The organism is Pedobacter miscanthi, assembly GCF_032678605.1.
In the GTDB taxonomy this organism is placed as follows: domain Bacteria; phylum Bacteroidota; class Bacteroidia; order Sphingobacteriales; family Sphingobacteriaceae; genus Pedobacter; species Pedobacter miscanthi_A.
Map to the genome: position 1 here is coordinate 1 of NZ_JAVTSU010000016.1, position 57,671 is coordinate 57,671.

A 57,671-nucleotide genomic window follows, 5' to 3' on the forward strand; every position below is an offset into this window, starting at 1 on the left:
TTTAGGTTATGAAAGTCCTGCTTATCCCTACAAGTCCTCACTCGTACCTCGCTCCGGGCTTTTCGTTCTATCAGGTTTATTTTATCTGGGCCTTTCTTTCTTAGGTTTAAAAATTAACGATCTAAACCTTATAGGTTTAAAAAACCTGCAAGGTCTTGGTAGATTGCTTCACACTATATATATTTAGGCAAAAAAGTTTACAATTTCTTAATTTTTGGTAATTTAAGTCGATTTTTAAATAATATTATGGGTATAGCGCAGCTCGAAGAACAAATTGAGGCAGGAAATTTACAATTGGTAAAACAAATTTTGGTAGAAAATCCAAAACTGGCTAATGTTGATACTTCACATCATATTTCGCCATTATTATTGGCCTGTTATTATAAAAAGCAGGAAATAGCCGATTTAATCGCAGAATTTGTTGATCATCTAACCCTTTTTGAAGCTTGTGCTGCAGGTAAATTTGATGCTGCTACCTTATTAATTTTTCAAAATCCCGAGCGCATTAACGAATTTTCTGAAGATGGTTTTACACCTCTTGGCCTGGCCTGCTATTTCGGTCACGAAGATTTAACCCGCTTTCTGATTTTAAAAGGTGCTGATGTTAACCTGGCCTCGAAAAATGGCTTTAACGTATTCCCGATCCACTCGGCTGTTGCCGCCAACAATTTTAATATTACAAAAAGCCTACTGGAGGCTGGAGCCTATCCTAATGTTTGCCAAAAAGCAGGATTGGCGCCACTACATACCGCAGCACAATTGGGAAATATAGAAATGATTATTTTACTTTTAGAACACGGTGCTGAAGTATCTTTACGTATGGAAGGTGGAAAATTACCAGCAGATTTAGCCGCAGAAAAAGGTTTTAACGAAATTGCCGAGATTTTAAGAGACGATGATTAGAGTTGAGTCTGAAGTCTTTAGTCCTGAGTCTAGATTTATCAACCCATTATCCATCAACCATTTTACCTATTCCCATATCCTCAACCGCATTCTTTTCATATAGGTTCTGATATCAAGCACTACTGCGGCCAAAAAATAGAATAAAATTGGGAAACCCACTGCTAAAAACGAGGAATAGATAAAAAACAGACGGACTTTTGCCGTACTCATGTTTAACTTGTTAGCTAAATAAGTGGAGACACCAAAACTCTGCTGCTCAAAATAAGTTATAATTCTCTGAAACATTTCAAGCTTATTTAAAAACCCTAATAACGATCATATTAGATCATTTATTGCTAACCGGTTTACGATTCTATTTTCAAACCCTAATTTAGTAAAATAATCGGTTAAATCAGCATTAATACATCCTGAACTTTTTATTTACTGGAGAATGAGTTTTTCAAAATCCTGTTTATCCTCATGTTTGATAAAAAGGATTTGTTGTTCTTCCAAACCGGAAAATTTATTAACCAGTTCGGCTTTAAATTTATGAATATCGGCTTCTTTCTTCAATATAACGGTTAAGGCATCTGCATTACCCCTAACTTCGATAATCTGATCAGGATAAAGTTCTTTTAGCTCGTGTGGAAATTCCATATTGGTTAAAACGGATTATAGGTTAGAAAGTTTGGCATTGAAAAAATTAATCTGATGATGCTTATTTTAGAATTTTAATTCCAATACCACAAGATAGGCATTTTTTCTCATCACAATACTGCTTTTTTAACTGTAAAATCCCCTGAGAGGCAAATGCATGTTCGATTTTAACTCCTGCGCCTGTAAACTTATCAATAATTGCATTTTGCTCTGCCGGCAAACTTTCCAATAACTTTATTGCCCTACTGGTATAAAATTGCGCAGCCGTATATTTCCCATAGGCAAATAAGAACAAAGCAACGGTATTTAACAACATATTATCTACAGAAGTTTTGCCGATCTGTATATTTACACTGGCTGTTTCTTTTTTAAAATGATAATGTGTTTTCCAATAATCGTTAACGGGCAGATCTTCGAACAAAGCCCGTAACCGGGGGATCTCTTTAATTTCCATTACCTTCGAAAAAAGATGATTGGCCTTTACAATTAATGCGGCAAACTGTGCCAAACGGATGGTTGGAAAATTCTGTGGCCGCATCCGCATAAATTTCCAAACCGAAAGTTCAACTGGCTTGATGTGATATTTCTTCTGGAGAAACTCGAATTCGGCTTTTAGCTTTTTAGGATATTCTTCTTCAAATTGACCATTTAAAAATCCTGCCGCACCAAAAACCAGTGCTTCAATTTGATGAGGATTATTTTTATGTTTCGAATAAATATGTTGAGGAACCGCCTTTGCCAGCAGTTCGAAAGGCAGTGCATTAATTTTAAAACCAAAATTACGGGACAGGAAACGGTAAAAAGTTTCATCCCAATTCCCGTTCAGTTCGTTTAAGGTTTCGGTAACAGCTTGTGTTTTCTGTTCGAAACGCTCAATTAAGGTTCTGGATAAAAAAGAATCTACAATTAGCTGATCAACGGTCCCTATCTGAGAAATGCATGGAAAATCAGTAAGGTTAAGAAAAAGCTTTTCGTATTTTTTGATCAGCTCTGCAGAAATGCGTTTTTTTAATTCCAATACCGGCAAAACCGTATTGTCCATCCTTTTAATTTCGACGTCGTGTTCGTAAACCACGTGCAAAATCACGTTTTCGTAAGCCGGATCTTTTTGATGGTTATGCTTTAACCAATCGGATGATTTAAGGTGGATTTCTACATTACCTGCCCAGGTGGTCTCACCTATTTCAATTTTGGAATGAAAAAAATCCGGTCCGGCGTTTTTATTGAGCAATCCCGGATTAATGATTTTCAAACTTTCTCCAGCAACAGTTTGCAGCCCGCTATAATCAAACGACCTGAACTGCCACACATAATGAAGAAAATCTTCCGGAAAATCCATTCCTGAAGATAACAAATATTCTTAATAATTGTAGTTTAAATCTTTCACTTCTGTAGCATAATTATTAAAAACATAGTTTATCAGATACTTATCGCCACTTTTTTCAAATACAAAATACCAGGTTGTATTCTGATTCATATTAAAATGAATGTAATATTTCCCAAATTTTAAAAGTGTATTTTGGCAAGGATAATGTTTTTTATTGTGGATCGTATTTTATACGTTGTAAATTACTTTTGACACCTAATTTAAGGCGCTTTCTTTATATGAAAATATCCCTGATAAAATAAATCATTAATAAGCTGATTAAAATACAGGAGAACAGAAGGATGAAAATTTACAACTACTTCCAAGGTAATTGGTGTATATTTTTATGAGCTAATTTCTCAAATTCTTTCGCTGAGATACTTTGTTCCCATTTTTCTTCGAATGAAATCTGATCACTTTTTTAAATAGGCTACTTCAGTTTCCTGAACAATAAATTGATTTTCTTCCTTTAAGATATTGATCAGGCGCTGTTTTTCTTCTGCCGTTAATCCCTTTACCAGCTCCGTTAACCTTTCAAACGTTATTTTAACGGCCGAATCATCCATAGCTTTAATCTTGATACCTAAAAATAATTATTTTTCATCACAATCTATTCAATAAACACCTATTCTTCGGGTCTTCGTGGTCAAAAACTAAATGAAGCTAAACCAACGCTGCATTAATCAGAATCTGCTCCATTTCTTGTTGCAGTTTCAACGCTTCTTCTCTGGCCTTTTCAGCAAAATCTTCTCCCTGACCGGCATAAATAATTCCTCTTGAAGAGTTGATTAATAACCCACATTGTGAGTTTAAACCATATTTACATACTTCATTCAAATCGCCCCCCTGTGCACCAACGCCGGGCACCAAAAGAAAATGATTTGGCGCTAATTTACGTACATCGCCAAAAGCTGATCCACGGGTTGCACCTACCACGTACATCATCTGCTCGTCGGTTGCCCACCCTTGTGATGTTTTAAGCACTTTTTCGAAAAGTTTATCCTCACCAATTTCCTGCAATTGAAAATCAGCATGTCCACTGTTAGAGGTTAAAGCCAGCAGAATAACCCATTTATCTTTAAAAGTCAGGAAAGGGGTTACCGAATCGCTTCCCATATAAGGTGCCACCGTAACCGAATCGAAACTCATTTCGGATGAGGCTGCATTAAAAAATGTTTCAGCATACATGGCAGAAGTATTGCCAATATCGCCACGTTTGGCATCGGCAATAGAAAAAACATCTTTCGGGATATACTTCCAGGTTTCGATCAAGGTTTCCCATCCTTTTTTACCGTAACACTCATAAAAAGCAGTGTTAGGTTTATAAGCTACACAAAGATCTTTAGTGGCATCAATAATCTGTTTGTTGAATTCCAAAATCGGATTTTCATATTTTAACAGGTGTTTTGGGATTTTATCTAACGAAGAATCCAATCCGACACATAAAAATGAACGTTTTTTTTGTATCTGCTCAAAAAGTTGTTGCTTTGTCATATATGGGCTTATTTGATGCAAATATGAAGATTTTTAAGCTTTTTGAGCGATAAAATAATCCCGAATGAAATTATTTTTATAAACATTTTAAACTTTTGCTTGCAGATTACGTTTCAAATACATACAATTGCAACATAATTTCTCAACCGTTTATCTGAATATCCCAGAAAAATTTATCAAGACTTGTTTTTTGTTATCCTTTTTTAAAAGCAAAATTTGCTTTTTATTCAGCTTGTAAACAATTATGAAACAATTTGAGCATTTTCCACAATGAACTCAATTAATGTTTTATAGCCTTAAGAACTTATACACAATGAAACTGCCGGGCTTATGCTAACACAAATATTTTTTTAGGCCTGTGTAGATTTATAACAGAAAACATCCGTTATAAACAAATGAAAAATTTCTTGAAACATATATATTTAGAATGTTTAGTAAAACAGAATTAAATGATAAGCTCACAACAGAATTACGTGAGCTAGCAAAAAGCTATGGCATTGAAGGTGCCGACTCTCTAAGAAAAATCGACCTTGTTGAAGTACTTTTACACCAACAGGAAATTATAAATGCTGCTAAGGCCGGTGCAGATCCTTATAGCGAAGCAGAACCTATTGCAGCTGCTCCTGCCCCAAAAACAAAAGCGGCCAAAATAACAAAAGTTGCTGCAGCAGCGGCCGCCGCTGCTTCTACTGTGGTTGCCGATAAGCCAGTTGCAGTTGAAAAGGCTGTTACTACTGAAAAACCGGTTAAAAAAAGAGCCAGGTTAAGTAAAGATGAACCGGCTGCCCCTATTGAAAGAAGGAGAGATTCGGTAACTTTATTTGACGAGCCTCAGCATCATCAACAACCAGAAAGACAGCCAGACAGAATTGTTGAAACTGAAGAAAGCGTAAAACCGATTTCAGCTTTGATTGAAGAAAGTGCAGAAGTGCTTCCGGTAGCTCCGAAACAAAAACAAGAGCCAAAAGAAAAACAGGAAAAACCACAACGTGACGAAAACCGCCAGCAGAAACAACCAGGCGGTGGTAACCACCACAAAAACGAAAACAGTTATTCTAACTTAGATTTCGATAACGTAATTACAAACGAGGGTGTTTTAGAAATTATGCCTGATGGTTACGGTTTCTTGCGCTCTGCAGATTACAACTACTTAACTTCTCCTGATGATATTTATGTATCTCAGTCTCAGATAAAACTTTTTGGTTTAAAAACCGGTGATACGGTTAAAGGCAGTATCCGCCCACCAAAAGAAGGTGAAAAATATTTCCCATTGGTTCGTGTAGAAACCATTAACGGCAGAATTCCTGCTGAGGTTCGCGACCGTGTTCCATTTGATTATTTAACACCACTTTTCCCTACCGAAAAATTAAATTTATTTACGGATAACAGTAACTACTCTACCCGTATTATGGATTTATTTACACCAATTGGTAAAGGACAGCGTGGTTTAATTGTAGCGCAACCAAAAACGGGTAAAACCAATTTATTGAAAGAGGTTGCCAACGCCATTGCCAAAAACCATCCAGAAGTTTATTTAATCATCTTGTTGATTGATGAACGCCCGGAAGAGGTTACCGATATGGCACGTAGTGTAAGGGCCGAGGTAATTGCCTCTACTTTTGATGAGCCAGCAGAGCGTCACGTAAAAATTGCCAATATTGTTTTAGAAAAAGCAAAACGTTTGGTAGAAAGCGGACACGATGTGGTAATTCTATTGGATTCGATTACGCGTTTAGCAAGGGCATACAATACAACAGCTCCGGCATCGGGTAAAATATTATCGGGTGGTGTTGATGCAAATGCATTACACAAACCAAAACGTTTCTTTGGTGCTGCACGTAACATTGAAAATGGTGGTTCATTAACCATTTTAGCTACGGCATTAACCGATACAGGTTCTAAAATGGACGAAGTAATTTTCGAAGAATTTAAAGGAACGGGTAACATGGAACTTCAATTAGATCGTAAACTATCTAACAAACGTATTTTCCCAGCTATCGATATTACTGCTTCAAGTACCCGTAGAGATGATTTATTGCTTGATAGGGATATTTTGCAACGTGTATGGATTTTACGTAACCACCTTGCTGATATGAACAGTCAGGAAGCGATGGAATTTGTTCAATCACAAATAAAAGGAACAAAAAGTAACGAAGAGTTCTTAATTTCGATGAACAGCTAGAAAAAGGTAAAATGTAAGATGGTAAATGGATGAGGTATGTATTCCATTTACCATTTCACATCTTCCATCTTACATGATATGAAAAGGCATCTCCCTAATGCGATTACCTGTGCAAACCTTTTTTCTGGTTGTATCGGAATCGTTTTTGCATTTAAAGGCAACTTAGAAACCGCAGCTTATTTTGTTATTTTCTCCGGAATTTTTGATTTTTTTGATGGGATGGTTGCCCGTTTATTAAATGTTAAATCGGCCATAGGGAAAGACCTTGATTCTCTGGCTGATATGGTGAGTTTTGGATTACTGCCTGGGGTAATCATGTTTCACCTTTTAAAAGCAAGCGATTATTCATCAGAATACCTACCCTATTTAGGTTTTATCATCACTATTTTTTCTGCACTTAGATTGGCTAAATTTAATAATGACGAAAGGCAAACGGAAGATTTTATCGGTTTAAATACGCCAATGAATACCCTGTTTATCTGTTCATTGCCTTTTATTGCAGCCGATTATCCTGAGGTAATTGGTTCCAGTATTTTATTAATCGCAATAACGGCCATTACCAGTTTTTTGCTGGTGAGCGAAATAAAAATATTCTCTTTAAAATTCAGTGATTTAAGCTGGGCAAAAAATAAAATCAAATTTATTTTCCTCATTTTATCGGCCATTTTAATTGCCTTTTTGAAATTTGCCGCTATCCCTTTTGTTCTGGTGTTATATATTGCGTTGTCGATATTACATTTTAGGGGGGCAACGGCCAGCAAACATATTTAACTTTCAGTTCGTGAGGATACAAACCGATGAAATAGAATCATCTAAACCTGTGTTCTTTTTCTGCGAAATCTGCGGCATACAAAAAAATATAACAAACCTTCCTAAAGCTGAGAAATAAGTTTTATTTTCTCCACTTCAAGCTGCTGAAAAATGTCAGCGCACAATAATTTTAGCTTTTCCACATCTGATTTTATTTTTTCTCCTGCAGTTTGGTCCCTGGCATTATCTTCAATGGCGCGAACAAGTTCTTTTACATCATTCCGGCCAATGTAACTAAAGGTAGGTTTAATTTTATGTGCACAATTGGCCACTTCATTCCAATTCTGATTAGCCAAAGCGTTTTCCATCTCTGCCAAATAAATCGGGGCGTGTTCTGTAAACGTTTCAAAAAATTCTATTAAAAACGCAGGATCATCGCCTACCATTTCGATCAGATAGGAAAAATCAATTGCTTTACCCTTGTTATTTATCATGCCATCAAATTTTAACCAATTTTTTTAACCTCAAGCCGGTCTTCCATATTTCTGCTGATGCTTAACATCGTTTCCCCCAATACCGGATGCATCACATTTGGAGCAATTTCAGCCAAAGGTTCCATCACAAATTTTCGATTTTGCATGTGCGGATGGGGTATTTGAAGCTTATTGGGAATATTGATGACCTCCTCGTTAAAAAGGATAAGATCGATGTCGATCAACCGTTCTCCCCATTTATCTTTTCGTATCCTGCCCAGTTCGTGTTCAATATCCAGTGCCCGATTTAAAACTTCCAATGCGCTTAACTGCGTTTGCAAAACCACCGCCTGGTTTAAAAAAGCAGGCTGGTCGGTTTTACCCCAGGCAGCCGTTTCGTACAATGATGAAACCAATGTTACCTTGCCGATTTTTTCGTTCAACAGTTCGATGGCCTTCTTTAAATTTCCTTCTCTATCACCTAAATTTCCACCCAGTAACAAATAAGCCGTGCCGTAATCTAAAGCTTTATTAAGCATCATGTATTTTTATATCTTTACAGCACAAAATTAAAACATTTAAATGAGAGAATTCTTTAAGTATTTATTTGCCTCCATGTTGGGCTTTTTCTTATCGATGGTAATTATATTTATCATCTGCTTCGTAATTGTTGTAGGTGCTATATCATCTATTGATAGCGATAAAACAGTTGTGGTATCTAACAATTCGGTACTTTTTTTAAATTTAGACCAGGCCATTACTGAGCGTACCCCAAAAAACCCTTTCGGAAACCTGCCAATTGTTGGTGGTGAAGAAAAAGATGGCATCGGTTTAAACGATTTTATTAAAGCGGTACAAAAGGCCAAAACTGATGATAACATCAAGTGTATCTATTTAAATGTAAGCAGTCCGAATGCGGGTTTTGCTACCCTGCGTGAGGTTAGAAATGCTTTAATCGATTTTAAAAAATCGCATAAAAAAATTATCGCTTATAGCGAAGTTTACACCCAGGGTGCATATTATTTAGCTTCGGTAGCTGATAAAGTATATTTAAATCCAGAAGGTGCCTTAGAATTTAAAGGTTTCAGTTCCGAATTAACCTTCTTTAAAGGAACTTTAGAAAAAGTTGGTGTAGAAATGCAGGTCATTCGGGTTGGAAACTACAAAAGCGCCGTTGAGCCATTTATTTTAGATAAAATGAGCGATTATAACCGCAAACAGGTTACTGCATACGTTGGCGGCCTTTATAGCACATTTTTAAGCGATATTGCCTTAAGCAGAAATATCCAGAAAGATAGTCTCAACAACATTGCTGATAATTACAGTGTGCAACAACCACAGGATGCCTTAAATTTTAAAATGATTGATGCCCTGAAATATAAAGATCAGATTTTAGAAGAATTAAAAGGGTTATCAGGCAGAACCAGGGGCGAAAATATCCGTTCGGTTAGCATTAATGATTATGCCAAAAATAATACTGATACCGGCGAAGGAAAAGATAAAGTAGCAATTATTTATGCCAATGGCGAAATTAGTGGTGGTGAAGGCTCTGATAATCAGATTGGTTCTGAACGTATTTCAAGAGCAATCAGAAAAGCCCGTTTAGACGACGATATTAAAGCAGTTGTTTTACGTGTAAACTCACCAGGTGGCAGTGCTTTGGCTTCGGATGTGATCTGGAGGGAAATTGTATTAACTAAAAAAGAAAAACCAGTTATTGCATCCTTTGGTGATGTAGCTGCATCAGGCGGTTACTACATTGGCTGTGCTGCTGATAGTATTTTTGTTCAACCCAATACCATTACAGGTTCTATTGGTGTATTTGGCATTATCCCTAACTTTCAAAATTTAATGACCAACAAACTGGGTATTACATTTGATGGCGTTAAAACGGGTAAATATGCCGATATTATGGCTACCAACCGCCCAATGACATCAGGTGAGAGATTTATCATTCAGAACGAATTAAACAGAATCTACAGTGGTTTTGTAAGTAGAGTTGCTGATGGCAGAAAGAAAAGTAAGGCATATATCGACAGTATTGGAGGGGGCCACGTGTGGATCGGTACAGATGCGGTTCAGATTGGTTTAGCCGACAGGATCGGAAGTTTTAACGATGCCATTAAAGCAGCCGCTAAAAAAGCAAAACTAAAGAAATATAAAGTGGTAGAATACCCGGATGTAATTGATCCATGGAAATCGTTAATGGATGAAGGTACAGACAAAATTAAAACCTATTATACTAAACAGGAACTTGGCGACAATTACATGCTTTACCAGCAAATGAAAAAGGTAATTGCGAGTTCTGGTATCCAAGCAAGAATGCCGTTTGAAGCAGTGATTAAATAATGTAAGATGGAAAATGGGTGATGGAAAATGGAAATATCAACATCCATTTTCCATCTTACCTCTTCCATCATTCAATTAACTTCCACTCCGGATGCAGCGTCAAATAAGTGGCATTAACCGGAATATTTACCTGATGAACGGTTAAGGAAATACTTTTCCCTTTTAAAAATTCGAAGCCAATTCCATCTTTTTTGGCATCGTAAACGGTAACAGTATCTTTATTTTCATTTAAATAAGCCGAAAGTTTTTCGATCTCAGGAAATTTCAGTCTGGTAGCTTCCAATGTATTTCCTGTAGCCAAACCATCCTTTGTTTTAAACTTATTCGAAGTAACCCTGATTTGTTTTACATCTTTAATCCGCATACTGGTATCGCGATAAGAAGAATAAACCGCAATTTCGTTACGGTGTTTAGCAGTTGAATCGTTGCTGTACCAAATTCCCCAGGCTTTACCCATTGCAGCATCACCGGCATCTGCCTTGCCTAATTTTTTGCCTACCTGTTCCATATCTTCTCCAAGTGAAATTTCGCCAACGGAATGACCTGCAACAACCAAAAACCGTTCATCTGCAACCTGTGCAGGGGTAGATACCTGGGTAACTGAATCAGTTGTATGCTCATCAGTTTTATTGGAAGATTGACAGGCCGCCAAACTTATGCCTAATCCTAAAAGGACAAATTTTGTAGATTTCATGAGTGTAAAACAACATTTTAATAAAATTGTGTTTATAAATTGATCAGCGCCCTGAAGATTTGAGGCTTTATTTCCTAATTTTACCCCTTATGGAAAATAAGACCATCGCCCGCACTTTACGCCTTTTATCGCAGCTTATGGAGCTGCATGAAGAAAATCCTTTTAAAATAAAATCCGTTGCAAACGCCTATTTTAAAGTAGATAAATTGCCTTTTGCATTAAAAGATAAACCTTTAGATGAGTTAGATAAAATCGAAGGCATTGGTAAAGGTCTGGCTTCCAAAATTGTAGAACTCCTGCAAACAGGAGAATTAAAAGAACTTAACGAAATTCTGGAGAGAACACCCGAAGGTGTGGTAGAAATGCTGGCCATAAAAGGCATCGGACCGAAAAAGATTTTTATCATCTGGCGGAGCCTCGGAATAGAAAGCATTGGTGAATTGTATTATGCCTGTAACGAAAACCGCTTAATCGAGGCAAAAGGTTTTGGTTTAAAAACGCAGGAAGAAATTAAAAATGCCATCGAATTTAAGCTGGCCGCAAATGGCAGGTTTTTATATGCACAAATAGAAGGTTTTGCCAAAACCTTGTTTACGCAACTTTCGGCATGGACGGCAAATTTTGATGGCAATGCAATTTTAGGTTTCGCTGGTCAATACCGCCGTGCATGTGAGATTATCGATGAATTGGAAATTGTGATTGGCACCGAAAATATTGATGCGCTTAAACAAAATTTACCAACTTTCGAACAACTTTCGCTCATCGGGGCTGAAAATTTTTTCATCTGTACTACGGAAGCAGGTTTCAGAATAAAAATCCATGCCATTGAAAAAGCTGATTTTCACTTACAGTGGTTTAAACTCACCGGAAATACCGAACATGTAGAAAAAGTGCTGATATTAGCTGGCGAAGGCGTTTTCACCAGTGAGGAAGATATTTACAACAAGGCAGGATTGGCTTTTATCGCACCTGAACTTCGTGAGGATTTCGATGAAATTGAATTGGCAAAAGCCAACAAACTGCCAACCTTAATCCAATATGAAGATTTAAAAGGCAGTTTGCACAACCACTCTACCTGGAGCGATGGGGTGCATACTTTAGAGCAGATGGCCGTTTATTGTAAAGAAAACCTAAACCTTCAGTACTTAGGGATATGCGACCACTCTAAAACCGCTGTTTATGCAAAAGGATTAAATGAGCAGCGTGTCTTCGGTCAACACCAGGAAATTGATGAACTGAATAAAAAACTGGCTCCTTTTAAAATCTTTAAAGGTATTGAAAGTGATATTTTAAGCGATGGCTCATTGGATTATTCGGATGATATCTTAAAAACATTTGATTTTGTGGTGGCTTCTGTACACAGCAATTTACGCATGGACGAAGTCAAAGCCACCGCACGTTTATTAAAAGCGATCGAAAACCCGTATACAACCATATTGGGACATCCTACAGGTCGTTTATTGTTAAGCAGGGCCGGATATCCGATAGATTATAAAAAAATCATCGATGCCTGTGCGGCAAACAAAGTCGTAATCGAAATTAATGCCAACCCTTTACGTTTGGATTTGGATTGGCGCTGGCACCGTTACGCTTTAGAAAAAGGCGTATTGCTTTCTGTAAATCCTGATGCACACAGAACAGAAGGTTTCCATGATATGCATTACGGCATTTTAGTGGCCCGCAAAGGTGGTTTAAGTGCCGATAAATGTTTAAATGCTTTCTCTTTGGAAGAGATTACGGAATATTTTGAAAGTAAGAGGGCAATAGGTTAATTACTAATCTAAAAATAACAGCATGCAGCAGTTTGGCGTAATCAATAACAGAAGAATTCTTTATACAAACGTAAGAAGAGATTCTGAGTGGTTTAAAAAATTGCCTATAGGTAATTGGGTTGCTTTTACTATTTCGGATGATGAAGACATAGACTTTGTAGAATTAGTTATTGAAAAATCTCTTGAAAATCAAGTAGCTTATATTTGTAGTACGGGCCAACTTTCGGATACTGTTGAATTATCATTTGATCTAAAAATAGTAGAAAACGCTATTGAACAAGAAAACATAACCCAGATACCATTCGACTATGACCAAGCTCCGATTACAGCGGCGAATAAAAATTTCAGTGAGGAGTTTTGGTTCGCTGCATTTGCTGCACAAAATGAGGAAAATGATATAAACACAGTTATTTGTATAGATTTCACCAAAAAAGGAGTAAAAAACAACATTCAAAGTTTAATCGAAAAAATTAACAATGATTGGCTGCCTTCTGAAGAGGAAATAGAGCCTCCATACTATGACGAATAATCAATGGAAAAATTTAAACTAATTTAATCCGTGTAATCCACTAATCTGTGTAATCATCCTATAAGAAATCTTTTAATATCTTTGCCCCATGATAAGTGAAATTGCCAACCGCATATTTAATCAGGTTATTACAGACTACCATGAGTTTGATGATATTGACCATCCGGTTGAAAACCCATATGATGCTGAAAGTTTAGAGCATCTTTTTTATGTTAAAAACTGGATTGATACTGCTCAATGGCACATGGAGGATGTAGTGCGTAACCCACAGATTGATCCTGTTGAAGGTTTGAGCTGGAAAAGACGCATTGATGCACAAAACCAGGTACGTACCGATATGGTAGAGTTTATTGATGGTCATTTCTTAAACCTTTATTTGGGAATTTCGCCTCTGCCGGATGCAAAAGTCAATACCGAAAGTCCGGCATGGGCTATCGACAGGCTTTCTATCCTTGCATTAAAAATTTACCACATGCAGGAAGAAGCTGAACGCGAAAGTGCATCAGCTGAGCACCGCGCACAATGCCAGACGAAATTAAATGTACTTTTATCACAGCGTAATGATTTATCAACCAGTATTGATGAATTATTGGCAGATATTGAGGCGGGCAAAAAATACATGAAGGTGTACAAACAAATGAAAATGTACAACGACCCGAGTTTAAACCCCGTATTGTATAATAAAGCATAACAGTTCAAATCGTCATTATAAGGCACGCAGCAATCCTACTACTTTCGCTATTTACACCTATAGCTTTAAGATTGCTTCGTGCCTCGCAATGACGAACTACTTGAAAATTCATGTCATCAACCCAAAAAATCATCGTTTTACGCTTTTCGGCCATGGGCGATGTAGCCATGGTAGCATCCGTTTTACGTGAGTTTTCTGATCAAAATCCATTAACAGAACTGATTATGGTGAGCCGGCCAGCCTTCAAACCATTTTTCGATCATATCCCCAATCTCATCTTCCACCCTATCCAGCCTAAAAGTACCCACAAAGGGATAGATGGACTATATAAACTTTATCAGGAACTCCGCAGTTACAAACCAGATGTGATAGCCGATTTACATGATAATCTGAGAAGCAGGGCTATTTCTACCTTCTTTCGGTTAGCAGGTATAAAAATCAAGAGGATTGATAAAGGCAGGGCAGAGAAAAAAGCTTTAACACGCACCAACAATAAAGTTTTCAAACCGATTAGAAAAACCGTTGAACGTTATGCGGATGTTTTCCGTAATTTAGGTTTTGAGCTTAAACTCAGTCATAAAATAAATAAATCGCCTCAGGCTATCCCCGGGCAGGCACAAAATTTATTTATCAATAAAACCACAAAAAAGATAGGTATCTCCCCTTTTGCACAACATGTTTACAAAGTGTATTCCTTAGAAAAAATGGAAGAAGTAATTGCCTCACTAAGTAATTTAGGCTACGAAATTTTCATCTTTGGAGGTGGTAAAACCGAACAAACGATTGCTGAGCAATGGGGTAAAAAATATGTAAACACCCAAAATTTAATCGGTAATTTTAACCTGACGGAAGAGTTAGCCATCATCTCCAACCTCGATTTAATGTTGAGTATGGATTCTTCAGGCATGCACATGGCTTCTTTGATGGGAATCCCCGTTGTTTCAGTATGGGGCCCAACACATCCATATGCCGGCTTTTTAGGTTACGGGCAACTGGAAAGCGATTGCATACAGATTGACCATCCTTCGAGACCAAATTCTATTTACGGAAACAAACCCTGCCTTTGTGGTGTTGAAAGTTGTATAGACTTAATTAAACCTGAAACAATTGTAAATAAAATTAAAGGGAAACTACATGGCTAAACAATTACTTTTAATCCGTCACGGGAAATCAGATTGGGGAAATTTAGATTTAAAAGATTTCGACCGCCCGCTAAACAAACGCGGAAAGGAAAATGCACCGGAAATGGCTGAAAGACTCATTAACCGTGGCTTTAAAATTGATCAGATCGTAAGTAGCCCTGCAAAAAGGGCAAAATCTACCGCAAAATATTTTGCCGAAGCTTACAATATCGGTCAGATTCGGTTTGAAGAATCAATTTATGAAGCCAATACCTCTACTTTACTTAAAGTTGTTAATGGTTTAAATGATTCGGCCGATAAAGTGGTAATGTTTGGCCACAACCCCGGTTTTACCGATTTTGCGAACGAATTATGCGATGCTGGCATTTACAATATCCCAACAGCAGGCATGGTGTTAATTTCCTTCCCTTTTGATTCGTGGCAAATGGTAAGCAAAGGCACCGGCGAACTGGTCTTTTTTGATTATCCGAAGAATAGTGACGAGATTTAACTAAAGTTGGCCACGGATGCACAGGTTAACACGGAAACTGGCACTGGAAAGGTTTCCCCGATAAGCACAAACTGCTGTTAAATAAACCCGATGGGACGAATGCCGATGCTTTACCGATAAATCGGCGCTAACCAGCTTCGGCAGAAGGTACAGCGGGACTAGAAAATCCAGGAACTACTGACAAACATTTCCAAAAAACAGTACTCATTTCACCTTTAACATAAAAAACCGCTAATCAAATATTTTTACTAACTTTGAATATATAAAAACGAAAATCTGGCAATAGACATTTCGGTGAATTCATAACCTAAACTCCTCTGGTTATTTCATAATTCGTATCGCCAGATAATTTTTTCCATTAATTTATCTGAACATGAATTTTGATTATAATACTACGCGTAGCCATTTAATTTTATCTGAATATGGCCGTAACGTACAAAACATGGTGAAGTATATCTGCGAATTACCAACCATAGAAGAACGTAATAAATATGCCCAGGCGGTAATCGACCTGATGGGATTTTTGCAACCACATTTGCGTGATGTTGCCGATTTTAAGCATAAGCTTTGGGATCACCTGCACATTATCTCGGGTTACCAGATCGATGTGGATAGTCCATATCCTAAGCCTTTAATTGAGAATGCTTATATCAAACCTGAGCCGCTGGCCTACCCTCAACAACGCATTACCTATAAACATTATGGTAAAACTGTTGAGAACCTGATTGAAAAGGCCATGCGTGAAGAAGACACTGAAATTAAAAAAGCAATGGTGCAAAGCATTGCAAATTTCATGAAAATGGCCTATGTAACCTGGAATAAGGATAATGTGAGTGACGATACCATTATTAAGGATTTAAAATACCTTTCTGGCGGATTATTATCGCTTGATGAAGGTGTTAACCTGGCAAAGGTTGAATTCAGGGCTCCAAATCCGCGGCAAAACAATAATAACAATAACAACCGCGGCAGAAGCAATAACAATAACAACAACGGTAAAAACCGTCAGAATAATAATAACAACAACAATCGCAGGCCAAACAACAACAATAAACCTAAATATTAAAGGTTAAGGGTAAAAGGCATAAGGTGGGAGGTTAAAACACCGTTATCCAGGCTAATGCTTGATACCCGATACTAAATTAAAAAATATATGAACGCATTTGAAATAACAGGCGGAATTAAATTAAAAGGCGAGATTACCCCACAAGGTGCCAAAAATGAGGCTTTACAGATTTTATCAGCAGTATTGCTTACCAAAGAAAAAGTAACCATCAGCAATATCCCCGATATTAAAGATGTAAACAAACTAATCGAATTATTGAGCGATTTAGGGGTTACTGTTGAGCGCATCAACAAAGACACTTATACCTTCGAAGCCAAAAATATCGATTTAAACTTTTTCGAGTCTGATACTTTTAAAGCTAAAGGTGGCGGCTTACGTGGTTCGATTATGATTGTTGGTCCATTGTTGGCACGTTTTGGTAAAGCAGCAATTCCTAAACCGGGAGGTGATAAAATCGGCCGCAGAAGATTGGATACTCACTTTATCGGCTTCGAGAAATTAGGTGCAAAATTTGTTTATGACAGCAAAAAAGCTTTCTTTAATGTAGATGCAACCAATTTACAAGGCGCTTACATTTTGTTAGATGAAGCTTCGGTAACGGGAACAGCAAACATTGTAATGGCAGCTGTTTTGGCTAAAGGTACCACCACCATTTATAACGCAGCCTGCGAACCATATTTACAACAGCTTTGTAAAATGCTTAACCGTATGGGTGCAAAAATATCGGGCATTGGTTCTAATTTATTAACCATCGAAGGCGTTAGCGTTTTAGGCGGAACCGAGCACAGAATGTTGCCGGATATGATTGAAATTGGTTCTTTCATTGGTATGGCTGCAATGACGGAATCTGAAATTACCATCAAAAATGTTTGTTATGATGAGCTTGGTGTAATTCCGGAAGTTTTCAGAAAACTTGGAATTAAACTAGAGCGCCGTGGTGATGACATTTACGTTCCATCACAAAAACACTATGAAATTGATACTTTTATTGATGGATCAATTTTAACCATTGCCGATTCTCCATGGCCAGGTTTTACCCCTGATTTATTGAGTATCGTACTGGTTGTGGCTACACAAGCGAAAGGAAACGTTTTAATTCACCAAAAAATGTTCGAAAGCCGCTTATTTTTCGTGGATAAATTAATTGATATGGGTGCTCAGATTATCCTTTGCGATCCGCACCGTGCAACGGTTAATGGAATTGATAAAAAATATAAATTACGTGGCATCAGCATGACTTCTCCTGATATCCGCGCTGGAGTTTCATTATTAATCGCCGCATTATCTGCAGAAGGTAAATCGACCATTTACAACATCGAACAGATTGAGCGCGGCTACCAGGACATTGATACCCGTTTACGTGCATTAGGTGCGCAGATTAAGCGTGTAAATGCCGATGCACCGAGCCATTAAGCTTAAAGCAGAAAGACTAAGGCTTAAATCTAAATAGCATATAGCAAAAATGCCCAGGTAAAATTTTACTTGGGCATTTTTTATGATTTTTCGTCATCTCGACTGAAGCGCGGCGAAATGGAGAGATCTTTAAACCATATTTAGTGAATAGATTTCTCGGCTACGCTCGAAATGACGATCAATCTACTCCATCTCACATTTTACATCATTCTACCCCGATATCGCATTAATAATATCGTATTGCGTAATAATTTCAATCTTGCCGGTTTCATCTTCAACTAATACTGCTGAGTTTTCTTTATTGATCAATGATGAAATTTTATCAATTGATGTGTTTAAATCAACAAATGGGAAAGTAGCTGTCATAATTTCTGAAATTGGCGCAGATTTTAGTCCCGGATTTTCCAATAATGCACTTAAAATATCACTTTCCGCAATTTTACCAACAATCATACCTTGTTGTGTAACCGGAATTTGAGAAATATTCATCGATTTAATGGTATTTATCGCCTCAAGCACTGATTTTTCGGCATCCAAAGTTACAATCTCTGTGTTTTCTTTTTTAGCAAGAATAGATTTAGCTGTTAATTTTTCATCCTGCAAAAACCCACGTTCACGTAACCAATCTTCGTTATACATTTTGCCCATGTAACGGCTACCATGATCATGGAAAATTACCACTACTACATCTTCTGGCTTTAATTTATCCTTTAACTGAATTAAGCCCCCTAATGCAGCACCAGCTGAATTACCTACAAAAATACCTTCTTTGCGGGCAATATCACGCGTCATTAAAGCAGCATCTTTGTCTGTAACCTTTTCGAATAGATCAATTACATCAAAATTTACGTTTGCAGGAAGAAAATCTTCCCCTATACCTTCGGTGATATATGGATAAATTTCATCCTTATCGAATATGCCTGTTTCCTTATATTTTTTAAAAACAGATCCATACGTATCAATTCCCCAAACCTTAATGTTCGGATTTTTTTCTTTTAAGTATTTTCCAGTTCCAGAAATGGTTCCACCTGTACCCACGCCAACCACTAAATGTGTAATTTTACCTTCAGTCTGCTCCCAAATTTCCGGACCAGTTTGCTCGTAATGTGCCTGCGAATTGGCTAAATTATCGTATTGGTTAGGCTTCCATGAATTCGGCACTTCACGCTCTAAACGCGATGAAACTGAATAATAAGAACGTGGATCTTCAGGCTCAACATTTGTAGGACAAACAATTACTTCAGCACCAAATGCACGCAGGGCATCAACTTTTTCTTTTGATTGTTTATCAGTAGTGGTGAAAATACATTTATAGCCTTTAATTATGGCGGCCATAGCCAGTCCCATGCCTGTATTTCCTGAGGTTCCTTCAATAATTGTTCCTCCTGGTTTTAACTTACCGCTTTTCTCGGCATCTTCGATCATTTTAACCGCCATACGGTCTTTAATCGAGTTACCTGGATTAGTAGTCTCTATTTTCGCCAGGATTGTTCCCGGAACACCTTTTGTAATCGTATTCAATTTTACCAAAGGCGTATTGCCAATCGTTTCTAAAATATTATTGTACCACATCCTGCAAAATTAAGCAAAGGCATTAAGTATTTTATAAACTATATTTTATTTGAAACAAAATTTCGAAAATTAAAATTTAATAGAATTTAATTGCATAATCTATAATTATGATGGGCATTATAGATTGATTATTGGGCGAAATGCAATTTCGGATAATGGGTTCGCCATTGCAAGTTTTAATCTAATAATGTAAACATCAATGCGAATGTCGTATCGGTATGGATTATTTTTTTCCTACTGCACATCCTTGCCTCGGCTACCGATGGAAAATCGGTACAGGTCCGCCGCTGCCGATTGGCCTTTCTTTTTGCTGTCAAAAAGACAGCAGAGCTAGCTTCAACACAATTAAAAAAACAGGAACAAGTGAAAAAACAAAAAACACCGGTTGAAAATTTATTAGGCCGGACTTAAGTAGAACGTGGGTACAGCGCTTTGGCCTAGCTAAGCGTAAACTCATGGATAAAATAAGTACCCGTTATTATATAGTTACCAAAAAATATCAATAACAATGTAATAAAATCTAATATTTAGCTCAATTATACCAACTTATAAATCTTACCCGGCAAGGAAACAATGATTGCCTGCATTTCTAATGTGAGGATTACAATAGATAGTTTACTCTGCTGGATATTTAACTGAATGCAAAGCTCATCGATAGAAAGCTGGCCATTTTGTAAAGCTTCTACCACTTTTTCTTCGTTAGGCGTAAGACTTAAGCGTAAAGTAGTTTGAGATGCTTTTTTCTTTTCCTGTACTTCATCATCCCATCCTAAATAATAAATCAGATCGTGTGCATTGTTGATTAGCCCTGCCCGATTGGTTTTGATCAGAAAATTACAGCCTTCCGAAAAAACATCATTTGTTCTGCCGGGAAAAGCATACACATCTTTATTATAAGAATTGGCAATTTCGGCGGTGATTAACGCGCCACCTTTTATTGAAGCTTCTACCACAATAGTGGCGTCGGCAATGCCTGCAATAATCCTATTTCTTTGTGGAAAATTTTGTCTGTCGGGGTTTGTGAGGATTGGAAATTCAGTAAGTAAAGCTCCATTTAATACCATGTTTTGAGCGGTGGTTTTATGGATTTTTGGATACAAACGATCTAATCCATGCCCAAGTACCCCTACAGTAGAAATATTGTTGGCTAAACATTCTTTATGGGCAGTTACATCGATCCCATAAGCAAGGCCACTCACCACAAGCACATCATAAGGGGCTAAAATTTCGCATAATTCTTTACAGAGATTTTTCCCGTAGGCAGTTGCATTTCTTGTACCCACAATGCTAATGATGCGCTTATGGTTTAAATCTGCTGTTCCTTTTGCATAGAGTAAAATTGGTGCATCGAAACAGTTTTTTAAACGTTTGGGGTATTTTTCATCCGAAAAAAACAATACCTCGATTCCGTGTTTTTCCACAAAATCCAATTCTTGTTGCGCCCTTGTTAAGGCATTAGTAGCCCGTATAGCCTCAATTGTTTTCTCGCCAATGCCCGGAATTTGCAGAAGTTGTTTTTTTGATGCCGAAAATATATTTTCGGCATTTCCACAATAAGCAAGCAGGTTTTTGGCTGTTATGGGGCCAATAGATTTAATAAAGGTTAAGGCAATTTTGTGCAGCGTGCTCATGTTTTGTAAGGTTAAATAAATGCGGGATGATTTATTTCCTTAAAGCAAGCTTAAAAATCAATATCAATTAAACTTTTCAGTGGAATATGAATGTTATTTTTAAGTTGTATGTATTTTTCAGTAACAGACCAAACGGTGGTATCAACCCGTTTGGGGCCAATGGTGGTATTAAATGTAATAACAGCTTTCGATTTAAATTCGTTCCCAAGCCGCTGTGCTTCATCAAGCTTTGTTTTTAATTCAATGGTATGGTCTTCTTTTGCATTAATGATGTTTAAATAACTAATGTGTTCCTTTTCTATAATTTCTATTGGCATGGTGTCTCTTTAACGATTAATGTTAAACAAGCTTATCAATTTTTTATAAAAAATGCAACTCTTATTTATTCATTTATTGTAAATTAATACATTAAAAAAGGCCGGTTTCGAACTACAAAACTGGCCTTTTATGTATTAATACCTGTAACTACTTAAATTTCAGCTTTCGTGTTTCAACCATTCCTTTAAATTCATGATCCATTTTAGCAGAAACATCATCAAATTGGTTTTTCGATAAAGGTGAGGTACTGCTAATTGTATTGTTTTTAATTAAAGAAGTGAAATTACCATTAGCAGTATAATATAAAGCTTCAGCCAGCATTTTTTCCGCAGGGTCGCCAAAATCTCTGGTTACATCATCGGCCACATCTTTATCAACGGTCATACCATCAAAATACCCTCCTTGGTTTAACTGGTTTCTGGTTTCAAACTGGGGAATATATAAATCGCTTTTATCAATACGGATAGAGAAAAACCCAACCGGTTTTCCATAAGTTTTTTTACCAACCAATTTAACATCTATAACCGGCTTTAAATTATTAATCAATAGTTCACTTGCCGAGGCTGTACCGCTTGTTACAATAAAATATACCCTTTTTAAACCATTAAGTGTGCCTCGTTTAGCAAAAACCTCCTGGTTTCCGGCCGCAATGGTTGGTTTATATGAATAATCAAAATAAGAAAAAATTTCGGGCTTGCCATCTCTGCCAGGAGCATAAAACTTCTGATTCTGAAGAATGGTAGCCATCTGATCCTGCATGGTTTTAGTCCAGTATGTGGTGTACATTACTTTACCATTTTGAGAGGAAGGAGCAATTAAGTTGGTGAAATTCTCTGATGTTTGTACAGAACCACCCCCATTATAGCGTAAATCCACAATCAATTCGGTAACACCATTGTTTGCAAATTGCGTAAATGCATCATCCAGTAACTTTGTTGAATTAGTGGTAAAACTATTAAACACAATATAACCTACTTTTTTAGAACCTACAGCATACGTGTTGGTATAGAGGATAGGATTGATGTTATAACTCGCTTTGCTGATGGTTACATCCTGAACCGTTTTATCAGGCTTAACGATCGTCATGGTAACTGTTGCATTCGAACCGAATATGGCATTTACTACATAGTCTAAACCGGCATCACTGGTATTGATATTATCACTATTACCATTAATTTTGGTAATCTGGTAACCTCTTTTTAAAGCTTGGTTAGCTGCAGGAGAATTGGCGTAAACATACTTAACCCTTAAATCGTTTGTTCCGGCAAAAAACACCGAAAAACCAAAATCACCACCAACACCACCTAATTCTCCAGCCACAGTACCATCATCTAAAAAAGAGTATTTATCCTTACCACCGTTACTTGATAAAGCCCTTATGGCCGTAACCACCTGCTGACTACTGGCATACTTGCGCGGATTAAAAGTATCGTAACCTGGCATGCCAATATTCCAGTAATAAGTTTGTTTAGCATACAAAAAGATCGAATCTTTTGTCAGCAATGAACGATCTGTAGTTTTGGTTTGCAAAAAATTTGTTTCAACAACGCCATTCTCATCAGGGTTAGAACTGCTTTTTTTACAAGAAAAAGTAAAACATACAGCCACCATCAAAAAACACAAAAAAATATTTTGTGCATTAAACTTTTTTAACATACTCTATTTGTAAATTTCTAGTGACACAATATACGGCAAATTAATTAATTTAGATTGTTGCTCATCAAAATTATTTGCACCAACAACTAACGCTTTGTTAGCCGGTAAATTATTGTTGTTTAGTATGTTCTGAAAAATTTCTGATTTAGGCAGATTCAGTTCTTCGGTAAAATAAACGGTGAGGTATTGTTCCAAACCATTCCACTCGGTTTGTTTGATTTTATTGAGTTGCTGTTCCGGATTTCCGGCTGTTACAATAACAATCAGCTTGCGGTCTACAACCAATTCCTGCATAAAATCGAGCATGTTCTTATACAACAATAGCTTTAAAGGTAAACGGGCATTTTGATGCAAAAGATCGAAATTATGTTTGTATTTTTCATCAATCCCAAATTGTTTTGCCGTTTTTTCGAAAAGTTCTGCTGATCCGGCTTTCTCATATTCAGTTTGCATAAAGCTGATGATGGGCTGCGCATTTTTTTGTTCCGTATATTCTATAAACTGGGCAAACAGATAATAAACCTGTAGCAGATAATCTTTCTCTGGAAAAAGTACATCGTCCAATTCAAAAATAATGAGCTGTTTATCTTTAACGTATTGATATGCATCCATATTAAATAGTGAAAAGTTTTAGGTCATCCGTATTATTATAGCCAAATACACCATTAAATGAAGGAGAAAGTTTTTTCATGTCTGCATTTTCTTCACTCGAAAAAATATGATCACCATGGATAAATACAGCGAAATGCCGGAAAATAGCTTTTTCTTTGTTGATATAATTAGTAATTATATCAGCATCGGGTAGTAAAACCTGAATACCATATTCTCCAAAAAGTACGGCAGATTTAGCCAGTGGTTCAATTTCATAATCATGCAAAGGGATGATGCAATCTATCGCTTCTGTAATGCAAAAATTGAGTAAAATATGTGCTATGCTATCTTTATTTAATAAGCCTAATGATGAAAAGGCATATTTTTCTGTAATGATACCCGGCACATCGCCATAATCGGCGAGTAAAACAAAATGGCTGGGGAATGCCTTCATTAGTTTTAAAGCTTTAGCATTGTTTCCGCCTGTAATGAGTATTTTCAAGATATAATTATTGAATGAATAAATTAGTGAATGATTGAATGTATTTTTCTATTTCCTCAAATCGTGTAAGCCTTTAATCTTAGCTTTTATACGATTAAACCGTCTTTCATACTCACTACCCTGTCGCTGGTTTTTGCCAGGTGTTCGTTATGGGTAACAATTACAAAAGTTTGGTGGAAATTATCGCGCAGGGTTACAAACAACTGATGTAATCCGGCTGCATTTTCTGAATCCAGGTTACCTGAGGGTTCATCTGCCAGTATGATGGATGGATTGTTGATCAGTGCTCTTGCTATGGCTACGCGCTGCTGCTCGCCACCTGATAACTGATTGGGTTTATGCTGCGCCCTGTCTTTCAATCCAAACAAATCTAAAAGCTCCAAAGCCCTGGTTTCGGCTTGCTTTTTATTCGTTTTCGCAATAAATGCCGGAATGCAAATATTTTCAATCGCACTAAACTCAGGCAACAAATGGTGAAACTGGAATACAAAACCAATATTCTGATTACGGAAAGTACTTAACAGGTCGCCGCTGAGTTTGTTAATTACGGTGCCTTTTAACTCTACAGCACCATCATCTGGTTTATCCAATGTGCCTAAAATATGCAACAAAGTACTTTTCCCTGCGCCAGATGGCCCAATAATACTCACAATCTCCCCTTTTTGCACTTCAAAATTTACACCTTTTAAAATTTGCAAATTTCCGTACGATTTTCTTATTCCAGTGGCTTTTAGCATGGTTCAAATTTAGTAAAAAAGGTTAAAGACTAAAGGTAAAAGCATAAAGACGCAAGGTAAAAGCATTAAAGACTAAGGTAAAAGCATTAAAGACTAAAGGTAAAAGCATAAAGACTAAAGATAAACCAGAAAGGCCAATCGTGAAAAGTTATACCCTTAAAATCTGTGTAATCTCTAAATTTATGCAATCATCTCAAAAGGAATAAAATAATTTTGGAAATATCAATTATCTATTTAACTTTGAAAAACAAAGCACTTTTAAAATGAGCAATCAGGAAGAACAATTAAATGCCTTAAAAGATATCAGACAAATGATGGACCGGTCGTCTAGATTTATCTCATTAAGTGGCCTATCAGGTGTTTTTGCCGGTGTTATTGCTTTAATCGGTGCTTATTTTGCTAACGACGAAATTAACAAGTATACAAATAAGCGTGGTTATGGCTATGGTGTTGATGGAGAGATGGATCTGGAGTTTAACCTGATTAAACTGGGTGTTTTTGTATTAATAATAGCTTTGGCTGGTGGCGTTTTGTTCACTTATAGAAAAAGTCAGAGAAATAACCTTCCAATATGGGATAAAACTTCGAAATCACTTCTGATTAACCTATTTATTCCTTTAGCTGCTGGCGGTTTGTTCATAATTGCCTTATTAATAAACCACCCCAATACTTATAGCATAATTGCACCGAGCTGTTTAATTTTTTACGGTTTAGCGCTCATTAATGCCAGCAAATTTACCTATAGCGACATCCGCTATCTGGGTTTTTGCGAAGTAATTCTTGGCTTGATTTGCATGTTTTATGTGGGTTACGGATTAATTTTCTGGGCTTTTGGTTTTGGTATATTACATATTGTTTATGGTCTTTTAATGTATTTTAAATATGAGAGAGGTCAGTAAGGATGAAAAACCCGATAGCAGATTTAAATAAAATATTCGATAGCCGGATCAGGCTTGGCGTAATGTCTATGCTTGTAGTAAACAACGAAATTGGCTTTAACGACTTAAAACAGATGCTCGAATTAACAGATGGTAACCTGGCCTCGCACCTGAATACCTTAGAACAGGCTGAATTTATTAAGGTACATAAGGGTTTTATCGGCCGAAAAACCAGTACCACCTACTCTATCACCGCTTTAGGCAAACAAGCTTTTAAGGCTCACCTGGATGCACTTGAAAAAATGATAAAAAAGCTATAAACTATTTTTTTTGATTATTTACTTTGAAACGCAAAGCACTTTTAAAAATGAAAAAAGAAACAAAACGCCTGATTATATGCACTGGTTTAAAAAGTGCACTGGCATCTTTTCTATTTGGTACAATATTATTAATAGTGCTAATTATTATGCAACAAAGCATTTCAATATATATTGGATTTTCTTATGTATTGATAGCTGCCCTGCTTAATCTAATCATACTGTTTGCAATTATTATCTCGGTATTTATTAACAATGATTATCAATGGAAAGCACTTTTCACTTTAATAGTCATGCTCTTAAACATACCAATCGTTTTCTTATACCTCAGAATATTCATGTACGGTTTTCAAATTAACATTAACTAAAAAATTATAAAATGAAAAATAAATCAAACCTCCTGCTACTTTCCGCCTTGTTGGGCGGTCTGCTATTTACCTTTTTGTTTTGGAAAGAACGATTAGCCCTTAATTTAGTCATTTATAGCATTTACCTGTTGATCATTACTTTTATCAACCCAGATGTAGTAAAAAGCACCAAACTCAAAATTTATGGGCTGGCGCACTTACTGGCTGCAGTGCTGGTGCTTATTAATAATTCTGATTTATCAGTGGCTACCTATTACATCAGTTTATTGATGTTTGTCGGCTTTGCCCATAATCAACAAATCAGGACGGTTTTTACAGCTTTGGTAGCAGCGCTTTTACAGGTTCTTACGATTCCTTTTAATGCCATACAACATTTAAGTAAGGTAAGTATTGGTAATTTTAAGCTAAAACCGCTGTTTACGCTGATTAAATACATTTTTATCCCGGTAGTCATCGTAACCATATTTGCCTGTTTATACGCAGCAGCCAGTAACGTTTTCGCCCATTATGCAGAAGTAATGCTCACCAATGTTGGTAATTTTTTCGATAACCTGCTTCATTTCTTTTTCAAGGATTTAACTATCGGACGCATTATGCATTTCTGTTTCGGCTTGGTTTTAACAAGCGGTTTATTGCTGGCATTTTTTGATAAAAGCCTCGAAAAAGCAGAGCTGAAATGTAAAGAACAATTGGTACGGATCAGAAGAAGCTTAGGTCAGAAAACAATATGGTACCATATCGTACAAACATTTACTGGCAACCTGTTAACAAGGAAAATGGCATTAAAAACAGAGTATATCGTGGGTATCATTTCGTTTGCCGCGCTTAATCTGCTATTGCTGATGTTAAATGCCATCGATATTACCACCCTTTGGTTTGGCTATGAACCTTCAGGCAATTTTTCGGGGGAGTTGCATCAGGGTACCAATTCGTTAATCTTTAGCATCGTGATGGCTATGGCAGTAATCCTGTATTATTTCAGGGGAAACTTAAACTTTTACCACAAAAGCAAAACATTAAGGTTATTAGCCTATACCTGGATGGTTCAGAATTTTATCCTGATCATATCGGTATACATCCGTGATGGTTATTATATCGAATTTCATGGTTTAACCCATAAACGGATTGGCGTACTGGTATTTGCCACCCTTTGTATCATTGGTTTGGCAACGGTTTATTTCAAGGTGGCCAAACAGAAAACCATATTCTATCTTTTCAAGGTAAACGGAAATATCTGGTTTGCGCTGTTGCTGACTTTTACCCTCATCAACTGGGATGTTTTAATTGTAAAATATAATCTAAACCATGTTGATGCTGTTTCTATTGATCCTTATTATTTAACCTCTTTATCAGAAAAAACACTCCCTTTTCTAGATAAAAACAGGGCAAAGATTCATCCTTCTACCAATAACGACTCGGAAGTTGCCAAAGTAGACCAGCCAGAAGAAGCATTAATGAGGAAATTAGACCAACGGATCGGCTATTTCAAAGCGCGTTACAAAGAATCAAGCTGGTTATCGTGGAATTTACAGGACTGGAATACCGCTGAATATTTTGGATTGAATAAATAAATGCAAAATGGATACAAGATATAATATAATAGCCATGGCTTTGGCATTAATTGCATTAGCCTGGTTCATTTTGTACCGTACTGTTCACAAAATTTTCTATCTACACATCGACTGAAGTATAAGCTAATTAACTAATATCATGAAAACACAAACCTCAGCATATTGGACCAATCATTTCTTAACTAACAGCAAAATCAATAGGATTGATTGGACACTTAAGCCGGAAATTTCGGATTCAGAAAAACAAAATATCCTAAAGTCGCTACAGGCCTGGCAGCTTGGCGAAACATCAGAAGGAAAACATTTAATCAATGCTTCAAAAAAATATGCAAAAACCATCAATGATGAAGAATACCTGGAGGCTGTTAAACTTTTTATTAAAGAAGAGCAAAAACATGGTAACAACTTAGGTAAATACCTTGATTTAATTAAAGAAAAAAGAGTTAAAAAAGATTGGGGCGATACACTTTTCAGGAAAATAAGATATTTCAACACAAACATGGAGCTTTGGACAATCGCCGTAATCACCGTAGAAAGCGCTGCACAAATATTTTATCAAGCGCTAAAAGATGCCACAAATTGCACTTTGCTCAAACAAATCTGCACCGATATCTTAATTGACGAAGCTGCTCACATTACTTTCCAAAGAGAACGTTTATATATCATTTTTAATCAAAAAAGTGCTTTCTCGAAATGGATTGCTTACCATGCCTATTCTTGTTTCTTCATTTGTACCAGTTTGATGGTTTGGTTTGCACATAAAAAATTATTCAAGGCCGGTAAATTAAATTTTAACAGATACATGCAAAAAATGAAGTTCAAACTGACCAGAGTGGCAGGTAAGGATATTTTATTTGAAGATAAAGAAGTTAGTAAATCTACAATGAAAATAAATCAAAGTCTTATATAATTAACCGCTCAACACCTCCAACTCTGGTTGGATTTCCCCGGTGCAAATGGTATGGGGGAAAATAAAAACTTAATTATTTAATCTTATATTAAAACATAAAATCATGAAAATTCAGGAAACATTGAGTTCAGGCAAATTAAGAATCATTGTTATTTTAACAATAACAGCAACAATATTGGCTATTCCTTTAATAGCGATGCAATTTACCAACGAGGTAAAATGGAATTTTGCCGATTTTGCAACCGCAGGTACTTTGTTACTGAGCACAGGTTTGGCCATTGAGTTGGTGATTAGAAATTTAAAAACCGGCACCTTAAGAACAATCATACTGGTTGCTATTTTGCTGGCACTGTTTTTAATCTGGGCAGAATTGGCAGTTGGCATCTTCGGAACACCGTTTGCAGGAAGCTAACATTTTTAATAAATATCGATTTCCATTACAAGTCTCAGCAGAAAATGAAAAAGATTATAAAAAAGTCTATTTTTAGTTAACTGTAATTCAAATTAACGACAATGAAAAAAACAATCTCAACAGCTTTATCTGGCATAATTATATTGGCTACAGCTTGTAATGAAGAAAGTAAAACCATTTCTACAAATCAAACCAGCACCACGGTTACTAAGTATCAGCCTAAAGTTCAATATGGTTCGCCGATTATTGTTAACAAAACAAATATCCTGCTGTATCCTCTAAAATTAAATAGAAATGATGATAGCGACAGCTATAAGAGAGAAGCAAATACTAATCATTGGAACTTCATCTTTTATAATATTACTTCTGGTAAAAGCGAACTATTAACAAAAGAAAGGATTATTATCAATTCTTTCAATATTGGCAATGCAGAAAAAGGTAGTAATCATCAGGCAACCCTATCTGATCAGTTTATTTATTATAACATTACAGATTCTGACTATGATGGAGATCAAAAACTAACAAGTAAAGATCCTCACAAACTTTACCTTTCTAATCTGGAAGGGAAATCTTTTACAAGGATATCTCCGAATAATTACAACCTGGGCAGCTGGGAAATTGATGATCAACATGACTTAATATTAATGGATTTAATAAAGGATGTGAATGGCGACAAAGAATTTAATGAGAAAGATGAGGTTGAGTATTTTATTTATAATTTAAAAACGGGGATTATAAAAGCTGTTTTCGATCAGAAGTTTAAAGATGAAGTTAAAAACTTAGCTAAAAAAGTATTATAAAAACAAGCACAAATCACACATTAATTTTAAAAAATCGAGTGAGATAAACAATGTTTAAACAAAATAACGGAAGCGTTTATAACATGCTTATTCCCGATTAACATAAAACGTTCATTTTCTGAAAAAATCGATAAATGCTATTTGTTTAAAGGGTTTGAAATTGTAGCTTTGGGCAAATTTTGTAGCAAATGAATATTCACGAATACCAGGGTAAACAAATATTAAAAAGTTTCGGTGTTAACGTTCAAGAAGGAATCGTTGCCGATACTCCTGAGCAAGCTGTTGAGGCTGCTAAGCAACTGAAAATTGATTACAATTCTGACTGGGTTGTAATTAAAGCGCAAATCCACGCTGGTGGTCGCGGTAAAGGCGGAGGTGTTAAATTAGCCAAAAACCTTGATGAAGTTAAACAACGTGCAACCGATATTATTGGCATGCAATTGGTTACTCCTCAAACCGGTCCTGAAGGTAAATTAGTGAGTAAAATTTTAGTTGCTCAGGATGTTTATTATCCAGGTGCTTCCGAAACTAAGGAATTCTATATTTCTGTTTTGTTAGACCGTGCAAAAGGCCGTAACATCATCATGTACAGTACTGAAGGTGGTATGGATATTGAAGAAGTTGCAGAACACACGCCACACTTAATCTTTAAAGAAGAAATTGACCCTAAAGTTGGCTTACAAGGTTTCCAGGCACGTAAAGTAGCTTTTAACCTGGGTGTTAGCGGAGCAGCACATAAAGAAATGGTTAAATTTGTAACTGCTTTATATAAAGCTTACGAAGCTACCGATTCTTCAATGTTCGAAATCAATCCGGTATTAAAAACTTCTGATGATAAAGTAATTGCAGTTGATGCTAAAGTTAATTTAGATGAAAACGCTTTATTCCGTCACCCTGATTATGCAGCAATGCGTGATGTAACAGAAGAAGACCCAATGGAAGTTGAAGCAAGTGCTTCTAACCTGAACTTTGTTAACCTTGATGGTAACGTAGGTTGTATGGTTAACGGTGCTGGTTTAGCAATGGCTACCATGGATATCATTAAATTAGCCGGTGGTGAACCTGCAAACTTTTTAGACGTAGGTGGAACTGCAAATGCTCAAACGGTTAAAGCGGCTTTCAACATCATTTTGAAAGATCCTAATGTTAAAGCTATTTTAATCAACATTTTTGGTGGTATTGTACGTTGCGACCGTGTTGCTCAAGGTGTAATCGATGCTTATAAAGAAATCGGTAACATTCCGGTGCCAATTATCTGCCGTTTACAAGGTACAAATGCCGAAGAGGCGAAAAAATTAATTGATGAGTCTGGTTTACAGGTATACTCGGCAATTGCTTTGAAAGAAGCTGCTGATTTGGTAACTAAAGTATTGGCAGAACAAGCATAATTTAAGGCTTATATCATATTTAAAACCTTTCAGTGAAAACTGGAAGGTTTTTTTTATTCTGATCCGTCATTGCTAAGCCGATTTTCTTCGGCGGTGGAAATCTACTGTATAAAGATTTAATTATTTTGAAAGTCAAGGTCCTGTTCTCTTCTGTTCCGGAAGTCCTGCTATCCCTTCAATCTTTTTGTGATTGTCAGTCTGAGCGGAGTCGAAGGCCCTGCAGCAAAAAGTATTTCCGTTCTATCAGGTTTATTTAACCAGCGATTGATCTTCTTGGCTGAAAAATTATGCACAGGCTTAAAACTTGCGCGTATTTTAAAACGATAGGTCTGCGTTAAGGATTGTAAGGCTCCGGTACCGATCCTTCATCGGTACCGAAGCGCAGCGGAGCCCTGATGAGCCCGTCCCTTGCGTAGCTTGGCGAAAGCCAAAATCAGTTTAACAATTTTTAATTGGCTAATATCTGAGTATTACGCTCCACGAAACTCTAAAATATCGCCAGGCTGGCAATCCAGAACAGCACAGATAGCCTCCAGTGTTTCTAAACGGATGGCTTTGGCTTTACCGGTTTTTAATATCGATAAATTAGACATCGTAATCCCTACCCGCTCACTCAGTTCGGTAAGTGACATTTTTCGCCTCGCAAGCATTACATCTAAGTTGATTATTATGGGCATTATAGAATCGGTAAAGTTAAAATCTTTTCAGTTAACCTAAATGGTTAAATCGTTTTCCTGTTTAAGCTCAATCCCTTTTTTAAATACAAAGGCAATGGTTAAAAGCGTTAAGCCAAAAATCAACAACCAGATCTGGAAATCTACATTTTGAATGGTTTTAAATATTAAATTTTCATTATTGCCCGATGAATGCATATAATCCATTGCATTAAAAATAAACAGCAAAAACGGAATAGCAGTACAGTACCATCCCATCCGCTTTAGGCGACTTGTATTTTTTTCACTAAAAACATTGCCCACCTGTACCGAATCGATAAAACGGTATAAATAAATCAATACCCTTAAACCAAAGAAAGAAATTGTAAGAATAAGTGTACCATGTACTAAACCAAAAATACCTCCATTTCCCCCGTCAGTATAACCGTCTTCAAAACCACGGGCCAAATCTTTAAGTGAAAATAGAAATACAGTTATCAGCGTAATTACGTAACCGAGTTTAATAAGCATAATTTGATTTTGCGTTTTCATATTATATGGTTAAATCGTTTTCTTCTTTTAGCTTTCTCGAATAAGAAAGCAGTTCATAAATGATGGTGAGTATAGCCACCAATGATAGCATACTGAAATTAATGGATTTCTGATGAAAGCTTGGGATACCAAATTGATTATTGGTTAAGTGCAATACGTATTTATTAACCAGTAGAAATACAGCACCTTTTAAAACCAGGAACAAAATACCTCCTGCAAATACAATTTGCCATAATATACTTTCAGTTAACTTTTCAATAGAATTTGGCCTAATGTATGCAATAATTAAGATCGTAACGCCCAGAATTAAATAAAATACAATACCCGCACCGATATCGCTAACAGCATTATCTGATAAAAGGATAGCTTGCATAAAAGTGGGTTTAAATTGATAGGTACCCATATACATACTTGTAAATTTTGCCCCGTTAACAATCTTTGGTTCTGCTTTCACATTTTTCTCCACCACATTAACAGATATTAGCCCATCCTTATAATCGTCGTATGCCGAAAATAAATGCCCAACAATAGATACTAATGCTATAAAAACCAGGCTTAAACCGGCGTATCTAAAAACTTTTAAAATTTTATTCATTATTTATATGGTTAAATCATTTTCTTGTTTAAGCTGTTTCGAATACTCGATAAGGCTATATACGGCATTAAAAATCATCAGGACAAGCACTGAACTGCCGAAAAAGCCCTGTAAATTGTCATAATGTTTAAACTGCCCTATAGATAGGGCTTCAACGGATTCGTTAAGCAATATCCTGCTCAGAAATTTAAGTGCAAAGAATAGTGCACTTCCTGTTAAAAGCACTTTTGCAATGTTCTTTTCCGTTAAACTTTCCAAAGTAATTTCCTTTTTCTTTGTGATGTTAAGTATTACAAAACATGATATCAGGTAAAAAAGCATGGTGGCACCACCATCCTTATAAATACCGTTTTCCAAAATGATAGCCTGCATAATGGTCGGCTTGATTGTTAGCTCACCAATCTGTTTACTTTCAAACTTCAAATCCTGAATATTTTCGATTTGGGGATTTGAAGCCTTCTTTACCAGAAAACTAAGCTTTTCACTATGATAATCTACACAGGCAAAAACCAGATGTGCAACCACAGAAATGATGCAGAATGCGATTAAGGTAATTGCAGATGTTCTTAAAGTTGTGGTAAATGTGTTCATATCATTAAAAGTTAATATCAGTATTATTTAAGAATAACGTATTCATTTCTGGTCAGATTAAAAAGCAATGTTGAGTCATAAAATCTGACAAAAATTCCTGCCGCTAAAATCACTCAAAACCAGAAGTTGTATTTTTCAGCCTGATAAACAGAAATTTGAGAAACGTCATATTTATTTAATTATTTACACCACAAACATAAATAATTAATTATTACAATTCAAAATATATTTATTGATTTACAATAAATAATATCCGAATAACAGCTATAACGGGTTGAATAACATAAATGATGTCAGAAATTTATTTGGAATGATTTTTGTAGTAAGTAATACTGTAAAAAAATTGTGCAAACGGCAACATTTTCAGCATTTTATCCTTTCAGAATGCCATACAATTTCGTAACTTTGCACACTCAATAATTAAAGAGCACACAATTCGTATAAATGAGACAACTCAAGATAACGCAATCTATTACCAACCGTGAAAGTCAATCCTTAGATAAGTATCTACACGAAATCGGTAAAGTAGATTTAATAACAGCAGAAGAGGAAGTAATTTTAGCAAGGAAGATTCGTGAGGGCGATCAGGCTGCATTAGAGCGATTGACTAAAACCAACTTACGTTTCGTTGTATCTGTTGCAAAACAATATCAAAATCAAGGTTTAACTTTAGGAGATTTAATTAACGAAGGTAACTTAGGTTTAATTAAAGCGGCAAAACGTTTTGATGAGACCAAAGGTTTCAAATTCATTTCTTATGCCGTTTGGTGGATCCGTCAATCAATTCTGCAGGCAATTGCCGAGCAGAGCCGGATTGTACGTTTACCTTTAAACCAGGTAGGATCGTTAAGTAAAATCAGTAAGGCCTTCTCTAAATTAGAGCAGGAATACGAACGTGAGCCTTCTCCGGAAGAACTAGCGGATATTTTAGAAACTACGGTTGATAAAATTTCTGATACATTAAGTAATTCTGGCCGTCATGTATCAATGGATGCTCCTTTTGTTCAGGGTGAAGAAAATACATTATTAGATGTATTGGAAAACCATGAGCCAAACACGGATAGCTCACTAATTAATGAATCGTTATCAGAAGAAATTAAACGATCATTATCGACCTTAACAGAAAGAGAAAGAGAAATTATTGTTTTATTCTTTGGCTTAGGTTCTAACCATCCACTCTCGTTAGAAGAGATTGGTGAGAAATTTAATTTAACACGCGAACGTGTTCGTCAGATTAAAGATAAAGCGTTACAACGCTTACGTCATACTTCAAGAAGTAAAATCTTAAAATCTTATTTAGGATAAGATTTTAGATCTACACAGATATTAAAAGATCGGCTAACGCTGGTCTTTTTTTGTTTATTAGATTTCTCCGCTACGGTCGAAATGACGATTACACGCTAGCGATCTTTTTTTATTATAAACAACTAAGTTTATCGTTATGATTTTATATCTTTAAATCATGTCGATTGGCTTGCTCAAAAATTCCTTAACTGTATACAAACCCATTTTCATCTGGAATGTGCTGGTTAGTTTACTAACATCCGGTTTTTTTATGCTAAATGGCTTTAGAACGCCGGGCATTTACTCCTTCGCCATATTCATCAAACTTATAGGCTGGATATTTTCCATTGCCATATATTTTATGTTTTATCGGGATACAGGCTATTTTTTCAAAAATCAAGGTATTGGTTTCAGAAAAATTATGATAAACATAGCTTTATACGACCTAATTGTTTTAATCGGAATCTTAATCATATCATCCATATGCAAGGACTTTTTATCGACAGTGTTAACCAATCTTTTGCGGATCGAGAAGTATTAAGCAGCGTTTACTTAAACTGCGAAATTGGTGAAGTAGTGGGCTTATTAGGTAGAAATGGGTCGGGTAAATCTACTTTGTTAAAAATTATTTTCGGAAGTGTAAAGGCAAACTTTAAATACCTTAATATAAATAACAAAATATATGAGAAAGGTTATTTATCCAAAAAACTTTCTTATTTGCCTCAGGATAACTTTATTCCACACCAAATCAATGTTTTGCAGGCCATTAATATCTTTTGTAGAAAATCTCAGGCAGAATTATTTGAAATTGAAATTATTCGCAATAATCTCAAATCGAAATTTTACCAGTTATCCGGTGGAGAATGCCGGTTTATAGAATGTTTACTTATGATTTACAGCGATGCCATATATGTATTGCTTGATGAACCCTTTTCACAATTATCGCCATTATGGATCGAAGAATTGAAAAAGCACATCAATAGAACAAAAACAGACAAAGGCTTTATCATTACTGATCATTACTACAAGTCAATCTTAGATGTTTCTGACAGGATCGTACTTTTGCATAACAGATGCAATTACACCATCAATAATGATGATGATTTAATACTACATGGGTACTTGCCTGGGTTTACAGCTTAAGCATAGCCACGTCCACCAAGACACGAAGGACACAAAGAATAATGATACTTTTGGTGCGCCTTGAGTCTTTGTGGTCAGCTTAATTACCTATTAAAACAACAAGTGTTTCACCGTTAATCCGTTATTGATTAATTGTTTCAACGAATCAATACCGATGCGTAAATGTGTTTCTACATATTTTTCGGTCACGCTGCTATCGCTTTCTGCAGTTTTAACGCCTTCAGGGATCATCGGTTGATCGGAAACCAAAAGCAATGCACCAGCAGGGATTTTATTGGCAAATGCGGTGGTAAAAATGGTTGCAGTTTCCATATCTACTGCCATTGCGCGTAAAGTTTTTAAATACTTTTTAAATTCTTTATCATGCTCCCAAACCCTGCGGTTGGTGGTGTAACAGGTACCAGTCCAGTAATCTCTTCCATGATCACGTATGGTGGTAGAAATTGCTTTCTGCAAGGCGAATGCTGGCAACGCCGGCACTTCTGCCGGAAGGTAATCATTTGATGTACCTTCTCCCCTAATGGCCGCAATTGGAAGGATTAAATCGCCCAGTTGGTTTTTCTTTTTTAAGCCCCCGCATTTCCCTAAAAACAATACTGCCTTGGGTTTGATTGCGGTTAGTAAATCCATCATGGTAGCTGCCAACGGACTTCCCATACCAAAGTTGATAATTGTGATCCCATTTGCAGTAACACTTTGCATAGGCTTATCTAAACCCATAATCGGCGCGTTATCGTTCCATTCAGAAAACATGGTTACATATTTGCTGAAATTGGTTAACAGGATATAATCTCCAAATTGATCCAACGGACGGCCGGTATAACGAGGCAACCAGTTTTTAACAATTTCGTCTTTAGACTTCAAGCCTGCCTTAACAGGACTTTCTACTTCTTTTACTTTTTTGGATTGTGCTACAATGGCTTCATCTTTTTTTATATCTTTTTCTTCGTTCATATTCTTTTAGTTTAGAGCATGGCGCATGGCGCGTAGCGTTAACAATACTATATTACAAAAAATCCCTCCCGAATTACGGGAAGGATTTGATTTTTTAAGCGGCCTGTAACTTTTTAAAGTCGGCCTTTTCAAATTTCTCTATCGCGTAATCGAGATTGATGTGTAACTCCTTGACATCTGTTTGCGTTGGTGTATCAAACATCGCATCCAGCATAATGGCTTCACAGATCGATCTTAAACCACGGGCACCCAATTTATATTCCATTGCTTTATCTACAATAAAATTTAAAACATCTTCATCAAAAACAAGTTTAACGTCTTCGTAAGCAAAAAGCTTAACGTATTGCTTGATCAATGAATTTTTAGGTGCCGTTAAAATGTTTCTTAATGATTCTTTATCTAAAGGATTTAAGTGCGAAAGAACTGGTATACGACCAATTAATTCGGGAATTAAACCAAAAGATTTCAAATCCTGAGGTGTAATATACTTATAAAGATTTTTAAGATCTAAAACGGTCTCATCTTTCTTTACCCTGTATCCTACAGCCTGTGTGCGTAAACGGTTCGCAATTTTACGTTCAATGCCATCAAATGCTCCACCACAGATAAATAAAATATTATTGGTGTTTACCGGGATCATCTTCTGATCAGGGTGCTTACGTCCGCCCTGAGGTGGAACGTTTACCACAGTACCTTCTAAAATCTTTAACAAAGCTTGCTGAACACCTTCGCCTGATACATCACGGGTGATAGATGGATTGTCGCTTTTACGCGCTACTTTATCTACCTCATCGATATATACAATACCGCGTTCGGCAGCCGTTACATCATAATCAGCAGCCTGAAGCAGGCGCGTTAAGATACTTTCCACATCCTCGCCTACGTAACCTGCTTCTGTTAAAACAGTAGCATCGCAGATACAAAATGGCACATGCAGAATTTTCGCAATGGTTTTCGCTAAAAGCGTTTTACCAGTACCGGTTTCGCCCACCAACATGATGTTCGATTTTTCAATCTCAATCTCGTCTTTATCAACCTTTTGATTTAAACGTTTATAGTGATTATACACAGCAACAGCTAGTACCTTTTTAGCATCATCCTGACCAATTACATATTGATCAAGATGTTGTTTAATTTCAAGCGGCTTTAATAAGTTTATCGCCTCCTGAATATTTTTTGTCCCTTTGGTCCCTAATTCCTGCGCAAGCAACTGATTGGCCTGGGTAACACACTTATCGCAGATAAATGCATCCATGCCTTCAATTAACATTAAAGTTTCATGCTTGCCAGAATGGCAGAATGAGCAACGGGATTCTTTATTTTGTTTCGCCATTTTTTCTTGCGTTTCTCGATAATACTTCATCAATCATACCAAATCCTTTGGCTTCTTCAGCACTCATCCAGTAATCACGATCTGAAGCTTTCTCTACCCAGTCATAAGTTTGTCCAGAGTGCTCTGAAATAATATCGTATAATTCTTTTTTCAATTTCAACATCTCTCTTAAGTTGATCTCCATATCAGATGCTACACCTTGTGCACCTCCTGACGGTTGGTGAATCATTACCCTTGAGTGTGGCAACGCAGAGCGTTTACCTTCTGCACCAGCAACCAATAAAACAGCGCCCATTGATGCTGCCATACCCGTACAAATTGTAGCCACATCGGGCTGAATATACTGCATGGTATCATAAATACCTAAACCAGCATAAACTGAACCACCTGGCGAGTTAATATAGATCTGAATGTCTCTATCAGCATCTGTTGACTGTAAAAACAGCAACTGCGCCTGGATAATGTTGGCATTCTGATCGTAAATGGCATCACCTAAAAAGATAATACGGTCCATCATTAATCTTGAAAAAACATCCATTTGAGCTACGTTCATTTGGCGTTCTTCAATAATATATGGCGTCATCGATTGTGGCGATAGATTAGCCTGAGCAATAAATTTATCTACGTGTAAACCGCCAATCCCCTGATGTTTAACGGCAAATTTTCTGAATTCTTGTGAATCTATGTTCATGAGTTATAGAGTTTGGCGCTTTGCGGTAAGCGTTTGGCGCTTAAGCGAAATACGCGGTTATTTTAATAAAAACTTTCTGAAGTTGGTTAATTTCCGTGCCAATTTATCCAATTCTTCCAGATAATCATTCAGTTCTATGTCAGAAATATATTTTCTCCGTCCTAAAACTACTAAAATATTTGCATTCTCAAAGGCGGATCGATGCGCAATATTCAGATAATGAGCCAATTCCTTATTAGAAATAGAACCTGAACCTTCAGCAATATTATTGGATATGCTAAGAGCAGCCCCATTGAGCTGCTCTGCAAATCTGTATTTTTTATCAACTGACAATCGGTCAGCTATATCAAGTAATTTATCAGTTAAAGCAATTGATAACTGCCAAACTTCGAGCGATTGAAATTTAAATTGTGCCATAACTAAATACAGCAATAGCACTATTATTTTCAAAGTGGCTTTGGCTCGTTGTTAAACGCTGAGCGCCATACGCCAACCGCCGTTACTTTTTCTCTACTAACGCCACAAACTTATCGTAGTCAATATCTTTTTGTTCTAAAGTAACGATAGATTTGATTTGCTCGAAAGTTTTTAATGCTTTTACCTCTTCGAAAACACGGTTTGCATTTTCTTTGTCCTGTAAAAACTGAACAGCATATTGCGCCAGTTGATCTTCAGGAAGCGGGCTTGGGCTGTACATTCTGAACTGTGCATCTAATTTTGCTTTAGCTGCCTGAACTACATCTTCGTATTTAATTTCGACGCTGTTATCTTTAATGATTTTGTTTTCGATTAAAGTCCATTTAAGGTTTTTAGCGAAATCATCATAACCTTCTGCCAATTCTTCGTCAGTTAGTTTTTCGTTAGTTGCTTTTAACCAACGACGTAAAAACTCATCAGGTAATTCAAAATTGTGTTTAACTAATAATGCTTCATAAATATCATTCGATAATTTACGATCAGCATCTTGTTTAAACATGCTTTCTACTTCTTCAGTAATTTTTGCTTTGAAACCGGCTTCGTCAGTTACCGTACCTTCACCAAATAATTTATCAAAAAACTCCTGGTTTAAGTCTGATTCTTCTAAACGGTTTACATTTTTAATTTGAAGTTTAAAATCTGCTTTCAATTCAGCAGCTTGTTCTTCAGAAATATTTAAAGCTTTTGCAATCACCGCAGCATCTTCCAATGCTTTTTGGATATTGATGGTAACTTCATCATCTTTCTTTAAACCGATTAACGATTTAAGGATTTTTTTATCTTTAACCTGGTCTAAACGGATTGTACCTGTGCTGGCAATACCACCTTCTACAGCAGTCCCGTCAGTACCCACCTCAGTTAATTCGGCATATAGAACATCATCATCAGCTGAAACCTCTGGATTTGTCATTTTGCCATAGCTGCGACGGATATTTTTGATACGGCTTTCTAAAGTTTCTTTATCAGCTTTAACTACGTACTCGGTAAATTTATCTTTAGATGAAACATTTACTTCAAACGCAGGCGCTAAACCTAACTCGTAATCAAATTCGAAATCATCTGTATTATCCCATTTAAATTCACGCTCATCATCCATTTTAGGAAGTGGCTGACCTAAAATTTCTAATTTTTGCTCAGCGATGTAGTTTGATAAGGTGTCGTTCAATAAGTTGTTAACCTCTTCTACCAGGATACTTTTGCCATACATTTTTTTAATGTGGGCAGCAGGAACCATTCCTTTACGGAAACCAGGTAATTGTGCTTTTTTAGCTTGATCTTTAATAGCTTTCTCTACTTTTGCAGTGTAATCAGCAGGTGCGATCTTGATTTTTACAACAGCATTTAAGTTGCCGGTTTTTTCCTGTGTAATATTCATTTTGTGAGATATATTAAGATGTACAATTAGATCGGAAAATTGAAATACAAGATTTGAGAAAACCAGGTATCAACACAACCGAAACAGCACATCAATTTTTATTAATCAATGTTTTTTAAAAACAAAACCGTTCCGATGTTTAAATCGAAACGGCCTTTATCTTGTTGTGCGGAAGAAGGGACTCGAACCCCCACGCCGTGAAGCGCCAGATCCTAAGTCTGGTGCGGCTACCAATTACGCCACTTCCGCAGTTAGGATGTTGTAAGGACTGCAAAGATAGAAACAAGATTGAATAATCAAAAGGCATTCAACATATTTTATTGATTATTTTGACCAAAAAAGGCTAACTAATTAGTTTTTAAGGAGAAAAAATTAACTGAAGGTATTTTTCGTGATGGTTTGCAGAGACACATTGAAGACTTGTAACTTGAATTAGGGCTATGTTGCAATAAAGAATAGATTTTTGTTTTCAGAATAATGATGCGTTTATTTTTTTGGAAAGCAGATTCAGTAGCGTTTAGGATAATATAATCCCGCTGTACGCTTTATCCCGATGAAAAATCGGGACCGCTTCCATCGGGTTTAGGTGGCAAGAATAGGTGAAGTATTAATGGTTTAAATACCAAACGTTCCTACAGAACGAAAACGCCAATTTGGTAATTGGCTTGACATGATTCGTCCGTACGGGACGACCAGAAAATCTTCTTTGGCTATTTTTTAAAATGCAGCGTATAGAAAGAAAGCCTGTTAATTATATAATGAATGTATAAAAAATACACCATCCGTGTTTATCTGTTTGCATCTGTGGTTAAAAAGAACGAAGCGGTAACACTAATTACAAGATCAATGGGCTGAGCCATAAAAAAACCGTTCTGACTTTAAATCGGAACGGTTGATTTTGTTGTGCGGAAGAAGGGACTCGAACCCCCACGCCGTGAAGCGCCAGATCCTAAGTCTGGTGCGGCTACCAATTACGCCACTTCCGCATTAGGATGTTTTAAGGACTGCAAAGATAGAAACTAAATTGAAAAATCAAATTTTTATGGGGACTTATAAAATTTAATTAGCGATGGTCTCTGAGACACAGACGGTGGAATGCAACGAGCTCGGCTCGCCGCACATCATCCATCTTACATTTCCCATCTTACCTAAAACTTCACCAGTGTTACATCAACCAGTTCAGGTCCACCATCTACTGGATAACCGGCAACTTTCTTTCCTTTTATGGTCACTTTTTTATCTAAATAAGTATCAAGATTTATGGAACCACTTTTTAAAGCATAGGTTTTATTGTCTGCTTTTAACAGGTGCGTACCATACTGAAAGGTGCTCATACCTAATTTCTGGATTGTTCCGCTTGCCGTAACCGAACCCTTGTGGCTGGCATCTTTCATAGTGCTACAGCCAGAAATTGCGGCAACAAACAGGGATAATATTAGTATTCTTTTCATGATAGTTTAAACGGAATGATTTAATTTTATGCTACAATTTACAAAAATTAAAACGGTATCGTTAATAAAGTTGTTTTTGGAATTCGAAAAAATACTGAACAGCTTTAACCAATCTGCTGCCATACCAACTGAACATTTCACCGTCAACAAGCATAATTTTAACATCAGGAATAGCTGCTCGAATTTCTTCTATGTGTTTTTCTCCAAAAGGATAAGGTTCTGATGAGAGTAAAATCAGTTCACAGTTTGTAGTTTTCAGTTGTTCTAATGTTACAGCAGGATAACGCTCGGTTTTTATCACATTCGTCATACCGTTGATGAGCAGGATATCATCAATAAAAGTATTTTTCCCGGCGGCCATGTAGGGCTTACGCCAGATGAGGTAGGCTACTTTTTTATCGATATGATGTTGTAATGCAAGTGTTTTTAAATCGTTAAAGCCAGCCGAAATAAGGTGGTTAAGGTAACTGGCTTCTGGTTCCCGATCTACCAATGCGCCTATTTCGGCAATGGTTTTCATCGCACCATCAAGGGTAAAAATATCACTCATCCAAACGGGAAAATGTTCTGCAAGTTCTGCTATATCACTCTGGGTATTTTCTTCTTTATTACCAATAATCAGATCGGGTTTTAGATCCTTAATCAGATCGATATTGAGCTTTTTCGTCCCTCCTACTTTGGTTCGTCCTGCAAATTTTTCGATCGGATGGATGCAAAATCTGGTCAATCCGATAATTTCCTGATCCAGGCTTAAATCGAACAAAAGCTCTGTTTGCGAGGGTACAACAGAAATAATCCGTTTTGGTGGGAAATTGATTGTGATTTCCACTCCCATTTGATCGGTAAACGTTTTTTGCATGATGCAAAGGTAAGGTTTAGGGTTTACATGTTGAGCGCTCCAGGTGTCGTCATTTTGAGCCGACCCGACAACTATCGGGTGCAACGTAGTCCGGAATCACAAAGTGCTCAGCGATGCTAAACCCATCTCGAGAGAAATCTCTCCGCTCCACTGTGCTTCGGTCGAGATAACAACTCTTCTATTCAAAACTACGCACCACTCTTTTTTTGCTCTACATAACCGTCGCTATAAAAATGGTTTGGTTTAAGGTAAATTACATTATTCTGAAAATCAAGAAAGGTATTGAATCGTTTTAATACTTCGTTACCTAAAATATGGATATTTGCACCTCTTAAAGGTTTATTCCCTGTTATCAATTGTACAGGTACATCTTTCAGATCATATTTACCTATTTTAAGGGTTTGCAGGCTAGCAGTGATCACAGGTATTTCGTTTCCTGTGGCGCCATGCATCATTACTTTTTTAATCACATCCATTTTGTCTGTCGGGAAGTTTCCTGTTTTTAGCAGGTCGTTATCGAGCATAGCTGTGCGATGGTAACCCGTATCAAAAAGAAACCAATCTGTATTTTTTAACCCATTTTGTTCAATGGTGCTTTCTACAAGAAAAAGCGACGAAAAATATTTGATGTTTAATTTGCTAAAACTTTTGTCTTTAGTTACATGCTTTGGCAAAACGGAATGTACAACCATTACATTTTGATCGTAATTCAATTCAACTATTTTTCCATCAAACAAATCCCAGCCAAACCTGCCATCAGTACCTGTCCCTGTTAGTTCGGCAGGATAAACCTTGGTTTTATATTCGCTGTTGCCTATGTTCAGGTTATAATAGGTATCGTATAATTTAGGGTTAGATTTTATTTTATTTTTCAGCACATTATTGGTAAACACCAATTCTGTTGTTCCGCTATCAAAGTTTAAATTTAAAGTATCAATTTTATTGAATACCGATTTTACATATATGGTACTTTCGCTATTGATAAAGAGTGAAATACTATCGTGGATTTCGGGTTTAATTTTACTGAAATTTTTAATTTCCGGACTAGCAATTTGTGTATAACAAGAATCTTTACCATTTAACAGCACCATGAAATCCTTTTTTTCTCCTGGTTTGAGTTTAAAGGTAATGGAATCGATATCGGTTTTAAATTTAACCGTTTTGGCTTTTACCAGTTTTGTAGTTATAAAAACATCCGGATTCGTTTTTGGATCGATATTCCAGCCTTTAACCAGGCCATCTTCTTCTAAAATTTTAGCTGTTTTGGAATTTGCTTTAACAATGGGCAGCTGTTTTTGTGAAAACGCTGCTGTTGAAAGGAAAGTAAGTGCGATAATGAGGAGCTGTTTCATTAAAATGGTTTTAGAAAACGAATTTAAGGATTAGCAATGGTATTAAAGCTAAAATTTTATGTTCGGGATGTACTTTACTACACATCCCGAACATCTATTTTGCTGTAACCTGATCCTTCTTCTGTTTTTTTCGCCACAGATGTACGGATAACCCCAGATTTTATATTTGAGTGCATCCTTTTCATTTCTCCATAAGTGAAATAAACAATGTTTAACTTTAGCCGAGGTTTATGCTACGGTAATATCTTCCTTTACAACGCCATCGGCAATGTGTAAAATCCGGTTGCCATATTGCGCATTTTTTTCAGAGTGTGTTACCTGGATAATGGTAATCCCATCTTCCTGGTTTAGTTTTTTAAAGAGTTCCATAATTTCTTCGGCCTGTGCCGATTGAAGGTTACCCGTTGGTTCGTCGGCCAGAATAATTGATGGCTGTGCTGCTAATGCTCTTGCAATACCAACCAGTTGTTGCTGTCCGCCCGAAAGCTGGTTCGGGAATAAATCTTTTTTGGCCACGATGTTAAAACGGTCTAAAAGATCGGCAATTCTGCTTGCCCGCTCAGAGCTACCCACTTTTTTATACAACAGAGGGGCTTCGATGTTCTCGTAAACCGTCATCTCGTCTATAAGGTGGTAAGCCTGAAAAACAAAACCGATGTGGTTACGGTACAGTTCAATGCGTTTACGTTCGTTAAGTGAAGTTACATTTTCGCCTAAAAATTCGTACGTACCGTAAGTTGGTTCTTCGAGCATACCGATAATATTAAGCAGGGTCGATTTCCCGGCACCTGATGGTCCCATAATGGAAACAAATTCACCTTGTTTAATGGTAGTGGTTACCAAACGGAGTACATAATTTTTAACGCCTTTGTTGGCGTAGTATTTTTCGATGTTGTTAAGTTGAATCATCATTTTAGCGTTGGGCGTGGAGCGGTTGGTGTGTGGCGTGGATTTATCGCCTGGTACCAAACGCTCTGCGCAGGTTTATTCGTATTTTTGATGTGGAGCGTTTAACGGTCTGCGAAAACTTATCGCCTAATGCCAAACGCCTCCCACTGGTTTATTCGTATTTTAAAGCATCAACCGCATTTATTTTAGCCGCGCGATAAGTTTGCCAGGTAATGGTTAAAACAGCAATCAGTAAGGTAAACATTGCGGTTGCTAAAAACATCCACAAATTTAAGCTTGTTCTGATCTCGAAATGCATTAACCAGTTATTCATAATATAATAGGCAACCGGAAGTGCAATGAAAATTGCAATACCAATCAGTTTTATAAAACTTAAAGATAATAAAGCCATTAATTCGGTGATAGAGGCCCCTAAAATTTTGCGGATGCTTACTTCTTTAATCCTTTGGGCAGTGCTGAAAGAAGAAAGACCAAATAAGCCTAAACAAGATACAAAAACAGCCAAACAACCAAATAAATTTGCCAAAGTGCCTAAAATCTGCTCGTTTTTTAGTTTAATTTCATTCAAACCATCAATAAATTTAATTTCGACAGGAAAATTCGGGTTTATTTCTTTTACCAGCCTGTTAATAATGCCAATGCTCTCACTTAAGCTTTTGCCAGGGTTTAAGCGCATGGTAATTACATCGCTAATATCGGCATAGGCAATTACCATGGGTGCAGCAACATTACCTGGATCGCCCCATACGATATTTTCAAAAACCCCTACCACATTTCTTTTCGCACCCTGATATACAATGCTGGCGCCCACTGGATTTTTTAAATGCATCACTTCCACTGCTTTTTTGCTCAACAATAGAGCAGCGGTATCTGAAGCAAATTTCTGGTCGAAATCCCTTCCGGCCAGCAACCTGATGTTTACGGTTTTGGTAAAATCGTAAGTGGTATAAATCTGATCAAAATCGATCATTTTATCACTTTCGGACATTCCATACCAGCCCAACCCCCTAACACTGCTGTTTTTGTTCGAAATACTGCCTGATGACTGGGTTACCCCTACTACAGCGCCGCTCGATAGCAGTCTTGCTTTTAACAGGTTGAATTTTTCATATAATAGTCCTTCGTGAGGTATTTCCAGCAATCCGTTTGATTTATAACCCAAAGGTGTATTTTTAATAAACTGGATCTGCTTGTAAATGGTGATGGTTGCCGCAATTAACACCACCGAAAATCCAAATTGTACCACCACCAAAACCTGTCTGAAAGTTAGGGCATATCCTTTTTTAAAATTCAGAGATTTTTTGAGTGACTGGATCACATTAAAACCTGAAAGGTAAAATGAAGGATAGCTACCGGAGATAAAACCGGTAATGATTAATACGCTAAAAATCAATATCCAGTTAACCGGATTGAGGTAATCAAAAACAATCTCAATGCCGAGTAGGCGGTTGAACATGGGCAAACTGAATTCGAGCAGAACAATACTTAACAGGATACTGATTAGGGTTAAAATAAAAGATTCTAACATAAACTGAAAAATCAGATTTGTTCTGGATGCGCCCATTGTTTTTTTAACGCCAATTTCTTTTGCCCTGCCCTGTGTACTGGCGGTTGCAAGGTTCATAAAATTGATACAGGCAATAAGCAGGATACCGATTGATAAACCTACAAACAGCTGAACCTGTTTGATATTACCTCCAATGCTTTTACCATTTAAAAAAGTTCCATACAGGTGTAGTTTGGTTAAAGGGTAAAGAAATACATCTTCTTTGGCGGTTGCAAAGTGTTTACCTACAAAACCTTTTAATTTGGTATTAAAAGCGGCAACATCGGTATTTTCGTTCAATTTCACCAGGGTATAATAATCATGGCTGCCCCAATTTGGCTTTTTGGGCCATTGGTTTAAATTTTCGTACAGGGCAAATGTGGTTAACGATTCGAAGCTATAAGTAACATTCGTAGGAAGATCTTTAATTACGGCGGTAACTTTTAAATCAGCCTGGTTTTCAAAACGCACTTTTTGATTCAGCACATCAGTTGTTCCGAATATCCGTTTCGCAGCTGTTTCGGTTAACACGATCGAATTGGGATCGTTTAAGGCTTTTTCAGGGTTTCCGCTGATAAAATGATAATTAAATAATTTCAAAAAATCAGGATCAACATACCTGCTATCCAGTTTCAAACTTTCTTCTCCACTGGCCACCAGCCTTTTATAAGTGCCCGTAATCCTGGCACCAGATAAAACATCAGGAAATTCTTGCTTCAGTGCCCCCAGCATTACATTTTGCGATTGATCAATCGTCCTGATGATTTCCCCTTTCTGGTCATTTAAATTAATCATGGCCTGGTAAATATGGGGTGAATTTTTAAATTGCCGATCGTAGCCCCACTCATAACCGGCATACAACAACAATAACAAACAGGAGGTTAAGCCAATAGCCAAACCACAAATGTTAATGGCTGCATAAACTTTGTTTCTAAACAGGTTACGCAATGCGATTTTTAGGTTGAGTTTAAACATAAGGCGTTGTGTATAGTGTAAAGCGCTTAGCGGTCAGCGATAAATTTACGCTAACCGCAAAAAGTTTTACGCAGATATTATTCATATTTAAGTGCATCAATAGTATTTGCATTCGCGGCTTTATAAGATCGAAAGCTTACTGTTATTAAAGTAATCAGCATTGATATTACCATCGCCATAACAAATGGCCAAACACTCAGATCTATCCGATAGGCAAAGCCCGAAAGCCATCTCGAAACAAATAAATAAGCCATTGGCCATGCTACCATGTTTGCAATAAATACCATCAATAAAAAGGATCCGTTAAGCATTTTTACCAATTGTAAGGTAGATGCACCCAAAACTTTACGGATAGCCACTTCTTTGGTTCTTTGCATGGCTACAAAAGAGATCAGGCCAAACAAACCTATAAAGGAAATAAAAATGATTACACTGGCAAATACTTTAAATAATATTCCCATTACCCGTTCGCTTTCGTAGTAATTTTTGATCCTCTCATCAACAAAATTTGCATTGTAAATGCTGTTTGGAAAAGTATTAGTCCATAAGGCCTCTATTTGTTTCGTTGTAGATAGCAGATGGTTGCCTTCTAACTTTATTGCGGCTTGCCAATATTGATTTTTATCTGAAGAAATGGCCAGACCAGAAATGCTTTCTTTTAACGATTTATCGTTGTAATCTTTCACTACACCAACAATGGGAATATTAATTCCATTGGTATTAATTGTTTTGCCTAAGGCATTTTCGGGCTTGTTTATGCCTACCTTTTTAAGAAAAGTTTCGTTCACCACATACCCATTGGCGGTATCGCTTTTCATAAAAATTTTACCGGCAATTATTTTTAAATCAAAAAGCTTAAAATAATCTTCGTCGGCCTTACAGGTCCTTACCTCGAAATCTTTATTCATTGCTCCATTAAAGGTAAAATTAGTAGAATTTACATCCTGAGATAAAGGTGGTGCCTGGCAATAGCTTAACAATTGTACACCGGGGATTTTCAAAACCCTTTCTTTAAAATTATTACGCTTGTTCCGACTAATATTGTCTCCGGGCATTCTCACCATTACTACCGCAGCAGAATTAAAACCCAATGGTTTTTGCTGCAGGTAGTCCATTTGATTTACAATTACAATAGTTCCGATAATGAGGATCACAGTAATTGCAAACTGAACCACAACCAGGATTTTACGCAAGCTTAAGCCATTATTGTTAAGGGTAACTTTATTTTTTATCGCCAATGCCGGATTAAAGCCCGATATAATCATAGCCGGATAAAAACCAGCCAGAAAGCCAACAAAAGCAACCAGCAAAATCATAAACACGAAAATAACCGGGTGACCAAACAAACTGAAGGTAACCTGATTTTTGAAAAGGTTCTGCATGGATGGTATGGCCAGCTCGCTAATGATGCAGGCAACCAGCAGCGCGATTAAAACCAACACAACCGTTTCTGTTAAAAACTGTATAATAAGTTGTTTCCGTTTGCCCCCCATTACTTTACGCACGCCAACCTCTTTACTCCGGTTAACGGCCTGAGCCGTATTTAAATTAACAAAGTTAATACAGGCGGTAAAAATTAAAAACAACCCAATAACAGCAAGACCATAAATCTGGCTCCTTGCAATTGTTGCGTTTGCAAAATTATCGTAACGTTCATCAAAATGGATCTCTTTTAAAGCCTGAAGCCTGTTGACCTGATTACCTTCAATTTTCCGATCTGCATAATATTTTTTATTAAATTTTGCCATTGCGCCATCAAGATCTGATTTGCTCAGTCCTTCTTTAAGCAATACATAGCTACTTAAGCTCGAGTTTATGCAATCCCAGCAATCTTTGTTACCATAGTAATCATATAAATTTTGATAAGCAATTACTATTTTTAGTGGAAAGCTTGAGTTTTGTGGCATATCCTGAAATACCCCGGTAACCCTTAATTGTGTCTTTGTGCCTAGTGTAATACTTTTGCCGACTGCATTGTTTACGCTGCCAAAATACTTAATGGCCATCGCTTCAGATAAGGTTACACTGTTAGGGGCCTTTAGTGCTTCTGCTGGCTTTCCGTATTTCCAGTTGATATGGAGTACATTAAAAAATTCGGGTTCAGCGAAATACATGTTCTCATTACTCTTTATAATTTCTTTGCCGCTATCATCCTTAACATGTACAATATCATCTATTTTAGCTATGGCACCAATCTTTTCTATACCAGCTATTTCATTTCTTGCTGCCGCGGTAAAAGGTATGGGTACACCGGCAGAGAAATCGTCGAAAGCATTATATTTCCAATCGGTAACCACCCTATAAATGCGATCTGCGTTTTTATAACCCTCATCAAAACTAAGTTGAAACCGGATAAATATAAAAATAAGGATACAACTGGCCATCCCGATTGATAAACCAAGAATATTAATCAACGTATAACCTTTGTTTTTCCAGAGGTTCCGCCAGGCGATTTTTAAATTTAGTTTGAACATATTTTGAGGTTTAGCGTGAAGCGGCTTAGCGGCCAGCGATAAATCAACGCTAACCGCAAAACGCCACCCTTAGGTTTTATTCGTATTTAAGGGCATCAATGGTATTGGCAACCGCAGCTTTATACGAGCGGATGCTTACGGTAATCAGGGTAATAACCATCGAAATAACCATGGCAATTGCAAATGGCCAGATGCTCAAATCAATCCGGTAGGTAAAAGTGGCCAGCCATTTGGCTACACAAAGATAAGCTAAAGGCCACGCTACTAAATTGGCGATAAAAACCATCATTAAAAATGAACCATTAAGCATTTTAATCAGCTCTATGGTTGATGCGCCCAATACCTTTCTGATGGCTACTTCGCGGGTTCTTTGCGTGGCAACAAAAGAGATGAGTCCAAATAAACCAATAAAGGAGATAAATATAATTACCCCCGCAAAAACCTTAAACAAGGCCCCCATAATTTTTTCAGTTTGATAATACTCACTGATTTTATCATCCATAAAGGTAGCACCATACACATACTCTGGCAGTACATTATTCCAGGTTTTTTCGATGATCTGCATGGCCGGTAAAATGCTTTTGCCATCGAGTTTTATGGCAATGGTGGTATAGGATTCTTTATCACTGTTTATAATAATAGGCGAAATGGGTTCGTGCAGACTTTTGTTATTGAAATCTTTAACCACGCCAATAATATTACCGGTTTTGCCATGAATCCTAATGGTTTTGCCCAGCGCTTCGTTATAATTAACCACATTGAGTTTTTTCAGCATAGTTTCGTTCACCACAAAATTTTTAACGGTGTCACTTTTCGGCAAACCTTTGCCCGCAATAACCTGTAAACCAAATGTTTTAAAATAATTTTCATCACCGGTTTTGGTATTTACCTGAAAATTTGCTGTTACAGTACCATTGTATTTAAAATTACTTTCGTTATTATAATCAGAAGATGGGGCAGCATTACAGTAACTGGTTGATAATACCCCAGGAATTTTACTAATCTGATCCTGCAAGGTATGGTAACGGGTAATCGCCATACTATCAGAAGGAACATCAACCAGGGCTATAGCGGTAGGAACAAAACCAAGCGGTTTCTCACGCATGTAACTCATTTGCCGCAGCACCACCAAAGTACCAATAATGAGGATAATGGTAATGGCAAACTGCACCACAACAAGAACTTTACGTAAACTTAAACCCGAAGCATTTGCGGTAATCTTATTTTTTATAGCTAGTGCCGGGCTATAGCCAGACATGACCATCGCAGGGTAAAAGCCTGCCAAAAAGCTCACCAATATCACCAAAACAAACATAAATACCAGTATAACCGGGTGTTGGATAATGCTAAAGGAAATATGATCTTTAAATAAACTTTGCATGCCTGGCAGCGCAATTTCGGTTAAAACACATCCCACCAATAAAGAAAGAACGGTTATGGTTAACGTTTCGGTTAAAAACTGAACAATGAGCTGCCTGCGTAAACTACCCATTACCTTACGCACACCAACTTCTTTGCCCCTGCTTACCGCTTGTGCTGTTGCAAGATTGATAAAATTGATACAGGCGGTTAACAGTAAAAAAACACCGATAATGGCCAATCCATAAAGTTCTTTTTTAGAAATCACCTTGTTTGCAAAATTGCCTAACTCTTCGTTATAGTGGATATCCCTTAGTGGCTGAAAACGATGGCCCTCCTTCGAAATATTATCTTTTTGATAGTATTTATCAATAAATTGGGGGACACTCCTGTTCACTTCTTCAATAGAAATACCCTTTTTTAACATTACATAACATTCAGACGATGATGAAACCGATCCCCAGCTGGTTAACTCTGGCCCGGCCTGGTTTTGGTAAGTTTTGTAAGAGACAATGATGTTAAGTGGGAAAGAACTGTTTTCGGGTGTTTTTTCTATAATCCCGGTTACTTTAAGGTCTAATTTGTTTCTGAAATTGATGCTTTGACCTACAGCCTTATGCCAATCGCCAAAAAGTTTAGTAGCCATTTCATCAGATAAAACAACGGTATTGGGTTGACTCAGTGCCTGGCGTGGATTGCCTTCCAGCCATTTAAAATCGAGGATTTCAAAAAAATCAGGCTCTGCATATTGTACATCTTCTGCGGTTTTAATGCTTTCCCTTCCCTGTGCATCTTTTACTTTAACAATGCCACCACCAGCCTGAATGGCTGCAACCTTTTCAAATTGCTGGCTAAAATCATTCCGCATGGCAGCCGGAAGTGGCCGTGCAGTACCTGGTGATTCAAAAAAGCTGTCAGGAGCAGTCCAGCTGGTGATTACGCGGTATACCCTGCTTTCGTTTTTAAAATTCTCATCAAAACTAAGCTGGTAACGGATAAAAATAAAAATGAGGATACAGCTGGCCATACCTATAGAAAGGCCCATAATATTGATAAAGGTATAACCTTTATTCTTCCAAAGGTTTCGCCAGGCAATTTTCAAATTTAATTTAAACATGTATCGAATAATTAATAGAATGAAATTCTGTAAATGCTTATGCCAATTTTATACCAAGAACAAAATAAAACACAAATAACTCAATATCAATAACATACAATTAATTAAAACAGAAACATGTCCGTTTATGAACAGTAGCTGTACGGTACTGAACGGAGAATAGAGGAGCGTTTGGCGTTAAGCGATAAATGCACGCTGATTGCCAAACGCCTTCCGCAGGTATTATTCGTATTTAAGTGCATCAACAGGATTTGCTTTTACTGCACTGTTAGCCTGGATGCTTACTGTAATAATGGTTAATAAAATGGTTAATGCTGCGCTGATGATAAAAGGTAAAAGCGGCAAATCGATGCGATAAGCAAAGGTTTCGAGCCACTTTTTGGTCAAAACATAAGCTAAAGGCCAGGAAATAATGTTGGCTATAATCACCATAATAAAGAACGAGCTGTTGATCAGTTTAAAAATCTGCAGGTTACTTGCACCCAAAATTTTCCGTACGGCAATTTCCTTAATCTTACCTGTTGTGATATACTTCGCAAAGGCAAACAGACCGAGTATGGCTATAAAAATAGTAAGTAAAGCCGCGGCAAAAAATACAGATTGTAATTGTTCTTGCTTTTTAAACAATTTGCCATACATTTCATCTAAAAACTGGTAACGAAAATTATCGCCATCCAATTTGTTGATTTCGGGCCATTGTGCTTTCAGTGTATTTAATACGTCCGACATGCGGCTTTCTTCTATCTTGAGCATAATTTCTGTTTTCGGGTTCCCACATGGATCATTTATCGAATAAATTGTCGGTTCTACCGGTTTTTCGAAACCAAGTGTTTTAAAATCTTTTATCACACCCACAATTTTATACGCTTTGTTTTGGCAGCCCCTGATGGATTTGCCGATGGGATTGGTTATGCCATATTTGGCAACCGCAGCCTCATTCAGAATAGCAGAATTAGCCGTATCGGTTTTAAATTCTCTGGAAAAAGTTCTTCCTTCTTTAACCTTGATGTTCAACGTTTCAAAATAATCAAAATCAACATCTGTAAAGGTCAAACTTTGTTCTTTTCCATCTACCGTATATCTGTTTTTACCACCATCAGAGCCATCTGGTACCGCATTTGCCACCGTAACCGATTTCACACCAGGGATTTTCGCAATTCTATCCCTTATCGGATCAAATTTATCCGGAGAAACAAAATAGGCAAGATTTTTAATATACACTACCTGCTCGGGTTTGAAGCCAATATCCTGTGTACGCATATATTTTAACTGCGAATTGATGATCAATAAACCGGTAATAAAAATAACGGCAATGCTAAATTGGAATACCAGTAAACCATTACGCAACCAATAACTTTGTTTGCTGGTTTGGAAATTGCCCTTTAATACAAGGGCTGGTTTAAATCCGGATAAAACCATTGCCGGGTAAATACCAGCAACCAGGGTAATAAAAATTAAAATTAATGGAAGCTGCCAAAAAATAGCATTGTGAGGATCCCAGATGGATAGATTTACCGTAAACAGGTTATTAAATTTGGGCAGAATAATTTCGGCTATGATCAATCCTAAAATGGTGGCCACAAAACACTGGATGAGTATTTCGGTTAAAAACTGTAAAGCAAGCTGAAAACGGTATGCACCCATCACTTTTTTAACACCCACTTCTTTAGCCCTTTTGGTGGCCTGGGCAATGCTCAGGTTGGTAAAATTGATACAGGCAATCACCAAAATCAAAATACCCAAGACTGACAAAGCCATAAGCACTTTATAATTGGCATCGGTACCGGCCTTTGGTTTCAAGTGCAGGTTTTTTAATGGATCGAGAAATGCCTTTGTACCTTTAAAAGTCTCGTTATTGGGATCCTCTCCTGCTTTAAGCGCTTCTCTTTTATAAATTGCATTAACTTTGTGCTCCAGGGCCTCAATATCCGTCCCCGGTTTTACCTGGATGTAAGTGTTATAGTTATTATAACCATAGTTTTCGCCCAGGCCCATTTCTTTTACTACTGAAATGCCATCGAAGTTAATATTGGAATGTGGATCAGCATAAACACTTCCACTCAGTTTGCCGGTTATGCCTGAAGATTTACCGCCTATACCAATCATTTCGGGCTTACCGTTTTTATTGTTCGGAAAAAGTGTTTTATAATTTTCGTTGCTTAAGTAAAACAGGTTCTCCGTTGTGCTTTCTGGCCTAAGCAAACCATTACTGGGTTTAATCTTAAACATCTGTGCTGCATCATAATCGAGATACAGGCATTTACTTAAAAAAACAACGCCATTTTTACTGGTCACCGGAAATTCAAAATTGCTCATTTTCATGGTACCAACCGAAACGATTTCAGGCAGTTCGGCTTTTAAGGTTTTACCCAATGGCGGCGGGGTATTATTGGTTTTAAAATCGGGTAATTGCCTGCCTATCAAGTAAATTTCGTTGTAGTTGGGTTTTGCCTTATCAAAACCTGTTTCGTAGGTAAAATACATGGTAACCAAAATAAAAGCAGCTAATGCAATGGCCAGACCACCAATGTTGATGGAGGTAATTACCTTGTTCCGCCAAAGGTTACGAAGTGCGATTTTTAAGTTGAGTTTGAACATAGGGTGTAGGGTTTGAGGTGTAGGGTATGAGGTTTGCGCGCTTTAACCTTACGCCCTAAACCTTTTAACCTTCTAACTTATTCGTATTTAAGGGCATCTACAGCATTTGCTTTAGCCACTTTGAAAGTTTGCAGGCTAACGGTTAAAATGGCAATGACTACCGAGGTTAACAACGCGAGCAAAAATGGCCAGGGATTTACTGTAATTTTATAATCGTATTTTTCGAGCCATTTGGCAAGGAGAATGTAAGCCACCGGAATGGCAATCACGTTAGAAATGATCACCAGTTTCATAAAATCTTTGTTTAGCAGGATTAAAATATCCGAAAGATTGGCTCCCAGCACCTTACGGATACTGATTTCTTTGCTGCGCTGTTCGGCAGTGTACAATGCCAGGCCTAAAAGACCTAAGCAGGAAATAAAAATGGCAAATCCTCCAAAAATGTTCGAGAGTGCACTGAGCAACCGCTCGCTCCTTAGTTTCTCTGCCATGCCCTGACTAACCATTTTCACCTCAATGGGATAAGCAGGGTTTAAATTTTGACTTATTGATTTTATCTTTTCGATGGAAGTAGAAAGCGCTTGTTTAGGATTGAGTTTGAGCAGTAGCACTTTGCTAGTTCTAACGCTGAAATAATAAACGGTAGGCTGTATTTTAGAAGCAAGTGATTCATTGGAATAATCCTGTACTACACCCACAACTTTAAGCGGTGGATTATCGCCCCAATGGATAATGGTACCAACCGGATTTTTTAAACCCATTATTTTAACGGCACTTTGGTTCAGTAAAAGTGATGTGGTACTATCAGCAGAAAACTTACGGTCAAAATCCCTTCCTTCAAGCACTTTTACGCCTGTTGTTTTGGCAAAATCGAAACCTGTACTTCTATAATTGATGATGGAAACATCATTTTTGGGTTTTCCAGGCCATTGAATGTCGCCGGTAATGGAACCGCTACTGGTAAAAGAATTGGCATATTCGGTTGCAGCAACAATGGCTCCCTCCCTTTCCAATTCGTTTTTAAAAGTCTTCAGTTTCTCCGGTTTTGTCCACTCGCCTTCCAGGTCTACCTGTGCCAATGCCGTTTCGTCGAACCCTAAAGGTTTATTTTTAAGGTGCTGGATCTGACTGTAAATTACAATTGCAGAGATAATCATGCAGATAGAAAGACTAAACTGCACCACCACCAAGGTTTTACGGATGGATAAAGAACCGGTTGAACCTTTAAAACCTTTTAAAACCTTTACTGGGATAAAAGATGACAGGTAAAATGCGGGGTAACTTCCGGCAAGGAGGCCTGTAAGCAATACCATGGAAGATAAAACCGCCCAAAAGCCGATTGAACCATAATTGATTTTGATCGAAATATCGAGCAGGTTGTTAAAGTACGGCAGAGAAACTTCGAGCAGTGTAAAAGCAATTAACATGGCTAAAAACGACAACAATAATGATTCTACCATGAACTGCCCCATAATGGTATTTCGGGTAGAACCTAAAGCTTTTCGCACGCCAACCTCGCGTGCGCGTTTTTCTGATTTGGCGGTAGAAAGGTTCATGTAATTGATACAGGCGATAAACAATACACAAATGGCCAGAAAAACGAATAACTTTAACTGATCTATTTTACCGCCAACAACCTTTCCGTTGTCAAAATCATCATATAAATGCAATTTGCTAAGGGGAAAAAGAAAAGGTTCGTAGGTCATTTCTTTCAAATCGGGTTCTTTATCTACAATGAAGTGTTTTAATGCCGCATTTGTAGCCTCAAAGGAAGCATTATCT

General features: G+C 37.0%; 54 protein-coding genes and 2 tRNA genes (1 of these 56 running past the window's edge). 21 read left to right on the plus strand and 35 right to left on the minus strand.

Annotation, left to right across the window (positions count from 1 at the left end; all coding sequences use genetic code 11):
- On the plus strand, positions 1 to 187 hold a 187-nt coding region (locus tag R2R28_RS21545), incomplete at its 5' end, for a hypothetical protein (RefSeq protein ID WP_316827724.1).
- A gap of 59 nt (positions 188 to 246) precedes the next feature.
- Positions 247 to 903, plus strand: a complete 657-nt coding sequence (locus R2R28_RS21550) for an ankyrin repeat domain-containing protein (protein WP_316827725.1) — start codon at positions 247 to 249, stop codon at positions 901 to 903.
- Between the two features lie 66 nt (positions 904 to 969).
- On the opposite strand, the gene R2R28_RS21555 is transcribed toward R2R28_RS21550, so the two are convergent.
- The 5 genes from R2R28_RS21555 to pyrF all read right to left on the minus strand — a co-directional run bounded on the left by R2R28_RS21555 (position 970) and on the right by pyrF (position 4,399).
- Positions 970 to 1,188 carry a PspC domain-containing protein gene (locus tag R2R28_RS21555; RefSeq protein WP_029277136.1) on the minus strand — a complete coding sequence of 73 codons (219 nt, stop codon included), beginning with the start codon at positions 1,186 to 1,188 and terminating at the stop codon, positions 970 to 972.
- Positions 1,189 to 1,323: 135 nt separating this feature from the next.
- Positions 1,324 to 1,539 (minus strand): hypothetical protein, encoded by a 216-nt coding sequence (locus tag R2R28_RS21560; protein ID WP_316827726.1) that lies wholly within the window; start codon positions 1,537 to 1,539, stop codon positions 1,324 to 1,326.
- Between the two features lie 61 nt (positions 1,540 to 1,600).
- Positions 1,601 to 2,878: a DUF2851 family protein gene (locus R2R28_RS21565; protein WP_316827727.1), complete on the minus strand. Its 1,278-nt coding sequence runs from the start codon at positions 2,876 to 2,878 to the stop codon at positions 1,601 to 1,603.
- Positions 2,879 to 3,318: 440 nt separating this feature from the next.
- Positions 3,319 to 3,471 (minus strand): hypothetical protein, encoded by a 153-nt coding sequence (locus R2R28_RS21570; RefSeq protein WP_316827728.1) that lies wholly within the window; start codon positions 3,469 to 3,471, stop codon positions 3,319 to 3,321.
- A 97-nt stretch (positions 3,472 to 3,568) separates the two neighbouring features.
- Positions 3,569 to 4,399 (minus strand): orotidine-5'-phosphate decarboxylase, encoded by an 831-nt coding sequence (pyrF, locus tag R2R28_RS21575; protein ID WP_316827729.1) that lies wholly within the window; start codon positions 4,397 to 4,399, stop codon positions 3,569 to 3,571.
- Between the two features lie 427 nt (positions 4,400 to 4,826).
- Between pyrF and rho the strand changes: the two genes are divergently transcribed.
- Both rho and pssA read left to right on the plus strand, forming a co-directional pair.
- A complete protein-coding gene (gene rho, locus R2R28_RS21580) occupies positions 4,827 to 6,581 on the plus strand; it encodes a transcription termination factor Rho (protein ID WP_316827730.1) in 1,755 nt (584 codons plus the stop codon).
- A 78-nt stretch (positions 6,582 to 6,659) separates the two neighbouring features.
- Complete coding sequence (gene pssA / locus R2R28_RS21585; protein WP_316827731.1) at positions 6,660 to 7,352, plus strand: CDP-diacylglycerol--serine O-phosphatidyltransferase; 693 nt, start codon at positions 6,660 to 6,662, stop codon at positions 7,350 to 7,352.
- A gap of 101 nt (positions 7,353 to 7,453) precedes the next feature.
- Here the strand turns inward: pssA and R2R28_RS21590 are convergent, their stop codons facing one another.
- Together R2R28_RS21590 and folK are read right to left on the minus strand one after the other, a co-directional pair.
- Entirely contained in the window at positions 7,454 to 7,825 is a 372-nt protein-coding gene (locus R2R28_RS21590) for an Hpt domain-containing protein (protein ID WP_316827732.1), read from the minus strand.
- 11 nt (positions 7,826 to 7,836) lie between these two features.
- Positions 7,837 to 8,346 (minus strand): 2-amino-4-hydroxy-6-hydroxymethyldihydropteridine diphosphokinase, encoded by a 510-nt coding sequence (gene folK, locus R2R28_RS21595; RefSeq protein WP_316827733.1) that lies wholly within the window; start codon positions 8,344 to 8,346, stop codon positions 7,837 to 7,839.
- A gap of 40 nt (positions 8,347 to 8,386) precedes the next feature.
- Here folK and sppA point away from each other — a divergent pair, with 40 nt between their 5' ends.
- Positions 8,387 to 10,153 carry a signal peptide peptidase SppA gene (gene sppA / locus R2R28_RS21600; protein WP_316827734.1) on the plus strand — a complete coding sequence of 589 codons (1,767 nt, stop codon included), beginning with the start codon at positions 8,387 to 8,389 and terminating at the stop codon, positions 10,151 to 10,153.
- 67 nt (positions 10,154 to 10,220) lie between these two features.
- On the opposite strand, the gene R2R28_RS21605 is transcribed toward sppA, so the two are convergent.
- Positions 10,221 to 10,847 carry a hypothetical protein gene (locus R2R28_RS21605; protein WP_316827735.1) on the minus strand — a complete coding sequence of 209 codons (627 nt, stop codon included), beginning with the start codon at positions 10,845 to 10,847 and terminating at the stop codon, positions 10,221 to 10,223.
- Positions 10,848 to 10,936: 89 nt separating this feature from the next.
- On the opposite strand from R2R28_RS21605, the gene R2R28_RS21610 reads away from it, so the two are divergent.
- The 7 genes from R2R28_RS21610 (at position 10,937) to murA (ending at position 17,950) form a co-directional block, all read left to right on the plus strand.
- A complete protein-coding gene (locus R2R28_RS21610) occupies positions 10,937 to 12,619 on the plus strand; it encodes a helix-hairpin-helix domain-containing protein (protein WP_316827736.1) in 1,683 nt (560 codons plus the stop codon).
- 22 nt (positions 12,620 to 12,641) lie between these two features.
- On the plus strand, positions 12,642 to 13,148 hold the full coding sequence (locus R2R28_RS21615) for a hypothetical protein (protein WP_316827737.1): 507 nt from the start codon (positions 12,642 to 12,644) through the stop codon (positions 13,146 to 13,148).
- 88 nt (positions 13,149 to 13,236) lie between these two features.
- Positions 13,237 to 13,839: a DUF4254 domain-containing protein gene (locus tag R2R28_RS21620; protein ID WP_316827738.1), complete on the plus strand. Its 603-nt coding sequence runs from the start codon at positions 13,237 to 13,239 to the stop codon at positions 13,837 to 13,839.
- Between the two features lie 110 nt (positions 13,840 to 13,949).
- Positions 13,950 to 14,981: a glycosyltransferase family 9 protein gene (locus R2R28_RS21625; RefSeq protein WP_316827739.1), complete on the plus strand. Its 1,032-nt coding sequence runs from the start codon at positions 13,950 to 13,952 to the stop codon at positions 14,979 to 14,981.
- Complete coding sequence (locus R2R28_RS21630) at positions 14,974 to 15,471, plus strand: histidine phosphatase family protein (protein WP_316827740.1); 498 nt, start codon at positions 14,974 to 14,976, stop codon at positions 15,469 to 15,471. The genes R2R28_RS21625 and R2R28_RS21630 overlap by 8 nt, the downstream gene beginning before the upstream one ends.
- Positions 15,472 to 15,844: 373 nt before the next feature.
- Positions 15,845 to 16,537, plus strand: coding sequence for a DUF4290 domain-containing protein (locus R2R28_RS21635; RefSeq protein ID WP_316827741.1), 693 nt, complete (start codon positions 15,845 to 15,847; stop codon positions 16,535 to 16,537).
- Between the two features lie 87 nt (positions 16,538 to 16,624).
- Positions 16,625 to 17,950, plus strand: coding sequence for a UDP-N-acetylglucosamine 1-carboxyvinyltransferase (murA, locus tag R2R28_RS21640; RefSeq protein ID WP_316827742.1), 1,326 nt, complete (start codon positions 16,625 to 16,627; stop codon positions 17,948 to 17,950).
- Between the two features lie 210 nt (positions 17,951 to 18,160).
- On the opposite strand, the gene R2R28_RS21645 is transcribed toward murA, so the two are convergent.
- From R2R28_RS21645 to R2R28_RS21675, 7 genes are all read right to left on the minus strand, one after another.
- Positions 18,161 to 19,522 (minus strand): pyridoxal-phosphate dependent enzyme, encoded by a 1,362-nt coding sequence (locus R2R28_RS21645; RefSeq protein WP_316827743.1) that lies wholly within the window; start codon positions 19,520 to 19,522, stop codon positions 18,161 to 18,163.
- A gap of 536 nt (positions 19,523 to 20,058) precedes the next feature.
- Entirely contained in the window at positions 20,059 to 21,153 is a 1,095-nt protein-coding gene (gene dprA / locus R2R28_RS21650) for a DNA-processing protein DprA (protein ID WP_316827744.1), read from the minus strand.
- Positions 21,154 to 21,203: 50 nt separating this feature from the next.
- Positions 21,204 to 21,470 (minus strand): hypothetical protein, encoded by a 267-nt coding sequence (locus R2R28_RS21655; protein WP_316827745.1) that lies wholly within the window; start codon positions 21,468 to 21,470, stop codon positions 21,204 to 21,206.
- A 148-nt stretch (positions 21,471 to 21,618) separates the two neighbouring features.
- Entirely contained in the window at positions 21,619 to 23,127 is a 1,509-nt protein-coding gene (locus tag R2R28_RS21660; RefSeq protein ID WP_316827746.1) for a S41 family peptidase, read from the minus strand.
- A gap of 3 nt (positions 23,128 to 23,130) precedes the next feature.
- Positions 23,131 to 23,739 (minus strand): HAD family hydrolase, encoded by a 609-nt coding sequence (locus R2R28_RS21665; RefSeq protein WP_316827747.1) that lies wholly within the window; start codon positions 23,737 to 23,739, stop codon positions 23,131 to 23,133.
- A gap of 1 nt (position 23,740) precedes the next feature.
- Positions 23,741 to 24,220, minus strand: a complete 480-nt coding sequence (locus R2R28_RS21670) for a hypothetical protein (protein WP_316827748.1) — start codon at positions 24,218 to 24,220, stop codon at positions 23,741 to 23,743.
- 86 nt (positions 24,221 to 24,306) lie between these two features.
- On the minus strand, positions 24,307 to 24,957 hold the full coding sequence (locus R2R28_RS21675) for an ABC transporter ATP-binding protein (RefSeq protein WP_316827749.1): 651 nt from the start codon (positions 24,955 to 24,957) through the stop codon (positions 24,307 to 24,309).
- A 263-nt stretch (positions 24,958 to 25,220) separates the two neighbouring features.
- On the opposite strand from R2R28_RS21675, the gene R2R28_RS21680 reads away from it, so the two are divergent.
- The 7 genes from R2R28_RS21680 (at position 25,221) to sucC (ending at position 31,601) form a co-directional block, all read left to right on the plus strand.
- Entirely contained in the window at positions 25,221 to 25,856 is a 636-nt protein-coding gene (locus R2R28_RS21680) for a hypothetical protein (RefSeq protein ID WP_316827750.1), read from the plus strand.
- Positions 25,857 to 25,858: 2 nt separating this feature from the next.
- The gene (locus R2R28_RS21685; RefSeq protein ID WP_025142943.1) at positions 25,859 to 26,155 is read left to right on the plus strand and encodes a winged helix-turn-helix domain-containing protein; all 297 of its coding nucleotides are present in this window, start codon (positions 25,859 to 25,861) and stop codon (positions 26,153 to 26,155) included.
- 376 nt (positions 26,156 to 26,531) lie between these two features.
- A complete protein-coding gene (locus R2R28_RS21690) occupies positions 26,532 to 28,091 on the plus strand; it encodes a DUF4173 domain-containing protein (protein WP_316827751.1) in 1,560 nt (519 codons plus the stop codon).
- A gap of 139 nt (positions 28,092 to 28,230) precedes the next feature.
- Positions 28,231 to 29,001 (plus strand): ferritin-like domain-containing protein, encoded by a 771-nt coding sequence (locus tag R2R28_RS21695; RefSeq protein WP_316827752.1) that lies wholly within the window; start codon positions 28,231 to 28,233, stop codon positions 28,999 to 29,001.
- A 103-nt stretch (positions 29,002 to 29,104) separates the two neighbouring features.
- A complete protein-coding gene (locus R2R28_RS21700; protein ID WP_316827753.1) occupies positions 29,105 to 29,413 on the plus strand; it encodes a hypothetical protein in 309 nt (102 codons plus the stop codon).
- A 101-nt stretch (positions 29,414 to 29,514) separates the two neighbouring features.
- On the plus strand, positions 29,515 to 30,213 hold the full coding sequence (locus tag R2R28_RS21705) for a hypothetical protein (RefSeq protein WP_316827754.1): 699 nt from the start codon (positions 29,515 to 29,517) through the stop codon (positions 30,211 to 30,213).
- Between the two features lie 188 nt (positions 30,214 to 30,401).
- Positions 30,402 to 31,601 (plus strand): ADP-forming succinate--CoA ligase subunit beta, encoded by a 1,200-nt coding sequence (sucC, locus tag R2R28_RS21710; protein WP_316827755.1) that lies wholly within the window; start codon positions 30,402 to 30,404, stop codon positions 31,599 to 31,601.
- 470 nt (positions 31,602 to 32,071) lie between these two features.
- Here sucC and R2R28_RS21715 read toward each other — a convergent pair whose 3' ends face one another.
- The 4 genes from R2R28_RS21715 to R2R28_RS21730 are packed head-to-tail and all read right to left on the minus strand — an operon-like array spanning position 32,072 to position 33,992.
- A complete protein-coding gene (locus R2R28_RS21715; RefSeq protein WP_316827756.1) occupies positions 32,072 to 32,278 on the minus strand; it encodes a helix-turn-helix transcriptional regulator in 207 nt (68 codons plus the stop codon).
- Positions 32,279 to 32,314: 36 nt separating this feature from the next.
- Positions 32,315 to 32,806 carry a DUF2975 domain-containing protein gene (locus tag R2R28_RS21720; RefSeq protein ID WP_316827757.1) on the minus strand — a complete coding sequence of 164 codons (492 nt, stop codon included), beginning with the start codon at positions 32,804 to 32,806 and terminating at the stop codon, positions 32,315 to 32,317.
- A gap of 1 nt (position 32,807) precedes the next feature.
- Positions 32,808 to 33,401, minus strand: a complete 594-nt coding sequence (locus tag R2R28_RS21725; RefSeq protein ID WP_316827758.1) for a hypothetical protein — start codon at positions 33,399 to 33,401, stop codon at positions 32,808 to 32,810.
- Between the two features lie 3 nt (positions 33,402 to 33,404).
- The gene (locus tag R2R28_RS21730) at positions 33,405 to 33,992 is read right to left on the minus strand and encodes a hypothetical protein (protein WP_316827759.1); all 588 of its coding nucleotides are present in this window, start codon (positions 33,990 to 33,992) and stop codon (positions 33,405 to 33,407) included.
- A 444-nt stretch (positions 33,993 to 34,436) separates the two neighbouring features.
- Between R2R28_RS21730 and R2R28_RS21735 the strand changes: the two genes are divergently transcribed.
- Both R2R28_RS21735 and R2R28_RS21740 read left to right on the plus strand, forming a co-directional pair.
- Complete coding sequence (locus tag R2R28_RS21735; RefSeq protein WP_010601359.1) at positions 34,437 to 35,297, plus strand: RNA polymerase sigma factor RpoD/SigA; 861 nt, start codon at positions 34,437 to 34,439, stop codon at positions 35,295 to 35,297.
- A gap of 462 nt (positions 35,298 to 35,759) precedes the next feature.
- Entirely contained in the window at positions 35,760 to 36,419 is a 660-nt protein-coding gene (locus R2R28_RS21740; RefSeq protein ID WP_316827760.1) for an ATP-binding cassette domain-containing protein, read from the plus strand.
- Between the two features lie 90 nt (positions 36,420 to 36,509).
- On the opposite strand, the gene R2R28_RS21745 is transcribed toward R2R28_RS21740, so the two are convergent.
- The 16 genes from R2R28_RS21745 to R2R28_RS21820 form a co-directional block, all read right to left on the minus strand.
- The gene (locus R2R28_RS21745) at positions 36,510 to 37,373 is read right to left on the minus strand and encodes an AMP nucleosidase (protein WP_316827761.1); all 864 of its coding nucleotides are present in this window, start codon (positions 37,371 to 37,373) and stop codon (positions 36,510 to 36,512) included.
- 94 nt (positions 37,374 to 37,467) lie between these two features.
- Complete coding sequence (gene clpX / locus R2R28_RS21750; protein ID WP_410479193.1) at positions 37,468 to 38,736, minus strand: ATP-dependent Clp protease ATP-binding subunit ClpX; 1,269 nt, start codon at positions 38,734 to 38,736, stop codon at positions 37,468 to 37,470.
- Positions 38,690 to 39,397 (minus strand): ATP-dependent Clp endopeptidase proteolytic subunit ClpP, encoded by a 708-nt coding sequence (gene clpP, locus R2R28_RS21755; RefSeq protein WP_215128617.1) that lies wholly within the window; start codon positions 39,395 to 39,397, stop codon positions 38,690 to 38,692. The genes clpX and clpP overlap by 47 nt, the downstream gene beginning before the upstream one ends.
- 57 nt (positions 39,398 to 39,454) lie before the next feature.
- Entirely contained in the window at positions 39,455 to 39,814 is a 360-nt protein-coding gene (locus tag R2R28_RS21760; RefSeq protein WP_316827763.1) for a four helix bundle protein, read from the minus strand.
- A gap of 82 nt (positions 39,815 to 39,896) precedes the next feature.
- Entirely contained in the window at positions 39,897 to 41,249 is a 1,353-nt protein-coding gene (gene tig / locus R2R28_RS21765) for a trigger factor (protein WP_316827764.1), read from the minus strand.
- Positions 41,250 to 41,416: 167 nt separating this feature from the next.
- Positions 41,417 to 41,498: transfer RNA gene (locus R2R28_RS21770), tRNA-Leu, on the minus strand.
- A 655-nt stretch (positions 41,499 to 42,153) separates the two neighbouring features.
- Positions 42,154 to 42,235: transfer RNA gene (locus R2R28_RS21775), tRNA-Leu, on the minus strand.
- A 162-nt stretch (positions 42,236 to 42,397) separates the two neighbouring features.
- Positions 42,398 to 42,700: a hypothetical protein gene (locus tag R2R28_RS21780; RefSeq protein WP_316827765.1), complete on the minus strand. Its 303-nt coding sequence runs from the start codon at positions 42,698 to 42,700 to the stop codon at positions 42,398 to 42,400.
- 61 nt (positions 42,701 to 42,761) lie between these two features.
- On the minus strand, positions 42,762 to 43,559 hold the full coding sequence (locus tag R2R28_RS21785; protein ID WP_316827766.1) for a helical backbone metal receptor: 798 nt from the start codon (positions 43,557 to 43,559) through the stop codon (positions 42,762 to 42,764).
- A 188-nt stretch (positions 43,560 to 43,747) separates the two neighbouring features.
- Positions 43,748 to 44,911: an aspartyl protease family protein gene (locus R2R28_RS21790; protein ID WP_316827767.1), complete on the minus strand. Its 1,164-nt coding sequence runs from the start codon at positions 44,909 to 44,911 to the stop codon at positions 43,748 to 43,750.
- A 228-nt stretch (positions 44,912 to 45,139) separates the two neighbouring features.
- Positions 45,140 to 45,820, minus strand: coding sequence for an ABC transporter ATP-binding protein (locus R2R28_RS21795; RefSeq protein WP_316827829.1), 681 nt, complete (start codon positions 45,818 to 45,820; stop codon positions 45,140 to 45,142).
- A 151-nt stretch (positions 45,821 to 45,971) separates the two neighbouring features.
- A complete protein-coding gene (locus R2R28_RS21800; RefSeq protein ID WP_316827768.1) occupies positions 45,972 to 48,341 on the minus strand; it encodes an ABC transporter permease in 2,370 nt (789 codons plus the stop codon).
- Positions 48,342 to 48,418: 77 nt separating this feature from the next.
- Positions 48,419 to 50,815 carry an ABC transporter permease gene (locus R2R28_RS21805; protein ID WP_316827769.1) on the minus strand — a complete coding sequence of 799 codons (2,397 nt, stop codon included), beginning with the start codon at positions 50,813 to 50,815 and terminating at the stop codon, positions 48,419 to 48,421.
- Between the two features lie 76 nt (positions 50,816 to 50,891).
- A complete protein-coding gene (locus tag R2R28_RS21810; protein WP_316827770.1) occupies positions 50,892 to 53,291 on the minus strand; it encodes an ABC transporter permease in 2,400 nt (799 codons plus the stop codon).
- 222 nt (positions 53,292 to 53,513) lie between these two features.
- Positions 53,514 to 55,889 (minus strand): ABC transporter permease, encoded by a 2,376-nt coding sequence (locus tag R2R28_RS21815; RefSeq protein ID WP_316827771.1) that lies wholly within the window; start codon positions 55,887 to 55,889, stop codon positions 53,514 to 53,516.
- Between the two features lie 77 nt (positions 55,890 to 55,966).
- Positions 55,967 to 57,671, minus strand: partial view of an ABC transporter permease gene (locus tag R2R28_RS21820; RefSeq protein ID WP_316827772.1) — the 3' portion only. The gene runs 677 nt beyond the window's last position; only the last 1,705 of its 2,382 coding nucleotides appear in the window; its start codon lies beyond the right edge, outside the window — the gene reads right to left on this strand; it ends in the stop codon at positions 55,967 to 55,969.

Coding starts and splice junctions, on each gene's coding strand:
- R2R28_RS21550 (WP_316827725.1), top strand. CDS start 247: ATGGGTATAGCGCAGCTCGAAGAACAAATTGAGGCAGGAAATTTACAA.
- R2R28_RS21555 (WP_029277136.1), bottom strand. CDS start 1,188: ATGTTTCAGAGAATTATAACTTATTTTGAGCAGCAGAGTTTTGGTGTC.
- R2R28_RS21560 (WP_316827726.1), bottom strand. CDS start 1,539: ATGGAATTTCCACACGAGCTAAAAGAACTTTATCCTGATCAGATTATC.
- R2R28_RS21565 (WP_316827727.1), bottom strand. CDS start 2,878: ATGGATTTTCCGGAAGATTTTCTTCATTATGTGTGGCAGTTCAGGTCG.
- R2R28_RS21570 (WP_316827728.1), bottom strand. CDS start 3,471: ATGGATGATTCGGCCGTTAAAATAACGTTTGAAAGGTTAACGGAGCTG.
- pyrF (WP_316827729.1), bottom strand. CDS start 4,399: ATGACAAAGCAACAACTTTTTGAGCAGATACAAAAAAAACGTTCATTT.
- rho (WP_316827730.1), top strand. CDS start 4,827: ATGTTTAGTAAAACAGAATTAAATGATAAGCTCACAACAGAATTACGT.
- pssA (WP_316827731.1), top strand. CDS start 6,660: ATGAAAAGGCATCTCCCTAATGCGATTACCTGTGCAAACCTTTTTTCT.
- R2R28_RS21590 (WP_316827732.1), bottom strand. CDS start 7,825: ATGATAAATAACAAGGGTAAAGCAATTGATTTTTCCTATCTGATCGAA.
- folK (WP_316827733.1), bottom strand. CDS start 8,346: ATGATGCTTAATAAAGCTTTAGATTACGGCACGGCTTATTTGTTACTG.
- sppA (WP_316827734.1), top strand. CDS start 8,387: ATGAGAGAATTCTTTAAGTATTTATTTGCCTCCATGTTGGGCTTTTTC.
- R2R28_RS21605 (WP_316827735.1), bottom strand. CDS start 10,847: ATGAAATCTACAAAATTTGTCCTTTTAGGATTAGGCATAAGTTTGGCG.
- R2R28_RS21610 (WP_316827736.1), top strand. CDS start 10,937: ATGGAAAATAAGACCATCGCCCGCACTTTACGCCTTTTATCGCAGCTT.
- R2R28_RS21615 (WP_316827737.1), top strand. CDS start 12,642: ATGCAGCAGTTTGGCGTAATCAATAACAGAAGAATTCTTTATACAAAC.
- R2R28_RS21620 (WP_316827738.1), top strand. CDS start 13,237: ATGATAAGTGAAATTGCCAACCGCATATTTAATCAGGTTATTACAGAC.
- R2R28_RS21625 (WP_316827739.1), top strand. CDS start 13,950: ATGTCATCAACCCAAAAAATCATCGTTTTACGCTTTTCGGCCATGGGC.
- R2R28_RS21630 (WP_316827740.1), top strand. CDS start 14,974: ATGGCTAAACAATTACTTTTAATCCGTCACGGGAAATCAGATTGGGGA.
- R2R28_RS21635 (WP_316827741.1), top strand. CDS start 15,845: ATGAATTTTGATTATAATACTACGCGTAGCCATTTAATTTTATCTGAA.
- murA (WP_316827742.1), top strand. CDS start 16,625: ATGAACGCATTTGAAATAACAGGCGGAATTAAATTAAAAGGCGAGATT.
- R2R28_RS21645 (WP_316827743.1), bottom strand. CDS start 19,522: ATGTGGTACAATAATATTTTAGAAACGATTGGCAATACGCCTTTGGTA.
- dprA (WP_316827744.1), bottom strand. CDS start 21,153: ATGAGCACGCTGCACAAAATTGCCTTAACCTTTATTAAATCTATTGGC.
- R2R28_RS21655 (WP_316827745.1), bottom strand. CDS start 21,470: ATGCCAATAGAAATTATAGAAAAGGAACACATTAGTTATTTAAACATC.
- R2R28_RS21660 (WP_316827746.1), bottom strand. CDS start 23,127: ATGTTAAAAAAGTTTAATGCACAAAATATTTTTTTGTGTTTTTTGATG.
- R2R28_RS21665 (WP_316827747.1), bottom strand. CDS start 23,739: ATGGATGCATATCAATACGTTAAAGATAAACAGCTCATTATTTTTGAA.
- R2R28_RS21675 (WP_316827749.1), bottom strand. CDS start 24,957: ATGCTAAAAGCCACTGGAATAAGAAAATCGTACGGAAATTTGCAAATT.
- R2R28_RS21680 (WP_316827750.1), top strand. CDS start 25,221: ATGAGCAATCAGGAAGAACAATTAAATGCCTTAAAAGATATCAGACAA.
- R2R28_RS21685 (WP_025142943.1), top strand. CDS start 25,859: ATGAAAAACCCGATAGCAGATTTAAATAAAATATTCGATAGCCGGATC.
- R2R28_RS21690 (WP_316827751.1), top strand. CDS start 26,532: ATGAAAAATAAATCAAACCTCCTGCTACTTTCCGCCTTGTTGGGCGGT.
- R2R28_RS21695 (WP_316827752.1), top strand. CDS start 28,231: ATGAAAACACAAACCTCAGCATATTGGACCAATCATTTCTTAACTAAC.
- R2R28_RS21700 (WP_316827753.1), top strand. CDS start 29,105: ATGAAAATTCAGGAAACATTGAGTTCAGGCAAATTAAGAATCATTGTT.
- R2R28_RS21705 (WP_316827754.1), top strand. CDS start 29,515: ATGAAAAAAACAATCTCAACAGCTTTATCTGGCATAATTATATTGGCT.
- sucC (WP_316827755.1), top strand. CDS start 30,402: ATGAATATTCACGAATACCAGGGTAAACAAATATTAAAAAGTTTCGGT.
- R2R28_RS21715 (WP_316827756.1), bottom strand. CDS start 32,278: ATGCCCATAATAATCAACTTAGATGTAATGCTTGCGAGGCGAAAAATG.
- R2R28_RS21720 (WP_316827757.1), bottom strand. CDS start 32,806: ATGAAAACGCAAAATCAAATTATGCTTATTAAACTCGGTTACGTAATT.
- R2R28_RS21725 (WP_316827758.1), bottom strand. CDS start 33,401: ATGAATAAAATTTTAAAAGTTTTTAGATACGCCGGTTTAAGCCTGGTT.
- R2R28_RS21730 (WP_316827759.1), bottom strand. CDS start 33,992: ATGAACACATTTACCACAACTTTAAGAACATCTGCAATTACCTTAATC.
- R2R28_RS21735 (WP_010601359.1), top strand. CDS start 34,437: ATGAGACAACTCAAGATAACGCAATCTATTACCAACCGTGAAAGTCAA.
- R2R28_RS21740 (WP_316827760.1), top strand. CDS start 35,760: ATGCAAGGACTTTTTATCGACAGTGTTAACCAATCTTTTGCGGATCGA.
- R2R28_RS21745 (WP_316827761.1), bottom strand. CDS start 37,373: ATGAACGAAGAAAAAGATATAAAAAAAGATGAAGCCATTGTAGCACAA.
- clpX (WP_410479193.1), bottom strand. CDS start 38,736: ATGAAGTATTATCGAGAAACGCAAGAAAAAATGGCGAAACAAAATAAA.
- clpP (WP_215128617.1), bottom strand. CDS start 39,397: ATGAACATAGATTCACAAGAATTCAGAAAATTTGCCGTTAAACATCAG.
- R2R28_RS21760 (WP_316827763.1), bottom strand. CDS start 39,814: ATGGCACAATTTAAATTTCAATCGCTCGAAGTTTGGCAGTTATCAATT.
- tig (WP_316827764.1), bottom strand. CDS start 41,249: ATGAATATTACACAGGAAAAAACCGGCAACTTAAATGCTGTTGTAAAA.
- R2R28_RS21780 (WP_316827765.1), bottom strand. CDS start 42,700: ATGAAAAGAATACTAATATTATCCCTGTTTGTTGCCGCAATTTCTGGC.
- R2R28_RS21785 (WP_316827766.1), bottom strand. CDS start 43,559: ATGCAAAAAACGTTTACCGATCAAATGGGAGTGGAAATCACAATCAAT.
- R2R28_RS21790 (WP_316827767.1), bottom strand. CDS start 44,911: ATGAAACAGCTCCTCATTATCGCACTTACTTTCCTTTCAACAGCAGCG.
- R2R28_RS21795 (WP_316827829.1), bottom strand. CDS start 45,820: ATGATTCAACTTAACAACATCGAAAAATACTACGCCAACAAAGGCGTT.
- R2R28_RS21800 (WP_316827768.1), bottom strand. CDS start 48,341: ATGTTTAAACTCAACCTAAAAATCGCATTGCGTAACCTGTTTAGAAAC.
- R2R28_RS21805 (WP_316827769.1), bottom strand. CDS start 50,815: ATGTTCAAACTAAATTTAAAAATCGCCTGGCGGAACCTCTGGAAAAAC.
- R2R28_RS21810 (WP_316827770.1), bottom strand. CDS start 53,291: ATGTTTAAATTAAATTTGAAAATTGCCTGGCGAAACCTTTGGAAGAAT.
- R2R28_RS21815 (WP_316827771.1), bottom strand. CDS start 55,889: ATGTTCAAACTCAACTTAAAAATCGCACTTCGTAACCTTTGGCGGAAC.